Genomic DNA, 56430 nt, shown 5'->3' with positions numbered 1-56430 from the left:
GCGAGCATCGATTCGAACAGCAATCCGAGGCGGTCGCGGCGCCGCGCGAGCCAGGCCGCGACCGCGACGTAGAACGCCGACAGCGCGACCGCGCTCCACGCGAGCCCGAATGGCATGCCCTTCACGAGCGACGCCTGCAGCGCGGTCGCGACGATCGGCGTGCCGAACACGAGCGTGCCGTCGACGTAGTGCCGTAGCGCGAGTTCGCGTTTCACCGCATACAGCAGCGCGATGCCGACATACATCAGGAAGAACAGGATCAGGAACGGCTCGGTGCTCGCGAACAGTGCGGGACGATAGGCCGTCACGCCCCACGCGGAGCCGATCGTGAACGTGAACACGAAGCCGAGCAGGTTCAGCGGGCGCCAGGCCTTGAACCATGCGATCGCGAAGATACCCGCGTTCAGCAGCGCGTAGTAGCTGAACAGCGCGACGTGGTTGCCCTGGCCGGTCGACAGCAGCACCGGCGCGAGAAAGCCGCCTGCGCTGCCCATGAACGCGAGCGGCAGCGCGTTCTGCCGCACCGCGAGGAACGCGCTCAGCGCGCAGACCGCGACCATCAGCGGGAACGCGGCGCCGACGGGCAGCAGCGCGTAAAGCTTGGTCGCGGCGAAGATCGTCAGGTACAGGATGCCGACGCCGCCACCCTGCAGCACGAGGCCGTAAGCGGCGCGTCGCGCGCGCACGCGCCAGCCGATCGCAAGCAGCGCGGCCGCGGCGAGCGCCGTGCCCGCGAGGCGGAATTCGATCGGCAGCATGTTGTTGTCGGCCGCGTACTTGAGCAGGAACGCGACGCCGAAGAACAGCACGATGATCCCGACGCGCACCACCGTGTTGCCGCCCAGCAGCCAGTCGCGCGCGGCGCCGAATGCACGGTCGACGATGCCGGGTTCGCGCGGCGCGGGCGGGGCAGGGCGGGCCGGTGCGGCGGGGGGCGTTGCCGTGGTGTTGACGGGAGCAGGCGCCGGTACCGAGGTGGCGGCCGGTGTGCCTGCCCGTGCAATGGCAGGTTGTGCGGGTTGTACGGGCGGCGTCGGGACGGGCGGCGACGGCGGCGCGGCTGCCGCACCGGCCGACGCCGTTTGCGCGACGCCACCGGCGGTTGCCGCGCCGGCCTTCGCGCCTGCCAACTGGGCGCGCAACGCGTCGAGTTCGCGCGTGAGCGTGTCGACGGTCGCTTCGAGGCGCGCGACGCGATCGGCAAGCGGCAACGGCGTGGGCGTCGGGGTCGCGGACATCGCGAACGCATCGGGCGCGGCTGGCTTGTTCTTGAGCTTGTGCTGCTGCAGCGCGTGACCGATGCAGAACCCGACGGCGGCCCCGAGCAGCGAGCCGTTCGCGGCCGAGAAATCCCCGATCAGGGCGGCGATGCCGCCCACGACGAAACCGATTACGGCGAATGCCCAGTTCAACGCCTTGCTCCCTCTCACTATCGTTATCGTCCATCGATCGCGGATCGCACCGGATCGAGGCGGTTTCAGCACGGCCGGCAGGCGAACCGGCATGCGCGCGCCGTATGGGTGGACCCTCGTGCGAAAGGCCTGCGGCAACGTCGCGATCAGCGTGTTTGCGGGGAATGTATCACAGCGGCCCGTCGCGGATTTCCGGGCTTCGCGCGGTATCGCGGCGTGCGCCGTCCGGTGTCGTCGAACGGCTTTTTGCACGGTCATGCTTTTTACCGGCGAATGCGATACGTGTTTTCGTCTGAGCAGATCGCCGCCGGATCGGACGTGAATTTGTCGGAAAGCGACGTGCGGCCGATGCGCATTGGCGCAAATTCTCGTGCGATGCGCGCCGCGCTGCTGCGCACAAGTCCGACGGGCGACGCCCGCCGTTGCTGGGTGTGCGCGTACTGCGCCGCCGCAATCGGGTGCCGCCGCATGGCGCGGCCCGCCAGGCGGGGCTGGAGCCCGTGTCGTATTTGCGCAAGCGTTTGTCGTAATTCGTCGGCAGGTCGGGGTTTTTTCTGGCAACTATGTAGGCACGCTATGACAAGCGCGAGTCCCCGCTACACGAGGAGAAGGTTTCGATGGATGCCCCCAAGGTCGTGGTCGAAGGTCTGTGCAAGGTGTTTGGAAGCAATCCGCAGCAGGCGCTCGACATGCTCGCCGCCGGCGCGACGAAAGACGATGTGCTCAAGCGCACCGGTCAGGTCGTCGGCGTGCACAACGTCTCCTTCGATGTGCAGGAAGGCGAAATTTTTGTATTGATGGGCCTGTCCGGCTCCGGCAAGTCCACGCTGATCCGCCTCGTGAACCGGCTGGTCGATCCGAGCGCCGGCAAGGTGATGATCGACGGGCTCGACGTCGCGTCGGCACGCCGCTCGGCGCTGACCGCGCTGCGCCGCAAGGACATGAGCATGGTGTTCCAGTCGTTCGCGCTGATGCCGCATCGCACCGTGGTGTCGAATGCCGCATTCGGCCTGGAAGTCGCGGGCATGGGCAAGAAGGAACGCGAACGCCGCGCGATGGAAGTGCTCGAGCAGGTCGGCCTGGCGCCGTTCTCGCACAAGCTGCCGTCCGAGTTGTCGGGCGGCATGCAGCAGCGCGTCGGCCTCGCCCGTGCGCTGGCCGTGAACCCGTCGCTGATGATCATGGACGAGGCGTTCTCCGCGCTCGACCCGCTCAAGCGCCGCGAAATGCAGGATGTGCTGCTGCAACTGCAGAAGGAACAGCGCCGCACGATCATGTTCGTGTCGCACGATCTGGAAGAAGCGCTGCGCATCGGCAACCGCATCGCGATCATGGAGGGTGGCCGCCTCGTGCAGGTCGGCACGCCGCAGGACATCATCGCGAACCCGGCCGACGATTACGTGCGTGCGTTCTTCGACGGCATCGACACCAGCCGCTACCTCACGGCCGGCGACCTGATGCAGACGGGCGCCGTGCCGATCGTGTCGAAGTGCGATGCCGCGAACGTCGCGGCGACGCTGAACGGCAGCGCCGAATACGCGTTCGTGCTCGACGCCGCCCGCAAGATCCGCGGCTTCGTCACGCGCGACGCGATCGGTCAGGACACCCCGTCGGTGCGGCCGATCGAAAGCATCCGGCGCGACGCGTCGCTCGAACATGTCGTCGCGCGTGTGGTCGCCAGCCCGAATGCACTGCCCGTCGTCGACGACGACGGCTGCTACTGCGGCTCGGTCGATCGTGCACTCATCCTGAAGGCCATCACGCGTTCGCGAGGCTCCCATGTCTGAAATGATTCCGCTCGGTACCTGGGTCGACCAGTCCGTTCACTACCTGCTCGACCACGATGCGAAGACGTTCGACGCGATCGGTCAGGCGATCGAAGGTCTCGCGGCATTCGTCGAGCACAGCCTGCAGGCGATCCCGATGTGGCTGATGATGGCGATCTTCATCGGCGTCGGGCTGTGGCGGGTGGGCTGGCGCTTCGCGCTGTTCACCACCGCGTCGTTGCTGCTGATCTTCGCGACGGGTTTCTGGGATCAAACGGTCATCACGCTCGGCCTCACGCTGTCTTCGACGATCATCAGTCTCGTGCTTGGCATTCCGCTCGGCGTCTGGGCCGCGAAGAGCAAGTGGGTTGCCGCGATCGTGCGCCCGATCCTCGACCTGATGCAGACGATGCCGGCCTTCGTCTACCTGATTCCGGCCGCGATGCTGTTCGGTCTCGGCCGCGTGCCGGGGATCCTGTCGACGGTGATCTTCGCGATGCCGCCGGCGGTGCGCCTGACGAGCCTCGGTATCCGCCACGTGAACCGCGAGATCGTCGAAGCCGGCCAGGCGTTCGGCTGCACGCCGTGGCAGCTGCTGTACAAGGTGCAGTTCCCGAATGCGTTGCCGTCGATCATGCAGGGCGTGAACCAGACGATCATGATGGCGCTGTCGATGGTGATCATCGCGTCGATGGTCGGCGCGGGTGGTCTCGGCAACGACGTGCTCGCCAGTATCCAGCGCCTCGACATCGGCCTCGGTTTCGAAAGCGGTCTGTCGGTCGTGCTGCTCGCGATCATTCTCGACCGCATCACCGAAAGCTTCGGCCGCGCGCCGGGCACCGTGAAGGCACCGCTGTTCGCCGGTCTCAAGCAGCTCTTTCGTGTGAAGGCTGCGCCCGCACAGGCGTGACCTCCGGCGGCCGGAGTGCCTCCGGCCGCTCACCCTGAATATAGATAACGACTTCCGCGGCTTCGGCCGCGGGGGTGGCCCCCTGCAACCTCCTCGCCAGGAGACCGATGTGACGTCCGCCGTCGCTGTCGCGCCCGCCGCCTGCGTTTCACCGGTTTCGTCCCTCGCCCATTTCGGCTTCCTGACGCTGCCGAACTTCTCGATGATCGCGTTCTCGAGCGCGGTCGAAGTGCTTCGGATGGCGAATTACGTCGGGCGCGCCGACCACTACAAGTGGTCGATCTACTCGCTCGACGGCGCACCCGCACACGCCAGCAACGGTATCGCGGTGCGGCCCACGCAGGCGCTCGACTACACGAACCTGCCCGACGTGATGATCGTGTGCGGCGGCATCCGTATCCGCGACGTGGTAGACGAGGGCGCGCGCGACACGCTCGCGGCGCTCGCCGAACGCGGGCTGCCGCTCGGCGGCATCTGCACGGGCGCGTACGCGCTGATGTCGAGCGGGCTGCTCGACGGCTATCGCTGTACCGTGCACTGGGAGAACCTGTCGGCGCTGCATTCCGAGTTTCCGCAGGTCGGCTTCGCCGACGAGCTGTTCGTCGTCGACCGCGACCGGCTGACCTGTACCGGCGGCACCGCGCCGCTCGACCTGATGCTGAATCTCGTCGGCATGCGCTTCGGCCAGCAACTGGCCGCGCAGGTGTCCGAGCAGTTCATCCTGGAGCGCATCCGCAGCTCGACCGATACGCAGCCGATTCCGGTGGATGCACGTGTCGGCTTCTCGCGCGCCGAGCTGATCGAGGTCGTGCGGCTGATGGAAGCGAACATCGAGGAGCCGCTGTCGCTCGAGGAACTCGCGCGGCTCGTGCGGCTGTCGCAGCGGCACCTGCAGCGGATGTTCAAGGTGTATTTGAACGTATCGCCGACCCACTATTACCTGACGCTGCGCCTGAAACGCGCGCGCGACCTGCTGCGCACGACCGACGCGTCGATCGCGCGCGTGACGACGGTTTGCGGCTTTCATTCGCCATGTCATTTCAGCAAAGCCTACCGCGCGCAGTTCGGCCACGCGCCGAGCTACGAGCGCCGGTTGCCGGGGCGCTGATCGACGGATGCATCCGGTCCGCGACGTCGCCGGGATCGCGGCGCGCGGCTTCAATAAACGATCCCGCATTCAAGCAAACGACATCACTTTGAGGAGAAGCAAGATGAAGCGCCTATTGATCGCAGCGGTGTGCGGAATCGGGATAACCGCGCCGATGTCGGCCGTTTATGCGGCCGATCCGCCCGTATGCAAGAACGTGCGCTTCGCGGATGTCGGCTGGTCCGACATCGCGGCGACCACGGGTCTCGCGTCGACGATGCTGCAGGGCCTCGGCTACAACCCGACGAAGACGATCGCCTCGGTGCCGATCACGTTCGCCGGGATCAAGAGCAAGCAGATCGACGTGTTCCTCGGCTACTGGTCGCCGACGATGGACCCGATCATCCAGCCGTTCACGAAGGCCGGCACGATCAAGGTGCTCGCGACGCCGAACCTGACCGGCGCGAAATACACGCTGGCGGTGCCCGACTATGTGTACCAGGGCGGCCTGAAGTCGTTCGCGGACATCCAGAAGTACGCGGACAAGCTCAACGGCAAGATCTACGGGATCGAGCCGGGTAACGACGGCAACCAGTTGATCAAGAAGATGATCGACAGCAACCAGTTCGGGCTCGGCAAGTTCAAGCTGGTCGAGTCGAGCGAGGCCGGGATGCTGGTCGAGGTGAACCGGGCGGCGCGCGACAAGCAGTGGATCGTGTTTCTCGGCTGGGAACCGCATCCGATGAACGTGCAGATGAAGATCGATTACCTGACCGGCGGCGACGACGTATTCGGTCCGAACTACGGCGAAGCGAAGGTGCTGACGGCCACGCCGCCCGACTACTCGCAGCGCTGCCCGAACGTCGCGAAGTTCGTGTCGAACCTGCAGTTCACGACGACGATCGAGAACCACGTGATGGTGCCGATCATGAACAAGGAAGACCCGAACAAGGCGGCGGCCGAGTGGCTGAAGGCGAACCCGCAGGCGCTCGACAAGTGGCTCGCCGGCGTGACGACGCTCGACGGCAAGCCGGGTCTGCCGGCGGTGAAGGCCTACCTCGGCGTGCATTGAGCCTGACGCATCGGGCTGTGCGGTTTCGGCCGGAAGCCTGACGTGTTCTCGAGCCGGCGGAAGCGGGATGCCCATCCTGCTTCCGCCGGCTTTTTGCTTGTCGCGTCACGCGCGGCCCGTCGGTGAGCGGACGATGCGCTAGACTGCTCGATCCCGATCGAGGAGGCGGCAATGATCCGCAGTACGTTTGAAGTATCCGGATGGCGGCAGGAAGCTGACAGGCGGCCGAACGGCGCGTCAGCGCGTCGCGACGCAGGCTGCAGCCGGACGATGCCGCATCGCGGCCATTCACGCGCATGAAGCGCATCGAACAAGTCGTGCTCGCCGCCGATCTCGCGGGCACGGTGGTGTTCGCGATCGAGGGCGCGAATGCGGCGATCGGCGCCGGGCTCGACCTGTTCGGCGTGATGGTGTTGTCGCTCGTCGTCGCGCTTGGCGGCGGCGTGATCCGCGACCTGCTGATTGGCGCGCGGCCGCCCAGTGCCGTCAGCGACTGGCGTTATCCGGCGCTCGCGTTCGCGGCCGGGTTGTTCGCGTTCGTCTTTCATGCGCGGGTGGCCGAATTTTCGCCGTCGATGCTCACGACGCTCGATGCGGCCGGCCTCGCGTTGTTTGCGGTCGCGGGTGCGGTGAAGGCGCTCGAATTCCGCGTCCACCCGTTCATCGCGACGCTGATGGGCGCCGTGACCGGTTGCGGCGGCGGCGTCGTGCGCGACGTGCTGCTCGCGCGGATACCGGTCGTGCTGGTCACGGATATCTATGCGAGCGCGGCGCTGCTGGGCGCGGTCGTTGTCGTGTCGTGCAGGCGGCTCGGATGCCCGCCCGTCGGTGCGGCCGTGCTCGGCGGCATCGCGTGCTTTGCGCTGCGGATGGCGGCCGTGCGCTACGGCTGGCAGCTGCCCAAAATCGCCGCCGGCGCGTAAGAAGCCGTTCCAGAAAGATATTTCACGCTGTCGCATCCGCTTGCCGCCCGGCGGGGGATCGGACAGCATCGCGACGATTGAACCGGACCGGACGTCCGTTTCGCGCAGTGCAGCGGATCGCAATCGGGTATGCCTATGTCGCCTCTCGTCGAAGCAATCCTGGGCTGGACCACGCTGGTGCTTGCCGCACTCGGCCTGCTCTGCATGATGATCTGGCCGCTGACGCCGGACCGGTGGGTGTTCGAGGCCGGTTATGCGTGCGTGCCCGACGGTCGAAACCTGATCCTGTCGCCGCGGCGCATGCGCGTCGGTCACTTCGTGTGGTGGTCGTTCGGCTTTGGCCTGAGTGCGTTGGGACTGGCCTGCATGACCGGCGTACCGCTGCTTGCCGGAAGCGTGACCGGCGACGAATTGCAAGCATGGTACGAATGGCTCGGGCTCGGCGTCTTCGGTGTGTTCATCGTCGGAGTGGGTGCGCTGCTGATCTGGATCGGCCGCAAGCTGATGCGTTCGCGCTGGTTCGCCGGCCCGCTGCGCGAAACCCGCTTCTGCTGGCGTGACGACGAACGGTGGATCGATATCAGCACCACGCGCCTGCTGCGCAAGCCGGTGCTGAATACCTACGCGTGCCGCGATCTGGCGCATCTGCTGGTCGGCGGTCGGCGAAGCATCGACGGCGCAGTCGTGGGCGGCTCGCTGGTGAGGATCCAGAACGATCTGGCGCAGCTCGTGCTCGTGTTTCGCAACCACCGGCCGATCGACCTGATGGGGCGGATCAACGATGGCGAGCAAGCGCGCCGCACGGCCGGCATGATCGGCGCGTGGTGCGGCGTCGACATACAGCGGGTCGACGGCTTGCCGGACGTGACGCCGTTCAACTTCGACCGGATCTGATCGCCCCTGTCATCTACAACGAGCGCCATGCGCCCGCGTCACAACCCCTTCGTCGCCGCCGGCACATCGAATACGCGATCGAACGCCCACTGGAACACGAACGCGTAGCAGAAGAAAAATGCGAACAGCCCGATATCGACGACGAACGCGTCGAACCACGAGATGTCGAGCCACCACGACACGACCGGCACGAGGATGAAGATCAGCCCGCCTTCGAATCCGGTCGCATGCAGGATCCGCCGCCCGAGCGTACGCGCCGGCTGCCGGCGCGATGCTTCCCAGCGCTCGAACAGCGCGTTGAAGATCATGTTCCACAGCAGCGCGATCGCCGACATCGTCGCCGACAGCGCGCCCGAATAGACGAGATCCTGCTTGAAGATCGCCGCGATCGCGGGCGAGATGCAGGAAATGGCGATCGCTTCGTAGAGCACCGCCTGCGTGATCCTGCGCGGTAGGCCTTGCACGTTGTTCCTCCGGTTCGACGGCACCCGCCGCGGCCTCGTGCCGCGACGTCCCGCAAGGCTACCCGCGTTGCACGCCCGCTTCAATTCACCTAATCTCACCCCGATTGAATCGAATTCAACCCGGCCGGATCCGGCCCGCGAGGCCCCGTGTTCTCGAAAATTCCCCTGACCGCATTGCGTGTATTCGAGTCATCGGCGCGGCTCGGCACGTTCAAGGCCGCCGCGGACGAACTGTCGGTGACGCCGGCCGCCGTGTCGCACCAGATCAAGTCGCTCGAAAGCCGGCTCGGCGTGTTGCTGTTCGAGCGCGGCGCGAGCGGCGTGCGGCTGACGGCGGCAGGGGAGCAACTGTTTCGCACGAGCCACGATGCGTTGCTCGCGCTCGGTCGAGGGCTGGATGCGGTGCGGCCCGACACTTCCGGCGAGCGCACGCTCGTGCTGACCACCACGCCCGCCTTTGCGGCGATGTGGCTGATTCCGCGTCTAGGCGCGTTTCGTCGTGTCGATCCGCACCTGCACATCAAGGTCGAAACGGGCAACACGCTTGCCGATCTCGAACGCGATGCGCGGATCGATCTCGCGATTCGCGCGACGTCGCGCACGTTTCCCGCGCTGCACGAGATTGCGCTGATCGACGAGTATTTCGGCGCGTACGCGGCTGCCGGGTTCGATGCGCATCGCCCTGACGAGCCGCTCGACTTGATCGAGACCGTATGGGATACGCCGTTGCCGGTGTCGGTCGACTGGGCATCGTGGTGTCGCGCGGCGGGCCGCGAAGCGTGGCTCGAACGCGCGGTATTCCGTCACTACGACGACGAGCATTACGCGTTGCAGGCCGTGCTGCACGGGCAGGGTGTCGCGCTGCTCAGTTCGGTGCTGGCCGCCGAGCACGTCGAGCGCGGGGCGCTGATGCCGATCGAGCCGTCGGTGCGGCTCGACGGCGCGCGTTTCGTCGCGCTGTGCCGCCCCGGGCGGGAGCGCGAGCCGCAGGTCAGGCGGTTTCTCGACTGGCTCGAAGCGGAAATTGCACGCACGCGTGCGGCGGTGGCGCGGATGGCCAGACTGTGAAAGCAGGGTTCAATGCGAGGGTGGAGCAAAACGCCACGTTACATCCTGCCTGTTGATCTTTGGAAACGGCATGTTATGAGCAAACGCCTGCTTGCCAACCCGCTGATACATACCGCTGGCAAGCCACTGTGTAGCATCGAAAAGTGAATCATCTTCCAATATTCACATCATGATTCTTTCGTTCATGAAATTCCCTTCATTCGCCATCCAGCCCGTAATAAGAGCAGCCAGTACCATCGCCGCAATTAAAGCCGAGGTTTTTTTCATGAACGCACTCTTCGCCTGAAAGCACGAAGTCCCACGGGCAACCCTTATGACGTACTACCCGATTTGACTGGATTTGTGGCACCCAACGAGTCCAGGGGAAAAATGATGTCCACGTCTTTTTCATATTGACGTCGCACCCGCATATTCCTTGCCAACTCAAGTTCCTGGGTAGCGTCAGGTCCGGCGTGTTGGTGGAACAAAGCGCCACGTGACATCCTGCCCTTTGATCTTTGGAAACGGCATGTTGTGAGCAAACGTCTGCTTGCCTACTGGCAACTCCAGGCATTCCCACGTACCGGGCCACGGACAGAGTTCGCCGGAGCGCTGTTTCCAGCCAGGCTCGTCCAGCCTGGACTGGAGATCGGCTTTGGATTGCAACGGCTGGAACCGACGTTCTTCCTCGTCTTCGGGGATATGACTGCTGCGTGAGCGGGAAGTGAGAAGGATCTCACCTGTCGCTCCGTTACGATGAATAAAGACATAGAAGCGCTTTCCTTCCAGCAGGGTGTAGAAGGTGTAGTAGTCGACGGGTACCTTGGGCTTGTCGTCCCCAAAGTCCATGAATCCACTGCTGAGATAGACGATCTGTGGCCTGGGATCGAAATCGGAATCCAAGCCAAGTTCGTCGACCGAGGGCGGAACCTTAGGAGGAAAGTCTGCCGGAAATATTTCACCTTTGAGGGCGCGGACTATCCTCATTTGAAGGATTTCAACTTGCTCGTCGGTAAATGGAGGTGGGGATATTCGAAGCATCGTGGTGTCGTTATACTGCACCCCTCTCGGGTAGTAGACCTTGTCTTCATCTTTTAGAGAGATTCGCTGATACATGCCATTGGCAAACCACTGAGTGGCATCGAATGGAGGGTCATCTTCCAATACTCGCATCATGATTTTTTCGTTCATGGATTTCCCGCTGATCGTCGTCCGGCTTGCAAAAAGAGTTGCCAGTGTCATCATTACGATTAGCGCCGCGATTCTTTTGTTCATGCGCGCGCTTTTGGTCTGAAAGTATGAAGTCCCATGGGCAATCCCTCTGGCGTACTGCCTGACCTGACGGGATTCACGGCGCCCAACGGGTCCAGAGGCAGACCGATGGCCACGTCTTTTTCATGTTGACGCCGCGCCTCCATATGCTTTGCCAACTGGAATTCCCGGTCGGTGTAAGGTCTAGCGGGTGGTGTGGGTGGAGGCTCTCCTGGAATTTCGTTCATGGGCCCCTTTCCCAATGCCAATGTTCGTTTCCGATAAGCGGCCATCTGACGATCGTAGGCATCGACAGCTCGTTCATATTCGTCAATCTTCGGCAGCGTCTTCTGTGCCGCAACGAGTTCCCCCCGGGTCCCATAAGTTTCGTCATAGTTGGACCTTCGAGGAAAAGCCTGTACTTCCACATCACCCGCATCAGCCATGACCTGTGCGAGGCTCTCTTCATACCTGGGGTCCTCCCCGGGATCGAGTTTTGCTCCTATGTCGTGCCCAAGCCCCGTACGGCACGCGTACGAGAATATGGTTGCATCATCATCGAACGCCAATGGCGCCAGCATGCGCGCCTGATTCAGCCCGTAGCGGGTTTGCCATGACTCGCCGACGTCGTATCCGAATTCGATGCTGTGCACGAGGCCATGCGAGAAGATATCTAGCTGCTTGATCAGCCGTTTCTTGCTTCGACGTGCTGCAATGAATGTGACGAGATCGGCAACATCAGTCAGTTCTTGATAGCTGGCGCAATAGCCAACCTCTACAATTTTCTTAAGTTCGTCCAGAAGCTTGCGCGGATAGTCCTTCGAGAAAATCAGAAAAACACGCTGAATCGCATAGTCCGGCGTCCCATCCGGGTATTGGCGCAACTGCCGTATCCCTTGATTGATGAACATCATCCTGTTGCCCTTCCTGGCGCGTACATAGAAAGCCGGGTTAGAGCAACCAACCACAGTTACATAATCAAGGTCGGCAATCGCCGCCACTTCGGTCGTCGGGTTATTCGGGCTGGTCCGACTTTGCGTTTGTTGTTCCATGACGGACCTCAGTAGCTGATGTTCTGTTTGCGCAAGTGCATCGCCGCGTCTCTTCCCCATCGCAACGTTGCGGCGTCAGGCTGGCCGGTATAGATGCGCGCCGTAAGCCCTTGCGAATCGGTACGCCCGACGAAGCGCTGACCTTCTGCCGTTTCCACGCAATACAGGACATTGGCCAACACCTCTCCGGTGCGCGCGTGCTTGACGAGAAACTGCTCGCTGAACTTGGTTTCGGGGTTGTTGACAGCCCGTGACAACAGGTCGAGCAGCTTGCCTTTGCCGCCGGCCTGCTGCTGTATCGGCCCCTTGAAGCGAATGGCAACGGCGTCGAGCGTGATACCCGAACTGTCGATGACGATGCTGCCTCCCGGGCCTTGCAGAACCACACGCTCTGCGGCCTGCAACTGGTAGTGAAGGGTTCTCCGTTCGATGCACTGCCCGGCTTCTAGGCGGTGGCTGCCGTGAACGAGGTGCTCCGCATGGCCGCCGACATCGGAGCGGTGGTTGACGACAACGGTGTCGTGACGATTGTTGCCTACGGTCTCCGTGTGATTCATGCCGGTATGAATCACACGATGCCGCTCGATGGTGAGTTCTTCGTCCTGCCCCACTCGTTCACGACGGTCCCGACCTATCGCAAGTCGCTGGTCGTTCCCGATAGCTACGGTTTCGTCGTGTTCGACCTGCTCGCTGCGGTCATGCCCGACGAACGTGGTTTCGTCGTGGTTGACGTGAATGTTCTGATCGCGCTGCGCGTGGACGTAGATTTCCTCCTGACCGGCTTCATCCTCGAACCGCAGTTCGTTGAAGCCGTCGCCTTTGTGCGTCTGGCTTTTGATCGTCATCCGCGTCTTGTGCCTGGGTAGCTCGTACGGAGGCAGCTGCAGGCGGTTGTAGGCCCGTGACAGGACGAGCGGCTGGTCGGCATCCCCGTCGAGGTAGCCGACGATCACCTCCTGCCCGATCCGCGGGATCGCCATTTGCCCCCAGAGCGCGCCGGCCCAATTCTGCGCAACCTGAATCCAGCAGGAGCTGTGCTCATTGTTTTTGCCCTCGCGATCCCACGGAAACTGCACTTTCACCCGGCCGTACTCGTCGGTGTAGATCTCTTCCCCTTCCGGGCCCACTACTGTCGCAGGCTGCAAGCCGTCGATGCGCGGGCGCGGCAGCGGCTCGGCACGCCACTCGACATCGTCCGGCACCAGCATGGCTTCATAACGATAATGCGTGCCCTGTTGCGCATCGGCACTCTCTTCCGCCTGACTGGTGTACTGCTTGCCGTGATGGGTGATGCTGACCGTACGCCAGCCGCGATTCATGTCTTCGCGCGGGTGGCCGGTGAGGTCGAAGGCGATGCCGGGTTGTAGACGCGCATCGTCACCGCTCACACGGGCGATTCGCGCATCGCGACGGTGGCCACGCAGGCGGTCCTGCGTGAAAGCCTTGCCGCTGGCTTCGTGCTTGTAGCGGCCCGGGTAGTCGTAGCGCGCGTAGCCGCGGCCCTGGTGATCGAGGTCGGTGCCCTCGCGCGGATACTCGTGCGGATAGCGTGGACTCTTGAACGTGTAGTCGCGCTGCACCTGGCGCGTAGAGCGCACGTTCTCGGTATAGGCGAACGTGCGCAGGCTGGGTTGCGGCGGGTCGCCGCCGGGCGTCGGGTTGTACAGCACGGGCTCGCCCTGCTGGCGGCCAAAGATAAACAGGCGATCGCAGTGGATCAGCCGGTGGCCGTCGGCGCGGTGCTGGAAGGCGTAGAAGAAGCCTTCCTCGCGCAGGATACGCTCGACGAAGTCGTAGTCGGTGTCGCCAGCCTGCACGCAGTACTCGCGCGACAGATGTTCGGCGGTGACGCGCTGCTCGTAGTCCAGCGTCTGGCGGTGTGCCTTGAGCACGGCCTGCGCAATCTCCGGCACGTTGAGCATCTGGAAGATGCGCCAGTCGGAAGACAACTTCAGGCGCGCCAGGCGTGGCTCGACCACGGCAGAATAGCGGGTGCGGCGAAATCCCGTCTCTCCCTGAACGAACGACGAAACGGTGCCATGAACGTAGCGCACCGGTTGATCACCTTGCCAGATGGTCAGCAAGCCGCTGTGATCGAGGACCTTGCCGAAGTCCACCGATGGATTGGCGCTCGCCAGATCCAGCTCCAGCCGGAAAGTTTCGGATAACTGTTCTTCCAGTCGGAATGCGACGACTTCGAAGTCCGTTGTGTCTGGAATCGAGAAGGTGAAGCTCAATTGGCATGCTTGTGACATCGTAACGATTCTCCGGGCGACAAACACGGTCCGAGGCGTGTCCTGTTACGCCCCCGTGTCATGAACGACGACATAGGATGTGACACCCCACTGTGAATGCCGATAGCGTGCGGTTGGCACGTCACGGATTTTTCAGATCGGTAGAATCGCTAGCGCCTCGCCTCGTGTCTATGAGACATATTCGAAATTTTCCGCTACATTTTCCGAGGCACGGTCCTGCAACACGTGCGTTGTAGCCGTGCATTTTCGTCAGGCGATGAGCCTGAAGGCGAAGGGAGCACGATCGCCAACGCGTACTGGCGGGACGGATTGATCATCCGTCGATGGTCGCCGACTTGGCCGGTTCGGTACTGATTGACTGGCATGTCGAGTGCGGCGCGTTGACGCCGATCGAGCCGTCGGTGCGGCTCGACGGCGCACGCTTCGTCGCGCTGTGCCGGGGCCGGGGAGGGAACGTGAGCCGCAGGTCAGGCGGTTTCTCGATTGGCTCGAAGCGGAAGTCGCGCAGACGCGTGCCGTGGTGGCGCGGATGATGCCAGGCGACCGCCGAACGGATGAACACATGGAGGTGAGATCCGCCGAGTGAGCGGGAACCCGAACATATCGGGTTCCGGTTGTCCGTCGCCCGCTGTCACCCGAACCTGACGCCATACACCGGCGGCAAATGCGCCGATACCTGTTGCCAGTGTTCGCCGCCATCGGCGGACGTCCATAACCCGCCGGTCGTCGACGCCATCGCGAGGCGCATGCCGGAATCGTCCACCGCGAGCCCGTGCCGGTACACGAGGTCGTATGCCGGCGCGGCCGGCAATCCGTTCGACAGGCTGTCGAAACTGCGCCCGCCGTCGCGCGTACGCGTGACGACGAACCGGCCGTTCACCGGAATCCGGCACGCGTCCTTCACGGCCGGCACGAACCACGCGGTGTCCGGTTCGTGCGGATGCACGGCCACCGCGAAGCCGAAGCTCGACGGTTGCGCCTCGATCCGCCGCCAGTGTTCGGCGCCGTCGGTCGAGCGGAAGATCGCGCAGTGATGCTGCGTCCACAGGACATCCGGGTTGGCCGCGCACTGCACGACGCGGTGCGGATCCTGCATGTTGGGCTCGCCACGCCGCTCGGGCGGCATGTAGTCGGCTTCCATGCCATCTGCGGTCACGCGCCACGTCGCGCCGCCGTCGGCGGTCTGCCAGACGCCGCCACACGAGATGCCGACCGTCACATGCCGGCTGTCGCGCGGATCGACCATCACCGAATGGATGCCCGGCGCATCGTATCCGCCGCCGCCCCATTCGGCGCGTTCGGGGCGGTCCCACAGCGCGCGATTGAGCACCCACGAATCGCCGTGGTCGTCGGAGCGGAACAGTCCGCCGGGAATCGTGCCGGCCCACAGCACGCCGGGCTCGTCGGCGCCGCCGGTTTCGAGCGACCAGATCTGCTGAAGCGTCCACGGCGGTTGCGGCGCACCGGGCGGCTCGTCGTCGGGGTCGCCGGTGGCGGCATGCGCGCCAGTGCCGGCAGGGCGTGTGTCGGCGGGCTGCGGTGGATAAACCGGGACTGCGCATTCCTCCCAGTCGGTGGCGCCGGCTCGCAGGCGATGCAGCTTCACGCCGAAATGCCCGAGGTTGAGCGCCGCATACAGCGTGCCGTCGCGCGGGTCGGCGAGCGACATGCTGACGGGCTCGCCGATGAAATGCGGTTCGCCGAGGGTCCAGCGGCCGTTACCGTCGGGCGCCAGGACGAACAGGCCCTTGCGGGTGGCGACAAGCAGTCGATCGTTCATGTCGGATGTCTCCTGATGGTCCGGCCGGTGCAATGGCGCAGCCGGGTATCGGCCCGTGCATCCGTCCCTTTATCCGCCTGTCAGCGCCTGGACGACATACACCCGGCTGGCATTGCCGAGCGCGTCGGACAGATGCTGCCGGTCGCGTATCGGCTGGCCGTCGATGAATACCGACAGATGTTTCCGCAGCGCGCCCTGGTCGTCGACGATGTAGCCGCGCAGCCGCGGCTGTTCGCGGAAAACGGTGTCGAATGCTTCGCCGACCGTCTGCGCGTCGATGTCGCGCTCGGGCGTTTCGACATGCCGCTGGATCGACGCGGCGAAGAAGAGGTGCGCCATGGCGGTGGCTGGCAGGAGCCTCGCGGTGGGGACGGTCTGTAGTGTAGGCGATCCGCCGGTAGCCGAAAGTCGGGAGGGCGCTGCGCCCCGTGCGTTCCGCCCGGTGCGCTAGACCGGAATCGACCGCCCGCGGATCCGGATACCCAACCGCACGACGCCGATTACCGCGTTCGACAGCCAGGTGAGCAAGCGCGGCATCCCGCGCCGGCGGATATCGAGCAGCAGCACGATCCGCACTTCGTCGCTGTCGTTCCACACCTCGTGCATGAACGTGTCGTCCCACAGCAGGAAGCGGCCTTCGTCGAGCCGGTAGTCGCGGCCGTCGACCTTGAGCACGGCGGCCGGCGTACCGTCCGCGCGCTTCGGCATCGACAGCACGAGATAGCCGCGCAGGATGCCGCGAAACGGCCCGCGATGCGGCGGGATGTGCTTGCCGGGCGCAAGGAACGACAGCGATGCCGACAGCACGTCCGGCGATGCCGCGACGAGCGACGCGATGGTCGGGCAGCGCGACAGGTTGCGCGGGAACGGCTGGCCGTACGCCTGCATGATGAACATCCGCCAGTCGCGCGCATCGTTGGCCGAGATGTCGTACTGCTCGCGCATGATTTCGTGAAAGCGCGGGATGCGCGGCATGTCGCGCGCCACGTCGAGCGCTTCCGCCCGGATCGCGGGCCACGCGCGCACGAAACGCTCGGCGTCCGGGAACGCGGCCGTGTCGAGCACGGCGCCGCCATCGATATGGCGGTCGTACAGCGTGCGCAGCAGGCCGGCTGCATAGTCGTAAGCGACGGACATGGTCGATCGGAACGCGATCCGTATGAGGTGACGTCAGTCTGCCCGAACCGCAAAGGGCGCTGCGTTACGTCAGGTTACGCCGGCTGACGAATGAATGACAGTTTGATGAATGCGCGGCACGAGCGGACCGGAAGGCCGGGAATAAACGCAGCCCCTCCGTCGTCATACGGGTGTAGCACGTCGTCTCGTTGACTTCTGAAGGAGTGGAACATGAACAAGCATTGGCTGGTGGCCGCCACGGTGGCGGCAATGTCTCTCGCGGGTGTCGCGACGCAAGCGTCGGCACAGGCACTCACGCGCGCACAGGTCCGGCAGGAACTGATCGACGCGGAAAACAACGGGTTGCGCTTTGTGACCGATACGTCGTACCCCGATGTGAGCCCGCTGTTTCAGCAACAGGCCGACCAGATGCCGCAGCGTCAGGCCAGCACGGCGGTCGGCAGCGATCCGGCCATGTCGTCAGAAGCCGGCAAGCCGGCGGCGCTGTCGCGGCATCAGGGCTCGGCCGCATGCGTCGGCCCCGCGAGCTTCTGCGCGATCTATTTCGGAAGCTGATACACCCGCCTGCATCGGCAGGTCACGCATTCACCACGGTTGATCGATACGCAACATTGAAGGAGTTCATGATGAAAACATATATCGTACTACTGACGATGATCGGAGCGATCGTCGGTCAGTCCGCATTCGCGCAATCGGCCGCGCCGCTGACGCGCGCGCAGGTTCGCGACGAACTGATGCGTCTGGAAGCGGCCGGGTACGACCCGGCGAAGGGCGACGATGGCGAGTATCCGGCGGACATCCAGGCCGCGGAAGCGAAGCTCGCCGAGCAGGATCGTGCGCGGATGGCGGCGGCCGCCGCGCATGCGCCGGCGCCCGGCATGCCGGCGCAAACCAGCAACTAGGTGCCGACATGATCGTGTGTGAAGTCTGGCCGTCGTGTTCGCGGGACGGCAAACCACTTGCCCTTCGCGCCACGCGACGTGGCCGAAGGGCGCCGGCTGCGATGCCGCTCATTGCACGCCGCTTCGCGCGGCGTCGCGATCAGCTCGTCGGCCGGTCGCGATGAGCCGGCAGGTCGATCACCACGGCATCATGCGCTGCACGACCTGGTCGCGCAGCACGAAGCGGTGCATCAGCGCGGCCGCCACGTGCAGGCCGATGCCGGCGAACAGCACCCACGCGAGGATGCCGTGCACGTCGCCCATCGCGTGGCCGAAGCCGGAGCCGGCCGTCGACAGCGCCGGCAACGGGATGACGCCGGCCAGCGTCACGGCCCATGCGCGCGACGACGCGTTGATCCAGCCGAGCAGCGGCACCGCGATCAGCAGCACGTACAGCGCGCCATGCGTGACGCCCGACAGCGCGCGCATCGCGGGCGACAGGTTGCTCGCAGGCGGCCGATGCGTCGCGCGCCACAGCACGCGGCACGCCATTGCCGCGAGCAGCGCCGTGCCGACGATCAGGTGCGCGGCGATCAGGCCGACGGGTTGCGTGTCGCGATGCACGTCGGGCATCGTCCAGCCGATCGCGTATTGTGCGACGACCAGCGCCGCGATCAGCCAGTGAAGAAGACGGGCGACGGCGTCGTAACGGGCGGGTGCGGACATGAAGGCTCCTGATGGGCGGCAGGGATGGCAGGTTTCGGGCGGATTCTACGATCGAATCCTTAACGAAACGTTAAGCAGGCGCCGTCGATCGGCCCGCACCCGCCGACGGCAGTGCGATCGCCACGCCGAGGCCCCGGCCGCCGATACCGGACTCGAACTGCACGGTGCCGCCGAAATACTGCGCGATGCGTGTGACGATCGACAACCCGAGCCCGCTGCCGGGCGACTGCGCACCGGTGCCGCGATAGAAGCGGTCGCCGAGCCGTTCGTGCTCGTCGTGTGCGACGCCGGGCCCGTCGTCGCGCACGACGATGCGTTGCAGTGCGCCGTCGTCGTGTACGCCGAGTTCGATGCGCCCGCCGTGGCGGCCGTACTTGACGGCGTTGTCGACGAGATTGTCGAGCAGGATGCCGATCAGGATCGGATCGGCGTCGATCGCGCGTGTGGAGAGATCGCCGGTCACGATGGCGATGGCTTTGTCCGCGGCCTTCGCCAGATGGCGATCGATGGCCGCATCGACGAGTTCGCGCACGACGACCGCACGCGTCGGGATGCGTTCGTACTCGTCGAGCCGCGCGAGCAACAGCAACTGTTCGGCGAGCCGCGCACTGCGGTCGACGCCTTGCACGACGCGCTGCATCGCCAGTTGCTTGTGCGCCGGATCGTCGGTCGCGATCGCCACCTGGGCCTGCACCTTGATTGCGGCGAGCGGGGTCTTGAGTTCGTGCGCGGCGTCGGACGTGAACGCGCGCTCGCGCACGATCGATTGCCGCAGCCTTGCCAGCAGGCGGTCGATCGCGTCGACCAGCGTGCGCACTTCGTCCGGTACGGTCGCGACGCCGAGCGGTTCGAGCGATCGCGCATCGCGCGCGCCGATCAGCGCGGACAGCGTCTTCAACGGCGCGAGGCTGCGGCCGATCGTGACCCAGAGCAGCAGCGCGAGCACCGGCAACGCGACAATCAGCGGCAGGACGATGCCGCGTGCGATGCCGGTCGCCAGATCGCTGCGCGTATTGATGGTCTCCATCACCCGCACGCGGCGCCCCGACGTGTTGTCGCGCAGCGCGTAGGTGCGCCACTGCATGTCGCCGATGGCGATCGTCTGCGGCGCGCCGTGCGGGTCGCGCGCATCGGGCCGCCCTGCCGCGGCAGCGGGAAGGCTCGACGCAACGACGTTGCCTTGCGCGTCGCGCACGTCGAACAGCACGTCGCGTGGCAAGCGGTCGCCGTCGTTGTCGGACCCGTGTCCTGGCGCGCCGAATGAGAGTTCGACGCGCGCGTCGGGCGGCACGCGGGCAAGGCGGTCGAGGTCGGCCGGTGCGAGATTGACCAGCAGCGACGCGTACTCGGCGAGGCGGGCATCTTCCCATTCGCCGATCTCGCGCGTCGCGTAGTGGATGCTGCCGAACACGGCGACGAGCCATACGACGGTCACGCAGCCGATTGCCATCAGCGACACGCGGCGTCGTATCGAGCGGGCGATCATGGGAGGTCGACGACGTAGCCGATGCCGCGGACGGTGCGGATCAGTTCCGCGCCCAGTTTCTTGCGCAGGTTCGAAACATGGACCTCGATCGCATTGCTTTCGATGCCTTCCTGCCAGCCGTACAGGCTGTCCTCGAGGCGCGCGCGCGACTGCGGCATGCCCGGGTGGCTGACGAGCTGAACGAGGATCGCCCACTCGCGCGACGTGAGCGCGATACGCGACGCATCGCGCGTCACCGTATGGGCGGTCAGGTCGATCGTGATGTCGCGCCACACGATTTCATCGCCGGCGCGGCCCTGCGAGCGTCGCACGAGCGCGCGGCAGCGGGCGAGCACTTCGGACAGCTCGAACGGTTTCGCGAGATAGTCGTCCGCGCCGTCGTCGAGGCCGCGGACGCGGTCGGCCACGGTGCCGCGCGCGGTCAGCACCAGCACGGGGACCGTATCGCCCGCGTCGCGCAGCGCGCGCAGCAGTTCCGTTCCCGATTTCCCGGGCAGGCCGAGGTCGAGCACGACGAGCGCGAAGCGCGTCGTCGCGAGCGCCGCGGCGGCCGTGTGACCGTCGCGCAGCCAGTCGACGTGATAACCGGCCTGGCTGAGGCTGATCTCGAGGCCGCTGCCGATCAGGTCGTCGTCTTCAACAAGGAGGAGTCGCATGGTCGATTGATGTGCAGGCATTCGCGATTGTACGAGCCTGGCCGCGTGCGCCGTGCAATGGAATGTAATCGGACCCCGTTCAAATGCTGCGCGATTCTGAAGAACGCTTAAGGTTGGGCGCCGGCAATCCCGCTACCATCGGCCACGACATTTCTCGGGCGGTTCTCCGCTTCCCCCGATCCCGAACCGGGTCGGGCATGTCCGGCACGTGCCGGATGCACCCGCCCGCCAACCCGCGACCCTTTCGATCGACGTACGGTCGATGCGCATCGCCCGTACGGGAGGTTCAATCCTGATGGCACCCTCGACGACCGGGCGATGGCGCGCCTATCTGCTGATCGCCGCACTGGCCGGCATGTTCATCCAGTGTTTCGTGCTGGTTTCGTTGCTTGCATGGCGCGTACCCGAATCATTTTTCACCACGATGACGTTTCGCTTCTGGATCGTCGTGGCCGTTGCCACCGCGATCCTGTCGGCCCGTAAGCTTGCCGGCGCGGCATTCAAGGCCGCAGTCGCATGCGGCTACGTGCGGGTGACCGGAATCGATCGCCGCACGGTAGTTGTGTCATCTGATTGCGCGTACCGTCGGTTGGTCGTTCTTCATATCCGGCTCAACGGGAACCGATACGGCGGCGTGCACGGGTGAGTCCGCGTGCACGCGGCCGTTCCCGGGCGTCGCGGTTGTACGGGTCACCACTGGGGAGAAGCATGGTTTTGCTGCATGTGCTGCGCGCGCTGGCCGGCGCAATGTCGATTGCCTGCGGGTTGGGCGTGTTGCTGGGCATTGCGTACACGCTCACGGCCAGCGTGCTCGTCGGCCGGTTCTTTTCCCGGGCGGCGGCGGAACCGCGCACGTATCCGGGCGTCACCGTCGCGAAGCCGCTGCATGGCGACGAATGGGATCTCGTACAGCATCTCGAAAGCTACTTCGTGCAGAATTATCCGGGGCCGGTCCAGCACCTGTTCGGCGTGCACGATGCGGGCGACGCGGCACTCGCGGCCGTCGAGACGCTGCGTGCACGTTACCCGGACGCGAACATCAAGGTCGTCGCCGATGCGCGGCTGTACGGGCCGAACCGCAAGATCGCCAATCTCGTGAACATGCTCGAACACGCGGAGTATTCGGTGCTCTGTTTTGCCGACAGTGACGTGGTGGTCGAGCGCGATTATTTGCGCGCCGTCGTCGGCGCGCTACAGCAGCCGGATGTCGGCATCGTGACGAGCGTGTATCGCGGCGTCGCATCGCCGGGGTTCTGGCCCGGAGTTGCCGTCGCGATGACGAACTACCATTTCCTGCCGGGCGTGATCACCGGGCTCTTCATCGGGCGCGCGCGGCCGTGCTTTGGACAGACGATTGCGATCACGCGCGAGACGCTCGAACGCATCGGCGGGCTGGCGCGTTTCGCGCATCACCTGGCGGAAGATCACGCACTCGGCGAAGCGGTGCGCCACGCGGGCGCGCAGGTCGTCATTCCACCGTTCGTCGTCGGGCACGCGTGTGTCGAAGAGACGTTCGCCCGGTTGTACGCTCACGAGTTGCGCTGGAGCTGCACGATTCGCGCGGCGGACCGGCTCGGTCATCTCGGCTCGGTACTGATGCATCCGGTGCCGCTCGCGCTGCTGGCGGTGCTGTTTTCCGGCGGCGCTGCCGCCGCGTGCGCGCTGACGGTCGCGGCGCTGGCGGCGCGCGCACTGCTGATGCTGAGAACGAGCCGCGCAACCGGCGCCGGCCTGCGCGGCGCACTCTGGCTGCCGTTCGTCGATCTCCTGCAATTCGTGATCTTCGTCTCGAGCTTCTTTGCGTCGCATGTGGTGTGGCGCGGCACGCGGTTTCGCGTCGACCGGGAAGGCCTGCTGTCGCCGGCGGGGGAATCGTGACGACGGCGCCGAACACCGGCACCCCCCATGCAGGCCCGGGCGCCTCGCGCGGCGACGCACGGCTTCGCCATGCGGGGCGCGTGGCCGCGCTCGGCGGGCTGGCGCTCGCAGTGTGGCTGATCTGGCGCGAGCATCCGCTGGACATCCTGTATCGTCTGCAGATCGCCGGCGCCGGGCTGCTGGTCGCTGCGCTCGCGCACATCGTGCCGATGCTCGCGAATGCGTGGGACTGGCGGATGCTGATCCGCGGCCCGCGCCGGCCGTCGTTCATGACGATGCTGAAGCTCGTGTGGATCCGCGAATCGATCAACGGGTTGCTGCCGGTCGCACGCATCGGCGGCGAGATCGTGTCGTTCGGCTTGCTGCGGCAGGCCGGCGTGCGCCCGGCGACCGCCGTGGCGAGCCTCGTCGCCGACATGCAGCTGACGCTGATCAGTCAATTAATCTTCGCACTGGTCGCGATCGGCTACGTGCTCGAACGCGTGTCGTCCGATGCCGCACGCGTGGCCGCGAACCTCGCGATCGGCATGGCCGCGCTGGTGCCGGTGTTGCTGCTGTTCGCGCTGGTGCAGCATGCGCGGCCGTTCGAGCGCGCGATGCGCGTGCTCAACCGCGTCACGAGCGGCAAGGTGGTGGCGTTGGTCGGCGAATCGGCGCGTACCGATCAGTCGATCCGGTTGATCTGGAGAAAGACGGGCATCGTCGTGCGCTACCTGGGGATCTGGCAGACGCTGCAGTTCGCGGGCTATGCGCTGGAAATCTGGCTGGCGCTGTATTTCCTCGGCGCCGATCCGACCTTTGCGCAGGCGCTCGCGATCGAGGCGCTGATCCAGCTCGTGAGCAGCATCGCGTTCCTGATGCCGGGCGGCCTCGGCGTGCAGGAGGGCGGGTTCGTGCTGATCGGCGGGCTGCTCGGGTTCGACCCGCCGACCTGCCTGGCGCTGGCCGGCGCCCGCCGCGTGCGCGACCTGCTGTTCTATCTGCCGGGCCTGCTCGCGTGGCAGTGGGCGGCCGGTTCGTCGAACCGGCCGGGCGGCACGAAGCCGGCATCGTTACCCATCGGGGAATCCGCCCGGCCGCGCTGACGCAGCCGGGCGCGACGCGGCGCGCGAATCAGCGCTGTGCGTCGGCGATATGGCTGCGGATCACGTCGGCAAACGACGTATCGCCCTTCAGCCCGAGTGCTTCCGCACGCGACGTGTCCCAGCGACCCGGCCAGCTGCCGACGATTTTCTCGACCCGCTCGTCGGGCGCATGACGAATCAGCTTCACGACGTCGTCGCCCGCGACTTCGCGCAGCGCTTCAATCATCTCGTCGACCGATACCGACAGGCCCGGCAGGTTGATCACGCGCTTGTTGCCGAGCTTCGCGCTGTCGATCTCGCAACCGGCGACGAGCGCTTCAATCGCGCCGCGCGGCGACAGCAGCCACAGCCGCGTCGAACCGGGCACCGGGCATACGCTTTCCTCGCCGTTCAGCGGTTCGCGGATGATGCCGCTCGCGAACGACGACGCGGCCGCGTTCGGGCGGCCCGGCCGCACGCTGATCGTCGGCAGCCGCAGCACCCGGCCGTCGACGAAGCCGCGCCGCGCGTAGTCGCACAGCAGCAGCTCGGCGATCGCCTTTTCGGCGCCGTACGACGATTGCGGATTCAGCGCGGTGTCGTCCTGCACGACGTCGGGCAGCGCGCCGCCGTACACCGCGACGGAGCTCGTGAATACGACGCGCGGCTGGTGGCCGCGTGCGCGGCACACGTCGAGCAGCGTGCGCGACGCGTCGAGATTGATCCGCATGCCGAGATCGAAATCGGCTTCGGCCTGCCCGCTGACGATCGCCGCGAGGTGGAAGATCGCGTCCGTCTGCGTGTCGATCGCGCTTTCGAGCACCGTGCGATCGGCGATGTCGCCGACGATCGACGTCACGCGCGCATCGTCGAAATCGTTGCCCTTGACGACGTCGAGCAACACCAGCTCGTCGATCTTGCCGGTCCGGCCGTCGGGGCCCGTCAGTTCGCCGTGTTCGAGCAGCTTGCGCGCGAGACGCTGACCGAGAAAGCCGGCGCCGCCGGTGATCAGTACTTTCATGTTCGTTACCCTCTGAGGAATGCTTGAATTACAGGTACGGCCTGAGCCAGCCGAGGCCCTCGGACGTGCCGGCCTTCGGGCGGTATTCGCAGCCGATCCAGCCGTCGTAGCCGAGTGCGTCGATCAGCGCGAACAGGTACGGGTAGTTGAGTTCGCCGACATCCGGCTCGTGGCGCTCGGGCACGCCCGCGATCTGGATATGGCCGATGCCCGCGAAATCGCGCTTGAGCTTCATCGCGAGATCGCCTTCGACGATCTGGCAGTGGTAGCAGTCGAACTGCACCTTCAGGTTCGGCACACCGACTTCCGCGCAGATCGCCTGCGCGTCGTCCTGGCGGCTCAGGAAATAGCCGGGCATGTCGCGCTGGTTGATCGGTTCGATCAGGATCGTGATGCCGTGCGCGGCAGCGGCCTGTGCCGCATGGCGCAGGTTCACGAGGTAGGTGTCGCGATGGCGCGCGCGGTCGGCGCCCGGCGCGACCATGCCGGCCATCACGTGCAGCTTCCGGTTGCCGAGCACGCGCGCATAGTCGAGCGCCTGGTCGATACCGCGGCGGAACTCGTCCTCGCGGCCCGGCAGCGACGCGATGCCGCGTTCGCCCGCGGCCCAATCGCCCGGCGGCGCGTTGAACAGCGCCTGTTCGAGGTTGTGCGCGTCGAGGCGCGCGCGGATGTCCTCGGCGGCGAAATCGTACGGGAACAGGTACTCGACGGCCTTGAAGCCGTCGTACGAGGCAGCGGCGAACCGTTCGAGGAACGCATGCTCGGTGTACATCATCGAGAGGTTGGCGGCGAAGCGTGGCATGGCAGCGGGTCCTGTGAATGAGTGGGGCGGGGCGCCATGCACCCCGCGTCGAACGAAGGCGGCCGGATCAGCGGTTCACGAGTTTCGCGGGCGTGAGCCACACGGCGATCGCACCGATCACGAGCATCGCGGCCAGCACGTACATGCCGGACGACGTGCTGTGCGTGACGTCCTTCAGGTAGCCGATCACGTACGGGCTCGCGAAACCGGCGAGGTTGCCGACCGAGTTGATGATCGCGATGCCGGCCGCCGCCGCGGAGCCCGCGAGGAACGCGGTCGGCAGCGACCAGAACAGCGGGGCGCAGGTCAGCACGCCGCCTGCCGCGAGCGACAGGAACACGATCGACACCGCCGTATTGTGCGAGTACGACGCGGCGACCGCAAACCCGACCGCGCCCATCAGCGCCGGCACGATCAGGTGCCAGCGGCGCTCGCGGCGTTTGTCCGCGCTGTGGCCGAACAGGTTCATCACGACGATCGCGACGAGGAACGGGATCGCCGACAGCAGGCCGATCTGGAGCGTATCGGTGATGCCGGTCGATTTCACGAGCGTCGGCATCCAGAACGTGAGGCCGTACTGGCCCGTGACGAACGCGAAGTAGATCAGCGACATCCACCACATGCGCGGGTCCGAGAACACGGCCTTCAGCGAATGGCCGTGCTTCTGCTGTTCTTGCGGCTGCGCGGCGATCTCGTCCTCGAGGAGCTGCTTCTCGCGCTCGTCGAGCCACTTCGCGCCGCGGATGCTGTTGTCGAGATACAGGATCGTCGCGATGCCGACCAGTACGGCCGGCACGGCCTCGATCATGAACATCCATTGCCAGCCGTGGAAGCCCGAGCCGCCGTGAAAGCGCTCCATGATCCAGCCCGACAGCGGGTTGCCGAAGATGCCCGACACGGGAATCGCGGACATGAACACCGCGATGATCTTCGCGCGGCGATGCGACGGGAACCAGTACGTGAGGTACAGGATCACGCCGGGATAGAAGCCGGCTTCCGCGAGGCCGAGCAGGAAGCGCAGCACGTAGAACTGCGTCGGCGTCTTCACGAACGCGAACAGCGCGGACAACAGGCCCCACGTGATCATGATCCGCGCGATCCAGATGCGCGCGCCGAGGCGGTGCATCAGCATGTTGCTCGGCAATTCGAACAGGAAATAGCCGAGGAAGAAGATGCCCGCGCCGAGTCCGAACACGGTTTCGCTGAACGCGAGATCCTGCGACATCTGCAGCTTGGCGAAGCCGACGTTCACGCGGTCGAGATACGCGACCACGTAGCAGAGCATCAGGAACGGCACGATGCGCCAGAACACTTTCTTGTAGGTGCGGTCGAGTTCGGCCGCATGGGCGGGCGCGGCGGGCGAGCGGCTTGCGGCCGCGTCGAGAGCAGTCATCGTCGTCTCCATGAATATCGTGTGCCGGCGGCGCGTACGCCGCCGGATCGTGTGTGTGCTGACGGAAGGGCCCGCGCACACGGCGGGCATGGTAATCGGTGCGTGACGCGCGCCGGGTTACCAGCGCGCGCCGAAGGTCTGGCGCAGTTCGTCGAGCGCAGCGTCGGACAGCGGCTCGGGCTTCGGCTGCGTCATGAGCCACAGCCGTGCCGTTTCCTCGAGCTCTTCGAGCGCATACGACGCTTGCGATACCGACGGCCCCCACATCACGGGGCCGAGGCGCTCGAGCAGCACGCCGCGCACCTGACCGGCCAGTGCCGCGACTTCGGCGGCGACGGCCGGGTCGCCAGGGCGCCGGTAGCGGATCAGCGGAATGTGGCCGACCTTCATCACGTAGTACGGCGTGATCGGCGGCAGCACGTCGGTGTCGCGCCACACGCCCGCGAGCGTCAGCGCGACGAGGTGCGTCGAATGCGTGTGGACGATGCCGTTCGCTTCTGCGTTGCGCGCGTAGATGCCGCGATGCAGCGCGAGCGTCTTCGACGGCTTGCCGCCCGATACGGGCTGGCCGTCCGTGCCGACCTTCGCGATGTCGTTCGGGTCGAGCCGGCCGAGGCACGCGTCGGTCGGCGTGATGAGCCAGCCGTCAGGCAGGCGCGCACTGATGTTGCCGGCGCTGCCGACCGCATGGCCGCGCGCATACAGGCTCGCGCCGACCACGCAGATCTCTTCGCGCAGTTTCGCTTCGTTGCTCATCGCTCGGCTCCGTCCAGCGCGCGCAGCGCCTTGTCGAAAAAGTCCGTCGTGCCGAAGTTGCCGGATTTCAGCGCGAGGCCGAGCGGTTGCGCGTCGATGGTGGCCGTGGCCGGCACGCCCGGATCGATCTGCGCGCCGATTTGCAGCGACTTCACGTCGAGCGCCTGGACGACCGCGCCGGACGTTTCGCCGCCGGCAACGACGAACTTGCGCACGCCGAGTTCGCGCAGGCCGCGGGCGATCGCCGCGAGCGTGCTTTCGACGAGATGGCCGGCCGCCTCGACGCCGAGCGCGTGCTGCACGGCCTTCACTTCGTCGGGCGTCGCGGTCGCGTAGATCAGCACGGGTTGCGGCAGGTGCGAGCGCGCAAAGGCGAGCGCCTGGTCGACGACGGGTTCGCCGCGCGACGCCGCGAGCGGATCGATGCGGAAGCTCGGCCGGGTCGCGCGCCACGCGGCGACCTGCGCGTTGGTGGCTTTCGATGCGCTGCCGGCGAGCACGGCCGACAGCCCGTCGATGCGCGGCAGCGATGCCGCGTTGTCGCGCTCGGGCAGTTGCTCCGCGCGGCGGAAATTCGCGGGCAGGCCGAGCGCGATGCCCGAGCCGCCGGTGACGAGCGGCAGGCCCGCGCACGCTTCGCCGAGTACGTAGAGGTCGCGGTCCGACAGCGCGTCGGCGATCGCGAAGCGCGCGCCTTCCGCACGCAGCTGTTCGATCCGCGTACGGACGGCAGCCGCGCCGAGCGCGATCGTGTCGTAGCGGATCAGGCCGACCGCCGACTTCGTCTGCCGCTGCAGCACGCGCACGAGGTTCGCGTCCTTCATCGGCGTGAGCGGATGGTTTTCCATGCCCGATTCGTTCAGCAACACGTCGCCGACGAACAGGTGGCCGCGATAGATCGTGCGGCCGTTCTCCGGGAACGCCGGGCACGCAATCGTGAAGCCGCCGCCGGCCGCATCGAGCAGTGCGTCGGCCACGGGCCCGATGTTGCCCGCGCCGGTCGAGTCGAACGTTGAGCAGTACTTGAAGAAAAACTGGCGACAACCTTGCGCGCGCAGCCATTCGTACGCGGCGAGCGATTGCGCGACGGCGTCGGCCGCGGGGATCGTGCGCGACTTCAGCGCGACGACGATCGCGTCGGCATCGAGCGCGGCGCCGTCGGCGGGCACGCCGATCGTCTGCACGGTGCGCATGCCGCTCTTGACGAGCATGTTCGCGAGATCGGTCGCGCCGGTGAAATCGTCGGCGATGCAGCCGAGCAGGGGACGGGAAGCGGTAGCGGTCATGGCAGCAACGTCGTTCGAATCAGCGGGCGGGCGGCAGCGTGATGCCGGGGAAAGTCTTGATCACGGCGGAGTCGTCTTCGCCGCCGTGGCCGGCGCTCGATGCGCTCATGAACATCTGGTGCGCGGTGGCCGACAGCGGCAGCGGGAATTTGCTGCGGCGCGCGGTATCGAGCACGAGGCCGAGATCCTTCACGAAGATGTCGACGGCCGACAGCGGCGTGTAGTCGCCGTTCAGGATGTGCGGCACGCGGTTCTCGAACATCCACGAATTGCCTGCGCTGTGCGTGATCACGTCATACAGCGCATCGGCGTCCACGCCTTCGCGCAGGCCGAGCGCCATTGCTTCGGCCGCCGCCGCGATATGCACGCCGGCCAGCAGCTGGTTGATGATCTTCACTTTCGAGCCGATGCCGTGCGCGTCGCCCAAGCGATAGACCTTGCCGGCGATCGCGGCGAGCACGTCTTCGCAGCCCGCGTACGCGGCGGCCGGGCCCGACGTCATCATCGTCATCTCGCCGGAGGCCGCGCGCGCGGCGCCGCCCGACACGGGCGCATCGAGCATCTGCAGGCCGGCGGCCTCGATGCGTGCGCCGAGCGCGACCGCGAATTCCGGCGCGACGGTCGCGCTTGCGATCACGACGCCGCCCGGCTTCATCGCCGCGACCGCGCCGTGTTCGCCGAACAGCACCGTTTCCGTTTGCGCGGCATTGACGACGAGCGTGACGACGACGTCGCACTGCGCGCCGAGTTCGGCCGGCGTCGCGCAGGCCACGCCGCCTTCGGCGGCGAACGCCTGCAGCACGGTGTCGCGCACGTCGCATGCGTGGACGCGCAGGCCGGCGCGCAGCAGCGAGCGTGCGACGCCGAGGCCCATCGCGCCGAGGCCGATGACTCCAACATTTCGTGACATGGTCAACCTTGATCGATTCGGGAGAGGTTCGTGACGGCGGCGGCGCCCGGCCGGGCAGCGGCCGCCGGCTTCAGCAGATGCCGGCTTCCGCGAGACGGCGGGCGGCGTTGTACATGTGCGTGCGCGCCGCGTTGCGCGCGGCCACCGGGTCGCGCGAGCGGATCGCGTCGGCGATCGCCGCGTGTTCTTCACGCACCTGGCGCGAGAAGTCCTCGCGCGTCGCCTCGTTGCGCCGCGTGACCTTCACGCCGGCTTCGAGGTACTGGTTCAGGAACTGCAGCGTCTTCAGGAAATACGGGTTGCCGGTGACGGCCGCGATCGTGCGATGGAACGCGACGTCTTCCGCGACGCCGTCGCGCCCTTCGGCCACCGCATCGTCGATCTTGCGCAGCGCGTCGTCGATGTCCGCCATGTCGTCGGCGGTGTGGTGCAGCGCGGCTTCGGCTGCGACTTCAGCCTCGATCGCGCGGCGCACCGCGAGCAGGTGCGGCAGCGAGCTCGCTTCGACGGCTTCCGCGTAATCGATCCGCAGCGGCCGGATCGCGCCGTGCTGGTTCACGAACACGCCGCTGCCCTGGCGCGGTTCGACCACGCCTTCGTTCTTCAGCCGCGAGATCGCCTCGCGGATCACGGTGCGGCTCACGCCGAATTCCTGCGCGAGCACCGCTTCCGTCGGCAGTTTGCCGCTGGCCGAGAAACTGCCGGCTTCGATCTGCTTGAGCAGTTGCTGCGCGACATGGTCGCTCATCGCACGGGCGGGAATTTTCTCGAACATGATGCTCAGGTTTGTAAGGTGATGTGGTCATCATACAAATTTGAAATAGTATCAGCATCCGGGATAACCCTCGATTTCCGACGCGCAACGTCGGCCAAATTGATTGGAACCGGTTCCAAATGAATCGAAACCGGTGCGAACGTGTGTCGTTCGGCGGTCGGTCAGGGAAGGGGTGGGTGCCCCGTGGCCGTCAGTCGGCGATGTCCTCGACGGGATCGGCCGCCGCCGGTTCGGCGGCTTCGGCCACTTCGCCGCCGCGTTCGCGGTAGGTCGCCGGCGGCACGCCGAACTGCTTGCGGAATTCGCGCCCGAGGTGCGATGCGTCGGCGAATCCGCAGCTCGACGCGATATCGGCGACCGTGCGGTCCGAGCTCGTCAGCAGCCACGCGGCCGTGCGCAGTCGCACCTGCTTCGCGAACGCCTGCGGGCTCTTGCCGGTCTCGGCCTTGAACAGCCGCTCGAGCTGCCGCGTCGACAGATCGAGCTTGCACGCGAGTTCCTCGAGCGGCAGCGCGCGCCCGACATGCTGTTCCATCAGGAGAATCGCGCGCTTGACCTTCGGGTGCGTGGCCGGTTCGAGGCCCGGCGGATGCGGTTGCGGCGCGTTGCCTTTCTGCATCTCGCCGACGAGCAGGATGCGCAACGCTTTCTGCACCGTGGCGTGATCGAAATGGCGCAGCAGGATCGCGGCGGCGACGTCGATCGACGCACGGCCGCCAGAACAGGTGATCCGGCGCCGGTCGATCACAAACAGCCGGTCGGCGATCAGCAGGTCGGGATCGGCTGACGGAAAGCGCTCGATGAAATCCCAGTAGTGGAACCAGCTCACGCAGGTGCGGTAGTCGTCGAGCACGTTCGCGCGCATCAGCGTAAACACGCCGGTGCAGATCCCGACGATCGTCGCGCCGCGCGCCGCCGCGCGGCGGATGAAGTCGAGCGTTTGAGGGCCGGCTTGCGGCCCCGAATGCAGCAGCCCGCCGACCACCACCACGTAATCGAACGGCTCGGCCGCGTCGAACGTCTCCCACGGCGTGATCTGGATCCCGCAACTCGCGCGCACCGGCGCGAGCGTCTCGCCGATCACGCTCCACGCGCAGCGCACGGGCTTGCTGTAGTCGCCGTCGTCGGCCGACAGCCGCAGCATGTCGACGAAGCCGGAGAAGGCCGTCAGCGTGAAGTTCGGCAGCAGCACGATGCCGAAGCGGATGCGCTGCGGCGCAGGTTCAGCGAGGGGGGAAGCGGGTACGTCGGGTGTCATCGCGGCCAATCTCGTCACGCCGGGCGGGCGGTCTCACTCGTTTCACTCTGTTTGCAGGTTACGGCTGCCGGGGCGGCACGGATGCAGCCAGCGTCGCCGATCGGCTGCGGCCGGACTTGTGGTTTTTCGTCGCGAACCATCGCCAAAACGCACTTCCGGCCCGGCCGGTGCGGGGTTTGGCGGCGCTATCCCACGCCGATGCCGTTTTTGTTCTATCGGCCGATTTTACGCTTTGATGTACTGATGCCCAACGACATTTCACGCATGCCACCCAGAGGAAGCCAGATGAACGTCAGCGCGTTCGACCTGTTCAAGATCGGTATCGGCCCGTCCAGTTCGCATACGGTCGGCCCGATGATCGCCGCGTGCCGCTTCGCGTCGCACGTCGAGGACGCGAACCTGCTCGGCTTCGTGCGCCGCGTGCGGGTCGAGCTGTACGGTTCGCTCGGCGCGACCGGCAAGGGCCACGGCACCGACAAGGCCGTGCTGCTCGGCCTCGAGGGCCACCTGCCCGACACGATCGATCCGGACCTGATCGAGCCGCGCCTCGCCGCGATCCGCGCCGAGAAGTCGCTGTCGCTGCTCGGCAAGCAGACGGTGCGCTTCGAGGAAAAGGAACACATCGGCTTCTATCGCAAGCTGATGAGCGGCACGAGCATCGTGCACCCGAACGGGATGCGCTTCCAGGCGTTCGACGAGCACGGCCAGCTGCTCGTCGAGAAAGAGTATTACTCGGTCGGCGGCGGCTTCGTCGTGAACCGCGACGGCGATCGCGTGAACGGCGTGCGCGCGGCGGTCGAGGTGCCTTACCCGTTCCGCACCGGCGACGACCTGATGCGGCAGTGCCGCGAACACGGGCTGTCGATCGCCGAGCTGATGATGCGCAACGAATGCGCGCTGCGCTCCGCCGACGAAGTGCGCGCCGGGCTGCTCGCGATCTGGCGCACGATGGCCGCCTGCGTCGAGCGCGGCTGCAAGGTCGAGGGCGACCTGCCGGGCCCGATGCGCGTGAAGCGCCGCGCGGCCGAGATGAACGGCCACCTGCGCGCCCGTTCGGAAGAGTCGCTGCGCGACCCGCTGTCGATGCTCGACTGGGTCAACCTGTATGCGATGGCCGTGAACGAAGAGAACGCGGCCGGCGGGCGTGTGGTCACCGCGCCGACCAACGGCGCGGCCGGCGTGATCCCCGCGGTGCTGCACTACTACGTGAAATTCGTGCCGGGCTCGAACGAAGCCGGCATCGTCGAATTCCTGCTGACGGCCGCGGCGATCGGGATCATCTACAAGGAAACCGCGTCGATCTCCGGCGCGGAAGTCGGCTGTCAGGGCGAGGTCGGCGTTGCGTGCTCGATGGCCGCCGCCGCGCTCGCCGCCGTGATGGGCGGCACGCCCGACCAGGTCGAGAACGCGGCCGAGATCGGCATGGAGCACAACCTCGGGATGACCTGCGACCCGGTCGGCGGGCTCGTGCAGATCCCGTGCATCGAGCGCAACGCGATGGGCGCGATCAAGGCGCTGAATGCGTCGCGCATGGCGCTCAAGGGCAACGGCCAGCACTACGTATCGCTCGATTCCGTGATCAAGACGATGCGCGAAACCGGCGCCGACATGAAGACGAAATACAAGGAAACGTCGCGCGGCGGTCTCGCCGTGAACGTCATCGAATGCTAACGAAGGATCACTAACATGAGCCGCTACTCGATATTCAGCCTGTTCCGCAACGGCCTCTCGTATCACGAGAACTGGGAAAAGCAGTGGAAGAGCCCGGAACCGAAGAAGGAATACGACGTCGTGATCGTCGGCGGCGGCGGCCACGGCCTCGCAACCGCGTACTACCTCGCGAAGGAACACGGCATCACGAACGTCGCGATCCTCGAGAAGGGCTGGATCGGCGGCGGCAACACCGCGCGCAACACGACGATCGTGCGCTCGAACTATCTGTGGGACGAATCGGCCGCGCTGTACGAGAAGGCGATGAAGCTGTGGGAAGGCCTGTCGCAGGACCTGAACTACAACGTGATGTTCAGCCAGCGCGGCGTGATGAACCTGGCCCATACGCTGCAGGACGTGCGTGACACCGAGCGCCGCGTGAACGCGAACCGGCTGAACGGCGTCGACGCGGAATTCCTGACGCCCGCGCAGATCAAGGAAATCGAGCCGACGATCAACCTGAACAGCCGCTATCCGGTGCTTGGCGCATCGATCCAGCGCCGTGCAGGCGTCGCGCGTCACGACGCGGTGGCGTGGGGCTTCGCGCGCGGTGCGGACCGCGCCGGCGTCGACATCATCCAGAACTGCCAGGTGACGGGCATTCGCCGTGAAGGCGGCGCGGTGGTCGGCGTCGATACGGTGAAGGGCTTCATCAAGGCGAAGAAGGTCGCGGTGGTCGCGGCCGGCAACACGACGACGCTCGCCGACATGGCCGGCGTGCGCCTGCCGATCGAAAGCCACCCGCTGCAGGCGCTGGTGTCCGAGCCGATCAAGCCGGTCGTCAACTCGGTGATCATGTCGAACGCGGTGCACGCGTACATCAGCCAGTCCGACAAGGGCGACCTCGTGATCGGCGCGGGCATCGACCAGTACACGGGCTTCGGCCAGCGCGGCAGCTTCCACATCATCGAAAGCACGCTGCAGGCGATCGTCGAGATGTTCCCGGTGTTCTCGCGCGTGCGGATGAACCGCCAGTGGGGCGGCATCGTCGACGTGTCGCCGGACGCGTGCCCGATCATCACCAAGACCGACGTGAAGGGCCTCTATTTCAACTGCGGCTGGGGCACCGGCGGCTTCAAGGCGACGCCGGGCTCGGGCTGGGTGTTCGCGCACACGATCGCCCGCGACGAACCGCATCCGCTGAACGCGCCGTTCGCGCTCGACCGCTTCTACACGGGCCACCTGATCGACGAGCACGGCGCTGCCGCCGTCGCGCACTGAACGAGGAGAAACACATGTTGCTGATCGAATGTCCGTGGTGCGGGCCGCGCGCCGAATCCGAGTTCTCGTGCGGCGGTGAAGCCGACATCGTGCGCCCGGTCGCGAACGAGAACATGACCGACCGCGAATGGGGCGAGTACGTGTTCATGCGCGAGAACAAGCGCGGGCTGCACAAGGAGCAATGGCTGCACACGCAGGGCTGCCGCCGCTGGTTCAAGGTCACGCGCGACACGGTGACCTACGATATCAAGGGCTACGAAAAATTCGGTGGCGCCGCTGCCGGCAACGCACACGAAGAGGGTACGAGCAAATGAGCCAGAAAGACCGTCTCGGCACCGGTGGCCGGATCAATCGCGCGATTCCGTTGACGTTCACGTTCAACGGCCGCACGTACCAGGGCTTCCAGGGCGACACGCTCGCGTCCGCACTGCTCGCGAACGGCGTGCACTTCGTCGCGCGCAGCTTCAAGTACCACCGCCCGCGCGGGATCGTGACGGCGGATGTGGCCGAACCGAATGCCGTCGTGCAGCTCGAGTCCGGCCCGTATACCGTGCCGAACGCGCGCGCGACCGAGATCGAGCTGTACCAGGGGCTCGTCGCGACGAGCGTGAACGCCGAGCCGACGCTCGAGAACGACAAGTACGCGATCAACCAGAAGTTCTCGCGCTTCATGCCGGCCGGGTTCTACTACAAGACGTTCATGTGGCCGCGCAACATGTGGCCGAAGTACGAAGAGAAGATCCGCGAAGCGGCCGGCCTCGGCAAGGCGCCTGAAGTGCTCGACGCCGATCGCTACGACAAGTACTACGCGCATTGCGACGTGCTCGTGGTCGGCGGTGGCCCGTCGGGCCTCGCCGCCGCGCATGCGGCCGCGACGGCCGGCGCGCGCGTGATCCTCGTCGACGACCAGCGCGAACTCGGCGGCAGCCTGCTGTCGTGCCGCGCGGAGATCGACGCGAAGCCCGCGCTGCAGTGGGTCGAGAAGATCGAGGCCGAACTGCGCAAGCTGCCCGACGTGACGATCCTGTCGCGCAGCACCGCGTTCGGCTACCAGGACCACAACCTCGTGACGGTCACGCAGCGCCTGACCGATCACCTGCCGGTGTCGATGCGCAAGGGCACGCGCGAACTGCTGTGGAAGGTCCGCGCGAAGCGCGTGATCCTCGCGACCGGTGCGCACGAGCGTCCGATCGTGTTCGGCAACAACGACCTGCCGGGCGTGATGCTCGCCGGCGCGGTATCGACCTACGTGCATCGCTTCGGCGTGCTGCCGGGCCGCAACGCGGTCGTGTTCACGAACAACGATCGTGCGTACCAGACCGCGCTCGACCTGAAGGCATGCGGCGCGAAGGTGACGGTCGTCGATTCGCGCGCCTCGTCGAACGGCGCGCTGCCGGCTGCGGCCAAGCGGCAGGGCGTGACGGTGATGAGCGGCGCGGTCGTCACGGCCGCATCGGGCAAGTGGCGCGTATCGTCGGTCGACGTCGCGTCCCTCTCGAACGGCCAGGTGGGCGGCAAGCTGCAGACGCTGCCGTGCGACCTCGTCGCGATGTCGGGCGGGTTCAGCCCGGTGCTGCACCTGTTCGCGCAGTCGGGCGGCAAGGCTTGCTGGAACGACGAAAAGGCGTGCTTCCTGCCGGGCAAGCCCGTGCAGGCGGAAGCGAGCATCGGTGCGGCGGCCGGCGAATTCGGCCTGGCGCGCGCGCTGCGGCTCGCCGTCGATGCAGGCGCGGAAGCAGCGAAGGCCGCGGGCTTCGCGGCCGCGCAGCGTCCGGCCGCACCGCAAGTCGCCGAAGCGGTCGAAGGCGCACTGCAGCCGCTGTGGCTCGTCGGCAGCCGCGAGGCAGCCGCACGCGGGCCGAAGCAGTTCGTCGATTTCCAGAACGACGTGGCGGCTGCCGACATCCTGCTCGCCGCGCGCGAAGGCTTCGAGTCGGTCGAGCACGTGAAGCGCTACACGGCGATGGGCTTCGGCACCGACCAGGGCAAGCTCGGCAACATCAACGGGATGGCGATTCTCGCGGGCGCGCTCGGCAAGACGATTCCGGAAACGGGCACGACGACGTTCCGCCCGAACTACACCCCCGTGTCGTTCGGGACCTTCGCCGGCCGCGAGACGGGCGATTTCCTCGACCCGATCCGCAAGACGGCCGTGCACGAATGGCACGTCGAGCACGGCGCGGCGTTCGAGGACGTCGGCAACTGGAAGCGGCCGTGGTATTTCCCGAAGAACGGCGAAGACCTGCATGCGGCCGTGAAGCGCGAATGCCTCGCGGTGCGCAACAGCGTCGGCATCCTCGACGCGTCGACGCTCGGCAAGATCGACATCCAGGGCCCCGACGCGGTGAAGCTGCTGAACTGGATGTACACGAACCCGTGGAACAAGCTCGAAATCGGCAAGTGCCGCTACGGGCTGATGCTCGACGAGAACGGGATGGTGTTCGACGACGGCGTGACCGTGCGCCTCGCCGACCAGCATTTCATGATGACCACCACCACCGGCGGCGCCGCGCGCGTGCTCACGTGGCTCGAGCGCTGGCTGCAGACCGAATGGCCCGACATGAAGGTGCGGCTCGCGTCCGTCACCGATCACTGGGCGACGTTCGCGGTGGTCGGCCCGAAGAGCCGCAAGGTCGTGCAGAAGGTGTGCCAGGACATCGACTTCGGCAACGAGGCGTTCCCGTTCATGAGCTACCGGAACGGCACCGTCGCGGGCGCGAAGGCGCGCGTGATGCGGATCAGCTTCTCGGGCGAGCTGGCCTATGAAGTGAACGTGCCGGCGAACGCGGGCCGCGCGGTGTGGGAAGCGCTGATGGCGGCAGGTGCCGAGTTCGACATCACGCCGTACGGCACCGAGACGATGCACGTGCTGCGCGCGGAGAAGGGCTACATCATCGTCGGCCAGGATACCGACGGCTCGATCACGCCGTACGACCTCGGGATGGGCGGGGTCGTCGCGAAGTCGAAGGACTTCCTCGGCAAGCGCTCGCTGACGCGCTCCGATACCGCGAAGGAGGGCCGCAAGCAGTTCGTCGGCCTCCTGACCGAAGACGAACAGTTCGTGCTGCCGGAAGGCGCGCAGATCATCGCGAAGGACACGCAGGTGTCGGCGGTCGATCCGACGCCGATGATCGGCCACGTGACGTCGAGCTACTACAGCCCGATCCTGAAGCGCTCGATCGCGCTCGCGGTGGTGAAGGGCGGCCTGAACAAGATGGGCGAGAGCGTCGTGATTCCGCTGGCCAACGGCAAGCGCATCACCGCGAAGATCTCGAGCCCGGTTTTCTACGATACCGAAGGGGTGCGCCAGCATGTGGAATGAAACGAGAAACCAGAAGCAGGTGGCGGGCGCGGGCGGCGTGACGCTTGAATCGCCGTTCGTCGGTGCGGCCGACGTGCTGAAGCCGCACCAGGCGCGCGCGTCGAAGAAGTTCATGCTGCGCGAGCGGCCGTTCCTCGATCTCGTCAACGTGCGCGGCGAGTTGAGCGATCCGGCGTTCGTCAGCGCGTTCGAGCGCGTGGTGGGCTGCCGGCCGCCCGCGCAGCCGAACACGGTCGCACGTGGCGCCGATTACGACGTGCTGTGGCTCGGCCCCGACGAATGGCTCGTGCGGTCGAACGGGCCCGTTCAGGCGGGCGTGCTCGAGGCGAAGCTGGCGGAGGCCGTGCAGGGTGCGTATGCGGCGGCCGTCGATGTCGGCAGCGGCTATACGGTCGTCGAGATCAGCGGCGAACGCGTGCGCGACGTGATCGCGCGCGGCTGCCCGCTCGATCTGCATCCGCGCGTGTTCAAGCCGGGCCAGTGCGCGCAGTCGCACTACTTCAAGTCGCCGATCACGCTGATCCCGACCGGCGACGACACGTTCGAGATCGTCCTGCGTCGCAGCTTCGCCGACTATTTCGTGCGCATCATGCTCGACGCCGCGGCGCCGCTCGCATCATGAAGCCGTTCGACGAACCGTTCGTGGCGATCGACGCGCCGCGCCTGCGCGGGCGCGGCTGGAGCGTGTTCGTCGACGAACTGAAAGTACCCGCGCGGATCGGCATTCATGCGCACGAGCATGAATCGCCGCAGCCGATCGTGATCGATGCGCGGCTGGGGTATCGCTGCGAGCCGAGCGAGCAGGGCGAGTGGATCGACTACGACGGCTATTGCGCGCGTGTCGCGTCGTTCCTGTCGCACAAGCCGCATACGCGGCTGCTCGAAACGCTCGTCGCCGATATCGCGGTGCTGTCGTTCCGTGAGTGGCCGGCGCTGGAGTCGCTGACGCTGTCGGTGTACAAGCCGAAGATCCGGCCCGGGACGAAGCGCGTCGGCGTATCGCTCGACTGGACACGCGGCGATTACCTGCGGTGGACGGGGGCGGCTGGGCAGCTTTGAGGTCTAGGCAGCGCGGTCGTCCCGGTTCGTCGAGAACAGTAATTCCTGAAATATGAGAATAGTTTGAGGGCTGGGAGTTCGGGTTGCTTTGTTCCTGAAATACAAGAACAATCGGCGGCCTGAAGCTTTTGCGAGTATAGTTCTGGTGTTTTCGTAACAATGGTGCCAAACCTGGCTGGCGCCACTTTGTTCCTGGAATTCCGGAATTATGGCTCGTACCTTACCTCGCCCGATTGCGAACCCCGATCCGCTGGCACTGGATCTGGCCGCGCTGGGGGCGCTCGTGCGCAACCGGCGAGCGCAGAACCAGATGCGGATCGACGACGCGGCCGATATGCTCGGTGTCTCAAAGGACGTGCTGTCCCGGCTGGAAAACGGCCGGGCGGTGAGCCTCGATAAATTGTTCAAGGTGCTCGACGGCCTGGGTCTCAATCTGCTTGTCGTGCCGAAACGCGACGTCCCCGTCGCCCGCAAGGCGTTGCACGAACACATGGCATCGCAGGCTGTTGCGCCAGGGTCGCAGGAGTCGGCCTGATGGTCCATCGCCTGAGCATTTCGACCAACGGCTCGCCGGTCGGCCGGTTGACCTACGACGCCCGTCAGGACGACTACGGTTTTGCGTACGATCCGTCGTGGCAGGCGCGCGCCGACGCGTTTTCACTGTCTCCGTGCATTCCGCTCGACGGCGGCCCGCTTCCCGCGGGCGCGGTCCAGCGCTTCATCGGCAATTTGCTGCCCGAGGGCCGCGCGCTCGAAGTGGCCGCGGCGATGTATCAGATATCGAAGGACAACGTCTTTGGCTTGATCCGCATGCTTGGGAAAGAGCCAGTCGGTGCGTTGAGCTTCGTTCCCGACGATGGTGCCGATGTGCAGGCGCCGGAGGCCGTCGAACCGGTGCGGCGTGTGATATCCGCGGAGGAGTTGACCGACCGGATTCGCAAGCGAGACGCAATTCCATTTCCCGTCTGGGACGACCGGGTTCGCCTGTCGATTGCTGGTCATCAGGACAAACTGCAGGTACTGGTCGAGGGCGAGCAATTCGCGCTCGTCGAGGGGGCGCTCAGCAGCACGCATATCCTGAAGCCCGAGTCCCGCAATCCGCACGCCCCGTTCATGGTTGCCAACGAACATTTCTGCATGACGCTGGCTGCCCGAATGGGGCTGCCGGTGGCGCATGTCGAGATGCGGCGCATTCCCGAACCCATTCTGCTTGTCGAGCGATTCGACCGGATCGTGACGATCGAACCGGGGGATCCGCAGCGTGTCCGTGCAGTGCGGCGCCTCCACATCATCGATGGATGCCAGGCACTGGATTTGCCGGCAACGCTCAAGTACGAACGCAACCTCGGGAACAATGCGGACGTCCGCAATATTCGAGAGGGCGTGAGCTTCGAGAAGCTGTTTTCGTTGGCACCGTGTCTCGAGACTCCGGCCGCCGCGCGCTCGGCGATGTTGCGCTGGGCGCTGCTGCAATTGCTGATCGGCAACAGCGACGCACACGGCAAGAACATTTCGTTTTTTGTCGGTAGCGGCGGTCTCGCTCCCGCGCCGCTTTACGATCTCGTTTGCGTCAATGTGTACGGCGACGCATATGTCCAGGACATGGCGATGGCTTACGGTGACGTATTCCGTCCCGAGGAACTGACCGCTTTCGCGTTGGCGGATTTTGCGCATCGCGTGCACATCCGGCCGGCGTTCGTCGCACGCGAATTGACGAAGATGGCGACGCTGGCCAGGAAGCTGGCTCCCGAGTTGGCCGAGTCGGACGTGTACACGGACGAGGAGCGCGAGTGGGTGCGAAATATTTCGGACTGCATATGCGATCAGGCCGAAAAGACGCTGCGTATCGCACCCGTGATTGCCAAGGTCAACGTCGATCTTCTGTGAGGCGCCGCGGCATTGCGCCGTGCGGGCGCGTCAAGCCGCAGCCGTCCCGTTCAACGCCGGATAGTCGACATACCCGCGCGCATCGCCGCCGAAGAACGTGTCGCGCTGCGCGTCGTTCATCGGTGCGCCCGTTTTCAGCCGCGTCACGAAATCCGGATTCGCGAGCACCATCTGGCCGTACGCTTCGAGATCGGCGAGGCCCGTCGCGACATCCGTGCCGATCGCATCGCGCGTGCGGCCCGGCCGGTTCACGATCAGCGTGCCGTTCCAGCGTGTGCGCAGGTCCGCGAGCAGCGGTTCGTCGCCCTGGTGCATCACGTGCAGGTACGCGAGGCCGAGCCGGTCGAGTGCCGTCGCAAGGTGGCGATACAGGTCAGCGCTTTCCGGACCTTCGTCGATGCCCCACAGCGTCGTGCCCGGCGACAGGCGGATCGCGGTGCGGTCCGCGCCGATCTCGTCGGCGATCGCCCCGGCCACCTCGATCGCGAAGCGCGCGCGGTTCTCGATCGGGCCGCCGTACGCGTCGGTGCGGGTGTTGGCGTTCGGTGCGAAGAACTGCTGGACCAGATACCCGTTCGCACCGTGGATCTCGACGCCGTCGGCGCCGGCCTCGATCGCGCGGCGCGCGGCAACGCGGAAGTCGTTCACGGTGCCGCGCACTTCGTCCGTCGTCAGCGCGCGCGGCGCCGGAATCTCCTGCATCCCTTTCATCGTGAACATCGGCACGCCCGGCGCGATCGCGGAAGGCGCGACGCCCTGGCGATGGTGCGGCGTATTGTCGGGGTGCGACATGCGTCCCACGTGCATCAACTGGATGAACAGGCGGCTGCCGCGCGCGTGTACGCGCTCGCTGACCGCCTTCCAGCCGGCGACGTGCGCATCGGTGTAGATGCCGGGCGTCGTCAGGTAGCCCTGGCCGTCGTCAGACGGCTGGGTGCCTTCGCTGACGATCAGGCCGAGGTCCGCGCGCTGCGCGTAGTACTCGGCGGCCAATGCGCCGGGCGTGCCGTCGGATGCGGCGCGGCTGCGCGTCATCGGCGCCATGACCAGGCGGTTCTGCAGGTCGTAGCGGCCGACGCGGACCGGGGCGAACAGTCGCGGCGCTGCCTGGCCGGCTTGAGCGGGAACGAAAAGCGGTTTCATCGCGTATTTCCTCATCGAAGTTCGGACGACGGCACCGGGGTGGTGCCGCATCGGGCGAGGGTCGCGCACGTTGTGCCGGCCGTGACGCCATACCTGCATCATCCATTGCTCCTTTTTCGAGATAAAGTAGGTCTCGTGGAGAACATTGATCCATCGATGGAGCACTGGGCATGGAACTGCTGAACGACATGGCGCTGTTCGTGGAAGTCGTGAAGGCGCGCGGCTTTCGCAGCGCCGCGCAGGCGCTGGGGATGCCGAATTCGACGCTGTCGCGGCGCATTGGCGCGCTGGAAAAGGCGATCGGCCTGCGGCTGCTGCACCGCACGACGCGCCGAATCGAGCTGACGGAAGCCGGGCAGCTGTATTTCGAGCGCTGCAAGCGCATCGTCGACGAGGCGCGGCTCGCGCACGAGCAGCTCGGCGGGCTGCTGGCCGAACCCGCCGGCGTGTTGCGTGCGTCGTTTCCGGTCGATTTCGCGGTGATCTACCTGACGCCGTTGATCGTCGAATTCGCGAACCGCTACCCGAAGCTCACCTTCGATTTCGAGCTGACGTCACGGCGCGTCGACCTCGTGAGCGAGCCGTTCGACGTCGCGATCCGGATCGGCGAATCGGCGGATTCGCAACTCGTCGCGCGGCGGCTCGCGACGTTCCGCAACTACCTGTATGCGTCGCCGCGCTATCTCGAACGTGCGGGCGAGCCGCTCGAACCGGGCGACCTGGCGCGGCACCAGTGCTTGAGCGTGCAGCGCGTCGCCACCTGGACCCTGCGTCGCGGCGAGCAGGCAGTCGAGGTGCCGGTGGGCGGGCGGTTCGTCGTGAACAGCGTGGGCATGAACCGGCAACTGGCCGTGCATGACGCGGGGATCATCCAGCTGCCGGAGGAAGTGGTGGCCGACGACGTCGCCGCCGGCCGGTTGCGGCGCGTGCTGCCTGAATGGGAGGGGGCGCTCGTGCCCGTCTTCGCGATGACCGAAACGCGTTTGCTGCCCGCGAAAACGCAGGTTTTCATCGAGTTTCTGCGCGCGCATTTCGCACCGGCGTGACGGGGGCACGCGCCGCGCCCGTTCTCAGGTCACTTTTGCGCCGATGGCGGCGCGTCCGCTTGCGCGGCCCATTTGTTCAGGATGCGCACGCGCGCCTGGCTGAAATCGACCCAGCAGTTCATCCACGCGTCGTTCGGGATCATCGGCCCGGGATTGGCGGCTTTTACGTAGTCGCAGGTGTCGCTGGCGAAGCGGGTCCAGCTGGCCTGCGACTTCGCGAGCGCGCTGGCTGCGTCGGGGCTGCGCGCTTCGAGCTTGCGCGCGAGCGACTGGTACGCGCTGTCGACTGCCTGATGGTTGTGGTCGAGGATGCAGGCCCGCACGTTGTCCATCGTCGGGCCTTGCTGTTCGCAATCGGCGGCGGCGAAAGCGTGGCCGGTTGTCAGCGCGGCGATGGCAAGGAAGCGGGCGGCGAGTCGGATCGCGTGGCGCATGCGCGGCACCGTCGAGAAGGGGGCGCTTACTGACTGTTGCGCGCCGACGCAGGGGGCGACGTATCGCTGACCGGTATCAGGCGGGCCTTCGTGTCGCTCGGCGCTTTGGCGGCTTTCGCGTCGTCGTCGGGTTCGAGCACGAACCGGAACGAATCGACCCGCTGCATCACCTTTGCCGCATACGCGTTGGAACCGCCGTAGCTCTTCAAGCCGGCCTGCACGTTGCCGCCGGCCGCCCTCACGTAGCCCGACAGGATCGCGGAACCGGCTTCGACGTTCGCATTCGGCTCGGTCAGATCCTTCACGTTGCGCAGCATGCCGCGATGCGCGGCTGGCACGACCTGCATCAGCCCCGTGGCGCCATGCTGGCCACGCGCCTTTTCCTGGAAGCGCGATTCGATCGAAATAATGGCGTAAACGAGTGCTGGCGGCAGCGAATATTTCGTCGCAGTGACGCTCACGATATCGGCGAGCTTCGCGGCGCGTTCCTTCGCGACGCCGAACTTCTTCGTCAGGTAGGACGTGATGCGGCGGTTTGCTTCGTTCGGCTGATCGTTGGCGTTCGCGAGCGGCGCGGAGGCAACGGGCGGCATCGATGCGGCCACTTCGGGCGCGGACGCAGGCAGTGCAGGCGCTTGCTGCGCCGATGCCTGTTGCGCGATGCCGAGCGAAAGCACGATCAGCCAGAGAAACCGTCGTCGCATGGTCGAGTGCGGGGAAATGGGAGGCGCATAGTATATCGGCCAATCGCGGCGGGTGGTCGAGCGCCGGCTCGAATGAAAGCGATGTGTAGGTTTGTGGCGTTCGCGGTGATCGACAAGCCGATCGTTGCACGGACACGCATCGGAGTCCGGAAGAAACGGGCGTTTTCGTCCTTTCCCGGGACGCCTCCGCCGTATCGCGGGCATGTCGTTGGCTCGCTTGCCCCATTCCGCCTGCAGTCCAGGCGTTGTTCGAGAATTGGCCGAACGGAGCGCTAGTTGATGATCTCGCCCGTGCCGGTCTCGATGCGGATCCTGAGCTGCTGGATGAACTCCGGATCGTAGGGTTCCCAGCTATCGAGTTCGCCGATGATTTTCAAGGGCAGTGTGCTTCGATACGATCGCGTTGGATTGCCCGGGAATTTTTTATCCGTGACGTTCGGGTCGTTTTCGAATGCTCCGGCGGGCTCGACGATGTAGACCCGCGGCTTGCCGTCGCCTCTGGCCATTTCCGCGGCAAGGCCGGCGCCCTTGGGCAGGGCCGTGAAGTAAACGTGATTCATCACGACGTTGTCCCGATAATTCGATCTGAAGCCGGCTGTCAGCAAGTCGCCGATTCGCAAATCCGCTCTCGTGCCGTGAAAAAACGGGCCGGTGTCGATGACAGCCATGGCTTCTCCTTCGAAAAATTTCGCAACGGCTTCTAGGCGCGCTGCGCGCTCGCCACCCGTGCAATCGCGCCGATCGCATCGCTGACGAGCACCGCGAGCAGTCCGACGATCACGCCGCCTTGCAGCACGAACGCGGTGTTCGATGTTTGCAGGCCCGCGATGATCACGTCGCCGAGCCCGCGCGCGGCGACCGTCGAGCCGATCGTCGCGGTGCCGAGATTGATCACGACCGCGAGCCGGATCCCGTTGACGATCACCGGAAACGCGAGCGGCAGCTCGACCGACACCAGTTGCTGCCAGCTGCTCATCCCCATGCCGCGTGCGGCATCGACGACGTCGCGCGGCACGTCCTCGAGCCCCGCGATCGTGCTCTCGAAAACCGGCAGGAGCCCATACAGTACGAGCGCGATCAGCACGGGCTTCAATCCGAAGCCGACGGCCGGCACCGCGAGCGCGAGTACGGCGACGGGCGGGAAGGTCTGGCCGATGTCGACGACGCTGCGCGCGAGCGGCAGGAAATCCGCGCCGGACGGCCGTGTGACCGCGATGCCGGCCGCGACCGCGACGATCGTGCCGATCAGGCTCGACAGCGCGACCGTGCCGAGATGCGCGAGCGTGAGATCGAGCAGGCTCGCGCGATCGTAGATAACGGGTGCGCCATTGTCTGCGAACGGCGCGAACCAACCCTGCAGCCATGCGGGGCGCAACAGCAACACGAGCAGCAGCGCGAGCGCCGCCGCGCGCGCGACGTACGCGGGAAGCGCCGAACGCGTGGGCCGCACGCTGCCGTGCGCCGTCATGCGGGCTTCCTCGCGTGCGCGCGGATCGCGTCGAGCGTGATGCGGCGCGCGCGGCGTGCGTTGCTGCGGCCGCCATCGTCGACGGGCAACGCATCGACACCGCGCCACAGCAACTCGGATACCGCGTCGCGCAGCGTGCGCGTCGCGGCGATCGGTTCGCCGTCGGCATGACCGGGTTCGGCCACCGTCTCGATCGGCGTCAGCGCGAGCAGGCGCAGCGGCCGGTCCACGCCCGCGACGAGCTGCTCGACGACGCCGGCCGCCGGCTTGCCGAGAATCTCGGCCGGCGTCGCGACCTGCAGCAGCCGTCCGCCGTCCATTACCGCGATCGTGTCGCCGAGCTTCAGCGCTTCCTCGATGTCGTGCGTGACGATCACGACCGTGATGCCGAGGCGGCGCTGCAACGCGAACAGGTCGTCCTGCGCCTTGTTGCGGATGATCGGATCGAGCGCGCCGAACGGCTCGTCCATCAGCAGCATCGCGGGCTCGGCCGCGAGCGCGCGCGCCACGCCGACGCGCTGCTGCTGGCCGCCCGACAGTTCGTGCGGCAACTTGCCTGCGAACTCGGCCGGCGCGAGATGGAACAGCTCGAGCAGTTCGTTCACGCGTGCATCGATGCGATCGGACGACCAGCCGAGCAGGCGCGGTACGGTCGCGATGTTGCGCGCGACGCTCCAGTGCGGGAACAGGCCATGCCCCTGGATCGCGTAGCCAATGCCGCGCCGCAACTGCTCGGGTGCGACGGTCGCGGTATCGACGCCGTCGATGCGGATCGTGCCGCTGGTGGGCGCGATCAGCCGGTTGATCATGCGCAAGAGCGTCGACTTGCCGCTGCCCGATGCGCCGACGAGCGCAGTGATCGTGCCGCGCTGCATCGTCAGCGACACGTCGTCGACGGCAGTCACATCGCCGAAGCGTTTGCCGACCCGTTCGATCTCGATCATCCTGCACGCCCCTTCGCGAGCGACGTCGCGGCTTCGAACACGACGGCGGCCGCCAGTGCGAGCGCGATTGTCGGGATCGCGCCGAGCAGCACGAGATCGGCGGCCGATTGCCCGATCCCCTGGAAGATGAAGGTGCCGAATCCGCCGCCGCCAATCAGCGCGGCCACCGCGGTCAGGCCGATGTTCTGCACGAGCACGATGCGCACGCCGCTCAGGATCACCGGCAGCGCGAGCACGAGATCGACGCGCAGCAGCCGCTGCACGCGCGTCATGCCCATCGCGCGCGCCGCCTCGGTCACGTGCGGCGGCACTTGTTCGAGCCCGACCACGACGCTCGATGCGATCGGCAGCAGCGAGTACAGGAACAGCGCAAGCAAGGCCGGCGCGACGCCGATCCCGCGGATGCCGAGCGCGGCCGCGAGCGGCACGTGCGCGGCGAGCAGGCCGAGCGGCGCCATCATCAGCCCGTACATCGCGATGCTGGGGATGGTCTGCACGACATTGAGCACGGGCATCGCGACGGTCCGCACGGCCGCGATCCGCGCGCATGCGATGCCGAGCGGCAGGCCCGCGACGAGCGCGGCGGCGACCGAGCCGCCCGCGAGCGACACGTGACGAAGCGCCTCGCGCCAGAAATCGTCGCTGCGCACCGCGTATTCGCGCATCACGGAGAGGCCGTCCCACCAGCCGCTTGCGAGCGGCACCGAAATCGCTGCAATGGCGACGACGAGTGCGACGAGGCGCCGCCACGGGCCGAACGCGAGGCGGGCGAGCGCGTCGGCGATGAGCACGGCCCATGCGAACAGCAGCAGCCAGACGCCCGCATCGGGCGAGACGCGGGCCAGCATGTCGTCGGCCGCGACGACGTGCGTCGCGGCCGCACCGGCCGCGTACGCGAGCGTGGCGAGCCCGGCACTGCCGGCCGCGAGCCGCCATGCCGGACGGCTCGCCGTCATCGCCCACAGCGCGCCGGCGGTCCATAGTGCGGCGAGCGCGGCACCCTGCATCGCAGGCAGCGCGGCGAACACCGACAGCCCGGTGCCGGCCGCGATCCGGTTCGGCCGCAGCACCGCGAACGGCAGGCCGAACACCGCGACGATCGTGAGTACCCCGATCAGGATGCCGACCTTGTCGAGTGTCACGCGCCGCGCGGACGCCGCCGCGCGATCCGTCATTTCACGAAGCCCTTCGCTTTCAGGTAGCTTTTCGCGACGCCGGCGGCCGGCTCGCCGTTGATCTGGATGCGGGCGTTCAGCGATTGCAGCGTTTTCAGGTCGAGGCTCGCGAACACCGGCTTCAGGTAGTCGGCGATCTGGGGGTGCGCTTTCAGCACGGCTTCGCGGATCACCGGCGCGGGTGCGTAGACGGGCTGCACGTGCTTGTCGTCGTCGAGCACCGCGAGGCCGCTCGACGCGATCCCGCCGTCGGTGCCGTAGACCATCGCGGCGTTCACGCCGTCGGTCTGGTTCGCGGCGGCCTTGATCGTCGCGGCCGTGTCGCCGCCGGACAGCACGACGAGCTGCTCGGGCTTCAGCTTGAAGCCGTACGCCTTCTCGAACGACGGCAGCGCCGACGCGCTGTTCACGAATTCGGCCGATGCCGCGAGCTTCACCTTGCCGCCGCCGGCCACCCATTTGCCGAAATCGGAGAAGGTCTTCAGGTGCTGCGATTGCGCGACGGGTGCGAGCAGCGCGACGCCCCACGTGTTGTTCGCGGGTGCCGGTGCAAGCCACACGAGATGGTTCGCCGCGTAGTCGAGTTTCTTCGCGGTGTCGTAGCCTTGTCCGGCGTTCTTCCACACCGGGTCGTCGGCCTTGTTGAAGAAGAAGGCGGCGTTGCCCGTGTATTCGGGGTAGATGTCGATCTCGCCGCTCGTGAGCGCCTTGCGCACGATCGGCGTCGCGCCGAGCGCGATCTTTTCGGTGACCGGAATGCCGTGGGCCTTCAGCACCTGCGCGATGAGGTTGCCGAGCAGGTTGCCTTCGGTGTCGATCTTCGACGACACCACGACGGGCGTGTCGGCGTGCGCGCCGGGCGCGACGATGGCGGCGGCGAACGCGAGGCCCAGAATCCGGGCGGGCAGGGCGAGCTTCATCGGGGCCAATCTCCAGGACGGGGGCGTACGCCGAAAGTTACTTGACTGAGCCGGCTTTGGCAAACCGCGTGCGGCGGCGCGTCCACAGCCGGTGTGGGGATAACCCGCAGCGGTCATGCAGGCTTGTTACACTGAAATTCATTCCCGTCTGTGGACACTTGCTGACATGAAGCCCGAGTTGCTCGTCCTCATCGCATTGCGCGGCGACGCGCATCGCGAGATCGCCGCGTCGTTCGACGTGCGCCATGCTCCGACACCCGACGAACGCGAACGCGCGATCGCCGAACACGGCGGCGCGATTCGCGCGGTGCTGACCAACGGCAGCACGGGGCTGACTGCCGCCGAGATCGACCGGCTGCCGCAACTCACGTTCGTCAGCGCGCTCGGCGCGGGCTACGAGCACATCGACGTCGCGCATGCGAAGGCGCGCGGCGTCACGGTGGTCACGGGTGCGGGCACCAACGACGATTGCGTCGCCGATCACGCGTTCGCGCTGCTGCTCGCGGCGGTGCGCAACGTCGTGCAGCTCGATGCGAAAACCCGCGCGGGCGTATGGCGAGACGGGCTGCAGATGCCGCCGAACGTGTCGGGCAAGAAGCTGGGCATCGTCGGGCTCGGCAAGATCGGCGAGAAGTGCGCGCGTCGCGCGGCCGGCTTCGACATCGAGATCGGTTATCACAACCGTTCGCCGAAGGCCGTTCCTCACCGCTACTTCGACCGCGTCGACGCGCTCGCGCAGTGGGCCGATTTCCTGATCGTCGCCACGCCGGGCGGCGCCGGCACGCGGCACCTGATCGATCGCGCGGTGCTCGACGCGCTCGGCCCCGGCGGCTTTCTCGTCAACGTATCGCGTGGCAGCGTTGTCGATACCGCTGCTTTGGCGGACGCGCTGCGCGAACGGCGCATCGCGGGCGCGGGGCTCGATGTGTACGAAGGGGAACCGGAACCGCCGCGCGCGCTGACGGATCTCGACAGCGTCGTGCTGACGCCGCACATGGGCGGCTGGTCGCCCGAGGCGCTCGATCGTTCGGTGCAGCAGTTTCTCGACAACGCGGCGCGGCATTTCGCGGGGCAGCCGGTGCTGACGCCGGTGTGATCGCCGGAAAGCGCGCGGGCGCGAATCAGTCCGCCTGCCTGCAGAATGTCCAGTAGAAATCCGGCAGGTTCGCCGGCTTGTCGGCATCGAGGTCGATCCAGGCGAACTGGTTGTGCTCGTCGCTCAGGACGATTGCATGACGATCGACCTGGCACTGGAAGCACACGATGAGCACGCGCTTGCCCGGCACGACCTCGCACGAACGGCTGGCCACGTAGCGGATCGCCGAGGCGACGATCCCGCATTCTTCTTGCACTTCGCGGATGACGGCTTCTTCGAGCGATTCGCCTGCTTCGGGCCAGCCGCCCGGCAACTCCCATTCGTCGCGCGGATTGCGCAGGAACAGGACCGAGCGTCCGTCGCGGACGATGGCTTTGGCGCTGAGGGGGATCATGCGGGTTCACCGGAGAGGTTCGACTTCCGCAGCCTAACGCAGGTGTCCCGTTCTTGCAGCGATCCCCCGCCCGCGCCGATGAGCGCACGGACGGGGGAGGCAGTGCCGTTACGCCGGCAGCCGGCGTGCGGCTACGCGCCCGTCGTCGACGAAGCCAGCGGCACCGTCACCGACGTGCCGGCCGGATCGAGCGTCAGGCCCGTGCCCGGCGTCGGCCGCAGCGTCGCTTCGTAGTCGCTGGAGAGGACAACGAGCCCCAGCCGGTGGCCGGCTTCCAGCTTGTAGTCGCGCGGCATGAACGTCAGCTTCAGGTCGTACGGCATGCCGGGCAGCACGGGTTGCGACACCCAATCGGACAAGCGGTTGCGCGGGTCGGTCCAGGCACGCGTGACGATCGTGGCCGTGCCGTCCGGTGCGCGATCGACCAGCAGCGCGGTCACGTTGGCCACCCCGGTGAAGGTCAGCCTGACGCGTGCGGTCGCGGAGCCGGAGAGGCGCGTGGCGGCCGTCAGCGGCGCGGTTTCGAAGCGGCTGCGGTTTTCGCCCGTCGGTGCGTTCGCCAGCGTGAGCGCGGGAATGCGCGCATCGTCGGTGAAGCGCGTGAGCGGGCCACCGGTCGGCAGTCGCAGCAGCGTGCCGGTGCCGGCGCCGTCGCCGCCCGCGAAGTACGTGACCGGCGTCGCGCGGCGTGCGGCCCAGTCCGCTTCCTTCAGCAGCGTGCCGTCGGCCTGCTCGATCACCGCGCGCGGATCGCGTTCGACGCCGTTGTTGTAGCCGATCAGGTAGCGCGTGAACCACCGGTTGACCTCCGCGGTCCACGCTTCGCCCATCGCCGGCACGCGCGTCGGGTCGGTGTGCTTCAGACGGTGCAGCCACAGCTGCGTCGGCACGCCCTGGCGACGCATCGCGAGATACCACGACGTCGACTGGTCGACGCGCACGTTGTCGTCGGTCAGCCCCTGCGCGACGAGTGCCGGTGCCACCGCGAATCCCGTCGGGATGTCGCGCGCGGCCCAGAACGGCGAATAGTCGCCGGTCTTGCGGTCTTCCTGCTGCAATGCTTCGTCGATCAGGTGCGTGCAGCGCTCCGGATGCGCGTTCGTCAGCAGCGCCTTGATGTACACGTCGACATCTTCGCCCTGATAGCCTTCCGGCGCGCGCACGAGGCCGCCCGAGCGGTAGTAGCCGTACATGTTCGTCAGCCCGGCGATCGGCACGATCGCGTCGAGCCCGCGCGTGCGCAGGCTCGCGACCATCTTCGGCAGCGTGCCGTCGTACGATACGCCGTACATGCCGACGTGGCCCGTCGACCAGTTCGCGACGACCGTCTTGCCGTTGGCGTCCTTCGCGGTCGCGTCGCGGCCGAGCCAGCGGATCACCGATGCCATCGCGACCGATTCGTCGCGCGTCAGGATCGTCGGGCAGCCGTCCGAGCCGGCGGTGCCGAGCGAATCCGCGTAGACGATCGTGAAGCCGCGCGGCACGAAGTAGCTTTCGATCCACGAGCGGCCGGCGGCGGCCGCTTCGACCTGCTGCAGCATGCGCGACTGCGGCGCGGCGGCCAGGATGCGCGTGGACGCCGAGGCCGGTGCGCCGGCGGCCGCGGCCGGATGCGGCGTGCCGTCGAGCTCGACGTCGACGTTGTGGTCGGGGCTGTCGGCGAGCCCTGCGTAGTACGGGCTCGCAAGCACGATGACCGGCGTACGCGCGCCGTTCGCGGTTTCGGACGGCCGCACGATGCGCACGTGGATGCGGTCGCGCGTGCCGTCGCCGTCGGAATCGACCGGCGTGTCGACCCACGCGTTTTCCTCGATCGTGCCGCCCGACAGCGACGGCTGCACCTGGCCGTTGCTGATCACCGGCTTGTAGCGTCCGTTGCTGGCCGGATTCGCGTACGGGACGCCGGACGGCGACACGTGCGACGCGAGCGACTGCGCATCGGCCGCCGCGGCGGCGGCTCCCTGCTGTTGACCCTGCGCGAGTGCGGATACCCCCGCCACGCTGCCGCCGTCGTCGCCGCCGCACGCGGCGAGCGTCGTGGCCGCCACGAGCGCGGGAAGCCACGCGCGCCGGAATCCGGTTCGATGAATGTTCATTGAATCGACCTCGTCTCTTGTGATTGTCTGGAACCGGCGCGGCTCGCGATACGCCCCCTGCGGCCTGACCGGGTACTGCGTCGGATGAAACGGAACTGCACCATCAAAACCGGCGGGCGAGACGCACGGGGTCTCGCCCGGTGCCGGCACGCGTCACGCGATGCGCAACGCGGCCGGGGCCGGGGCGATCGCTTTGCCCCGGGCGGAATTCGTCAGGGCGGCGTCGGCACGAAGTAAATGCAGGAGTGCGAATCAAATGCGGGCATGCCCGAGCTTCCTTCAGGTTTCGGATGAAACGGAACGGCACGATGCGATGAGGCGGGAATGTTGCGAACGGCGGTGCTGCAACGGCAGGAAAGCGCGACGCGAGTCGGCACGGCTGGCCGGATTGCTTTCCGGAAGCTTGCGCAAAAGTTATCTCAGTGAAATGTCCGTGTCAAACTTTTTTAGTGTGGGTCAAACAAAGTTTTGGCATACCAGCGGCATGCCGTCTCAACTTCCCCGGAATCCGTCCGTAAACAGGAAAAAACATTCTGAAAGGAGAGAGAGGGCATGACGATTTCGGTCACGGCGGCGGGCGGCCTGTCGCTCGCGCAGCGGGCGCAGGCGGCGCTCGACGGACGCCAGGAGATGGACGCGACAGCGTCCGGCAAACCGCAGGACCCGCCGATCGGCATCCGGGCGCTGGATCCGGAAGCGATGCAGGCGGCGCTGACGAGACAGTTGTCGATGGTGGGCGACCTGACGATGAAGCTGCGCGGCGTGACCGACGCACTCGCGACGAGCATGCAGGACATCGTTGCGAAGCGCCCGGATCTGGCCGATGCGCAATTCGACTTCATGACCGACAACGGCCGGATCAAGGTCGTGTCGAAGACGCTGACGGACAGCGATCGCACCTGGGTCGAGTCGACGCTGAACGCGAACGCCAGTCTGGTGCTCGCGACGCGCGATTTTCACCAGCAGGCCGTCGATATCGCCGCGCAAGGCGCGGCCGTGCGCGGCGATACGTTCACGGACGGCGATCGCGCGGCGGCCAGCCAGGGCGCCGACGCGCGCTTCCAGTTCATGAGCCTGCTCAACCGGTCGGTCGCGGACAACCCGCCGCCGGTGCCGCCCGGCGGGCACTTCACCGCGCAGGACGGCACGGCGCTGACGATCGACGCATCGGCCGGCAGCGCGCGCGGCACGCTCGCGCTGCTGAACACCGCGCGCCAGTTGTCGTCGGGCGCGGCGATCTTCGTCGACCGGTCCGGCGAGAAGTCCTATGGCATGCGCATGGAGCTGTTCGGTGTCGGCTTCGACGTGCTCGCCGGCTACACGCCGGATGGCAGCAACAGCGTCGGCTTCCACGAGATCGCGTAACGCCGCGCCGGTTGCGCCTATTCGTCGCGCAGCGCTTCGGCTGGCCGTACCCTGGCGGCGCGCCAGCTCGGATACAGCGTCGCGACGCACGACATCAGGAACGCGGCCGACGCGATCTCGAGCACGTCGACCGCCGAGAGCTTCGACGGCAGCGAACTGAGGAAGTACACGGACGGCGTCAGGAAGCGGATGCCGAGCAACTGCTCGATCGCCGGCAGCACCCACGGGATGCTGACCGCGATCGCGCAGCCGAGCGCGACGCCCGCCAGCGTGCCGGCGAGGCCGATCGTCATCCCCTGGATCGCGAAGATCTTCATGATCGACCGGGGCGGCGCGCCGAGCGTGCGCAGGATCGCGATGTCGCCCTGCTTCTGCGTGACGGTCATCACGAGCGACGACACGAGGTTGAACACGGCGACCGCGACGATCAGCATCAGGATCAGCGACAGCATCCGTTTCTGCAGCCGCTCGGCCTCGAACCACGTGCGGTTCTGCCGCGTCCAGTCGCGGATATAGAGGTCGCCCGACAGCGTGCGCGACAGCGCCAGCGCGATCTCCGGCGCGCGCTGCAGGTCGTCGAGACGCAGCCGGATGCCGGTCGGTGCACGCACGTTGGACAGCTTCTGCGCGTCGCGGATGTGGATGTACGCGAGCGCGCTGTCGTACTGGTAATGGCCCGATTCGAACGTGCCGACCACGTTGAACTGGCGGAACTGCGGCAGCGCTTCGCCGATGCGCGCGGTGTTGCCGGGCGCGAAGAACGTGATGCGGTCGCCGATCTTCACGTGCAGTGCGTCGGCGAGCGCCGAGCCGAGCACGATGCCCATCTCGCCCGGCACGAGCGCGTCGAGGCGGCCGGTCTTCAGCTTGCGCGCGATCTCGGACACGCGCGGCTCGAGCACGGGGTCGATGCCGCGCAGCGCAACGCCCGTCACGCTGCCCGCGTTCGTCAGCAGCGCCTGCGCGTCGACATAGGGCGCGACCGCGCGCACGGCCGGGTTCTGCAGCGACTCGTGCGCGGTCAGCCGCCAGTCGGGCATCGAGCCGGACGGCGAGAAGATTTCCACATGCGCGAGCACCGACAGCATCCGGTCGCGCACTTCGGTCCGAAAACCGTTCATGACCGACAGCACGACGATCAGCGCGGCGACGCCGAGCGCGATGCCGGCCATCGCGGCGCCGGCAATGAACGACACGAAGCCGTCGCCGGCCGAGCGCCGGCCGCCGCGCGCGTAGCGCAGCCCGATCTGCCATTCGAACGGGAGTTTCAAGCGGTTTCCTTTCATTTCGATTCGATCCTGCCGAGCCGCGCATTCTAGCGAACGCGGCGCGGCCGCGTGCAGAGGTCGCGCGCGCCGGACCCAGGCCCGTCCGACCGGCCGGTCATCTGGCGGCGTTGCGCGCCGGCACGCCGATATTTCCATCGTTTCGGGTCTGATCGATAATGGCGGCCAGCATCCGGTCGAACATACCAAGCAATACGGCGCAACCGGGCCGCGCCGTCACAGACCCATAACAATTCGGGGAAGGTTGCCGCGTCGGGCAGCATGTCCTTGACAAGGAAATAACAAATGGATTTGCTGCGCTTCCTGCTGCTTCTGCCGATTCGCGTCGCAGGCTTCGTCTGGTGGCTGCTCGGCTGCGCGCTGCGGCCGCTGGTCGGCGACGTGTCGTGGACGGCGCCCGCGTGGATGGGCACCACCGCCGCGGCCGTGCGCCGCCGTCCGTGGCATGCGGGCGGCCTCGTGCTGCTCGCGGCCGCGCTCGGCTATGGCGGGTACTGGTTCAAGCACCGCCCGAAGCCGCCCGAGCCCGAAACCGTCAGCTTCACCGTGAAGGCGCCGGCGATCACCACCTATGAGGTGGACGATACCGACAAGCCGAAGATCACCGTGCATCCGCTGGAAGTCGTGTTCGCGCAATCGGCCGCGCCGATCGAACGGGTCGGCAAGCCGGCCGGCGACGGCATCGAGATGACGCCCGCGCTGAAGGGCGCGTGGGAGTGGGTCGACGACAAGACGCTGCGTTTCACGCCGGCGGCCGACTGGCCGGTCGGCGCGCACGTCGAGGTGCGTTTCGCGGTGCATCGCGTGTTCGCGCCGCAGGTGATCATGCGCGACGATCGATTCGCGTTCGACCTGCCGGCGTTCGCCGCAACATTCGGCAACAACGAGTTCTACCAGAACCCCGACAATCCGGCGGAGAAGCAGGCGCTGTTGCAGTTGCACTTCAACTATCCGGTCGATCCGGCCGAATTCGAGAAGCGCATCGGCCTCGTGCTGGTCGGCCGCGACGGCAAGACCGCGTCGCCGCTGCGCTACACGGTCAACTACGACAAGATGAAGACGAGCGCGTGGGTCTACTCGCAGCCGCTCGAGATCCCGCGCGATCCGCTGTCGGTGCGGCTCGACGTCGACAAGGGCGTGAAGAGCGCGCGCGGCGGCAACGGCACGCCGGACGTGCTGCATGCATCGGTCGGCGTGCCGGGGCTCTACAGTTTG

General features: G+C 66.6%; 53 protein-coding genes and 2 pseudogenes (2 of these 55 running past the window's edge). 25 read left to right on the top strand and 30 right to left on the bottom strand.

Features of this window, described 5'->3' with window-relative positions; genetic code table 11:
- Positions 1-1412, bottom strand: partial view of a DUF2339 domain-containing protein gene (locus OHZ10_RS32235; RefSeq protein WP_342705362.1) — the 5' portion only. It extends 1918 nt beyond the left edge of the window; 1412 of the gene's 3330 nt are visible here — the first part of the coding sequence; the start codon lies at positions 1410-1412; the stop codon falls past the left edge of the window.
- A gap of 335 nt (positions 1413-1747) precedes the next feature.
- Here OHZ10_RS32235 and OHZ10_RS32230 point away from each other — a divergent pair.
- From OHZ10_RS32230 to OHZ10_RS32205, 6 genes and pseudogenes are all read left to right on the top strand, one after another.
- Positions 1748-3199: pseudogene (locus OHZ10_RS32230) on the top strand (quaternary amine ABC transporter ATP-binding protein); the annotation flags it as partial.
- Positions 3192-4088, top strand: coding sequence for a choline ABC transporter permease subunit (choW, locus tag OHZ10_RS32225; protein WP_059239052.1), 897 nt, complete (start codon positions 3192-3194; stop codon positions 4086-4088). The pseudogene OHZ10_RS32230 and the gene choW, both read left to right, overlap by 8 nt.
- 109 nt (positions 4089-4197) lie before the next feature.
- Entirely contained in the window at positions 4198-5196 is a 999-nt protein-coding gene (locus OHZ10_RS32220; protein WP_046549694.1) for a GlxA family transcriptional regulator, read from the top strand.
- 103 nt (positions 5197-5299) lie between these two features.
- On the top strand, positions 5300-6247 hold the full coding sequence (locus tag OHZ10_RS32215) for a choline ABC transporter substrate-binding protein (protein ID WP_059239056.1): 948 nt from the start codon (positions 5300-5302) through the stop codon (positions 6245-6247).
- A gap of 296 nt (positions 6248-6543) precedes the next feature.
- A complete protein-coding gene (locus OHZ10_RS32210; RefSeq protein ID WP_174993870.1) occupies positions 6544-7170 on the top strand; it encodes a trimeric intracellular cation channel family protein in 627 nt (208 codons plus the stop codon).
- Positions 7171-7299: 129 nt separating this feature from the next.
- Positions 7300-8064: a hypothetical protein gene (locus OHZ10_RS32205; protein WP_226196204.1), complete on the top strand. Its 765-nt coding sequence runs from the start codon at positions 7300-7302 to the stop codon at positions 8062-8064.
- Positions 8065-8102: 38 nt separating this feature from the next.
- Here the strand turns inward: OHZ10_RS32205 and OHZ10_RS32200 are convergent, their stop codons facing one another.
- On the bottom strand, positions 8103-8528 hold the full coding sequence (locus tag OHZ10_RS32200; protein ID WP_059240907.1) for a PACE efflux transporter: 426 nt from the start codon (positions 8526-8528) through the stop codon (positions 8103-8105).
- 147 nt (positions 8529-8675) lie between these two features.
- Between OHZ10_RS32200 and OHZ10_RS32195 the strand changes: the two genes are divergently transcribed.
- Entirely contained in the window at positions 8676-9596 is a 921-nt protein-coding gene (locus tag OHZ10_RS32195; RefSeq protein ID WP_059239062.1) for a LysR substrate-binding domain-containing protein, read from the top strand.
- A 441-nt stretch (positions 9597-10037) separates the two neighbouring features.
- Here OHZ10_RS32195 and OHZ10_RS32190 read toward each other — a convergent pair whose 3' ends face one another.
- The 3 genes from OHZ10_RS32190 to OHZ10_RS32180 are packed head-to-tail and all read right to left on the bottom strand — an operon-like array spanning position 10038 to position 14115.
- Positions 10038-10850 carry a hypothetical protein gene (locus OHZ10_RS32190; protein WP_155627256.1) on the bottom strand — a complete coding sequence of 271 codons (813 nt, stop codon included), beginning with the start codon at positions 10848-10850 and terminating at the stop codon, positions 10038-10040.
- On the bottom strand, positions 10847-11878 hold the full coding sequence (locus tag OHZ10_RS32185) for a hypothetical protein (protein WP_155627257.1): 1032 nt from the start codon (positions 11876-11878) through the stop codon (positions 10847-10849). Before OHZ10_RS32185 ends, OHZ10_RS32190 begins: the two co-directional genes overlap by 4 nt.
- An 8-nt stretch (positions 11879-11886) precedes the next feature.
- The gene (locus OHZ10_RS32180) at positions 11887-14115 is read right to left on the bottom strand and encodes a type VI secretion system Vgr family protein (RefSeq protein ID WP_226196206.1); all 2229 of its coding nucleotides are present in this window, start codon (positions 14113-14115) and stop codon (positions 11887-11889) included.
- Between the two features lie 353 nt (positions 14116-14468).
- Here OHZ10_RS32180 and OHZ10_RS32175 point away from each other — a divergent pair.
- Positions 14469-14719, top strand: a pseudogene (locus OHZ10_RS32175) (hypothetical protein); the annotation flags it as partial.
- Between the two features lie 45 nt (positions 14720-14764).
- On the opposite strand, the gene OHZ10_RS32170 reads toward OHZ10_RS32175, so the two are convergent.
- The 3 genes from OHZ10_RS32170 to OHZ10_RS32160 form a co-directional block, all read right to left on the bottom strand.
- Positions 14765-15913, bottom strand: coding sequence for an exo-alpha-sialidase (locus OHZ10_RS32170; RefSeq protein WP_342705361.1), 1149 nt, complete (start codon positions 15911-15913; stop codon positions 14765-14767).
- A 69-nt stretch (positions 15914-15982) separates the two neighbouring features.
- Positions 15983-16252 (bottom strand): MoaD/ThiS family protein, encoded by a 270-nt coding sequence (locus OHZ10_RS32165; RefSeq protein WP_059239070.1) that lies wholly within the window; start codon positions 16250-16252, stop codon positions 15983-15985.
- A gap of 108 nt (positions 16253-16360) precedes the next feature.
- Entirely contained in the window at positions 16361-17050 is a 690-nt protein-coding gene (locus tag OHZ10_RS32160) for an aspartyl/asparaginyl beta-hydroxylase domain-containing protein (protein ID WP_059239072.1), read from the bottom strand.
- Positions 17051-17260: 210 nt separating this feature from the next.
- On the opposite strand from OHZ10_RS32160, the gene OHZ10_RS32155 reads away from it, so the two are divergent.
- Both OHZ10_RS32155 and OHZ10_RS32150 read left to right on the top strand, forming a co-directional pair.
- Positions 17261-17605 (top strand): DUF4148 domain-containing protein, encoded by a 345-nt coding sequence (locus tag OHZ10_RS32155; RefSeq protein WP_059239074.1) that lies wholly within the window; start codon positions 17261-17263, stop codon positions 17603-17605.
- Positions 17606-17676: 71 nt separating this feature from the next.
- Entirely contained in the window at positions 17677-17952 is a 276-nt protein-coding gene (locus OHZ10_RS32150; RefSeq protein WP_059240908.1) for a DUF4148 domain-containing protein, read from the top strand.
- A gap of 177 nt (positions 17953-18129) precedes the next feature.
- Here the strand turns inward: OHZ10_RS32150 and OHZ10_RS32145 are convergent, their stop codons facing one another.
- The 3 genes from OHZ10_RS32145 to OHZ10_RS32135 form a co-directional block, all read right to left on the bottom strand.
- On the bottom strand, positions 18130-18657 hold the full coding sequence (locus OHZ10_RS32145) for a cytochrome b (RefSeq protein WP_059239076.1): 528 nt from the start codon (positions 18655-18657) through the stop codon (positions 18130-18132).
- 70 nt (positions 18658-18727) lie between these two features.
- A complete protein-coding gene (locus OHZ10_RS32140) occupies positions 18728-20143 on the bottom strand; it encodes an ATP-binding protein (RefSeq protein ID WP_342705360.1) in 1416 nt (471 codons plus the stop codon).
- A complete protein-coding gene (locus OHZ10_RS32135; RefSeq protein WP_340625704.1) occupies positions 20140-20799 on the bottom strand; it encodes a response regulator in 660 nt (219 codons plus the stop codon). The genes OHZ10_RS32140 and OHZ10_RS32135 overlap by 4 nt, the downstream gene beginning before the upstream one ends.
- Before the next feature lie 295 nt (positions 20800-21094).
- Between OHZ10_RS32135 and OHZ10_RS32130 the strand changes: the two genes are divergently transcribed.
- The 3 genes from OHZ10_RS32130 to OHZ10_RS32120 all read left to right on the top strand — a co-directional run bounded on the left by OHZ10_RS32130 (position 21095) and on the right by OHZ10_RS32120 (position 23762).
- Positions 21095-21445 carry a hypothetical protein gene (locus OHZ10_RS32130; protein ID WP_059239082.1) on the top strand — a complete coding sequence of 117 codons (351 nt, stop codon included), beginning with the start codon at positions 21095-21097 and terminating at the stop codon, positions 21443-21445.
- 62 nt (positions 21446-21507) lie between these two features.
- Positions 21508-22677 (top strand): bacteriohopanetetrol glucosamine biosynthesis glycosyltransferase HpnI, encoded by a 1170-nt coding sequence (gene hpnI / locus OHZ10_RS32125; protein ID WP_059239084.1) that lies wholly within the window; start codon positions 21508-21510, stop codon positions 22675-22677.
- Positions 22674-23762, top strand: a complete 1089-nt coding sequence (locus OHZ10_RS32120; RefSeq protein ID WP_342705359.1) for a lysylphosphatidylglycerol synthase domain-containing protein — start codon at positions 22674-22676, stop codon at positions 23760-23762. The genes hpnI and OHZ10_RS32120 overlap by 4 nt, the downstream gene beginning before the upstream one ends.
- 28 nt (positions 23763-23790) lie before the next feature.
- Here OHZ10_RS32120 and denD read toward each other — a convergent pair whose 3' ends face one another.
- The 8 genes from denD to OHZ10_RS32080 all read right to left on the bottom strand — a co-directional run bounded on the left by denD (position 23791) and on the right by OHZ10_RS32080 (position 31945).
- Complete coding sequence (gene denD / locus OHZ10_RS32115; RefSeq protein ID WP_342705358.1) at positions 23791-24762, bottom strand: D-erythronate dehydrogenase; 972 nt, start codon at positions 24760-24762, stop codon at positions 23791-23793.
- Between the two features lie 28 nt (positions 24763-24790).
- Positions 24791-25567, bottom strand: a complete 777-nt coding sequence (gene otnI / locus OHZ10_RS32110) for a 2-oxo-tetronate isomerase (RefSeq protein WP_342705357.1) — start codon at positions 25565-25567, stop codon at positions 24791-24793.
- A gap of 67 nt (positions 25568-25634) precedes the next feature.
- Positions 25635-26960, bottom strand: coding sequence for an MFS transporter (locus tag OHZ10_RS32105; RefSeq protein WP_059240909.1), 1326 nt, complete (start codon positions 26958-26960; stop codon positions 25635-25637).
- A 117-nt stretch (positions 26961-27077) separates the two neighbouring features.
- Positions 27078-27716 carry an aldolase gene (locus OHZ10_RS32100; protein ID WP_059239092.1) on the bottom strand — a complete coding sequence of 213 codons (639 nt, stop codon included), beginning with the start codon at positions 27714-27716 and terminating at the stop codon, positions 27078-27080.
- Positions 27713-29002, bottom strand: a complete 1290-nt coding sequence (otnK, locus tag OHZ10_RS32095; protein ID WP_342705356.1) for a 3-oxo-tetronate kinase — start codon at positions 29000-29002, stop codon at positions 27713-27715. The genes OHZ10_RS32100 and otnK overlap by 4 nt, the downstream gene beginning before the upstream one ends.
- Before the next feature lie 19 nt (positions 29003-29021).
- Positions 29022-29912: an L-threonate dehydrogenase gene (gene ltnD / locus OHZ10_RS32090; protein WP_059239096.1), complete on the bottom strand. Its 891-nt coding sequence runs from the start codon at positions 29910-29912 to the stop codon at positions 29022-29024.
- Between the two features lie 70 nt (positions 29913-29982).
- A complete protein-coding gene (locus OHZ10_RS32085; RefSeq protein WP_342705355.1) occupies positions 29983-30687 on the bottom strand; it encodes a FadR/GntR family transcriptional regulator in 705 nt (234 codons plus the stop codon).
- Positions 30688-30877: 190 nt separating this feature from the next.
- The gene (locus tag OHZ10_RS32080) at positions 30878-31945 is read right to left on the bottom strand and encodes a GlxA family transcriptional regulator (protein WP_059240910.1); all 1068 of its coding nucleotides are present in this window, start codon (positions 31943-31945) and stop codon (positions 30878-30880) included.
- Positions 31946-32230: 285 nt separating this feature from the next.
- Here OHZ10_RS32080 and OHZ10_RS32075 point away from each other — a divergent pair, with 285 nt between their 5' ends.
- The 8 genes from OHZ10_RS32075 to OHZ10_RS32040 all read left to right on the top strand — a co-directional run bounded on the left by OHZ10_RS32075 (position 32231) and on the right by OHZ10_RS32040 (position 41144).
- A complete protein-coding gene (locus tag OHZ10_RS32075) occupies positions 32231-33616 on the top strand; it encodes an L-serine ammonia-lyase (protein WP_059239100.1) in 1386 nt (461 codons plus the stop codon).
- A 15-nt stretch (positions 33617-33631) separates the two neighbouring features.
- Positions 33632-34876: a sarcosine oxidase subunit beta family protein gene (locus OHZ10_RS32070; RefSeq protein ID WP_006480591.1), complete on the top strand. Its 1245-nt coding sequence runs from the start codon at positions 33632-33634 to the stop codon at positions 34874-34876.
- 14 nt (positions 34877-34890) lie between these two features.
- The gene (locus tag OHZ10_RS32065) at positions 34891-35190 is read left to right on the top strand and encodes a sarcosine oxidase subunit delta (protein ID WP_059239102.1); all 300 of its coding nucleotides are present in this window, start codon (positions 34891-34893) and stop codon (positions 35188-35190) included.
- Entirely contained in the window at positions 35187-38198 is a 3012-nt protein-coding gene (locus tag OHZ10_RS32060) for a sarcosine oxidase subunit alpha family protein (RefSeq protein WP_342705354.1), read from the top strand. Before OHZ10_RS32065 ends, OHZ10_RS32060 begins: the two co-directional genes overlap by 4 nt.
- The gene (locus OHZ10_RS32055; protein ID WP_342705353.1) at positions 38188-38820 is read left to right on the top strand and encodes a sarcosine oxidase subunit gamma; all 633 of its coding nucleotides are present in this window, start codon (positions 38188-38190) and stop codon (positions 38818-38820) included. The genes OHZ10_RS32060 and OHZ10_RS32055 overlap by 11 nt, the downstream gene beginning before the upstream one ends.
- Positions 38817-39257, top strand: coding sequence for a dihydroneopterin aldolase (locus OHZ10_RS32050; RefSeq protein WP_059239107.1), 441 nt, complete (start codon positions 38817-38819; stop codon positions 39255-39257). The genes OHZ10_RS32055 and OHZ10_RS32050 overlap by 4 nt, the downstream gene beginning before the upstream one ends.
- Before the next feature lie 208 nt (positions 39258-39465).
- Positions 39466-39792 carry a helix-turn-helix domain-containing protein gene (locus tag OHZ10_RS32045; RefSeq protein WP_059239109.1) on the top strand — a complete coding sequence of 109 codons (327 nt, stop codon included), beginning with the start codon at positions 39466-39468 and terminating at the stop codon, positions 39790-39792.
- A complete protein-coding gene (locus OHZ10_RS32040) occupies positions 39792-41144 on the top strand; it encodes a HipA domain-containing protein (RefSeq protein WP_340625712.1) in 1353 nt (450 codons plus the stop codon). The genes OHZ10_RS32045 and OHZ10_RS32040 overlap by 1 nt, the downstream gene beginning before the upstream one ends.
- A 30-nt stretch (positions 41145-41174) precedes the next feature.
- On the opposite strand, the gene OHZ10_RS32035 is transcribed toward OHZ10_RS32040, so the two are convergent.
- A complete protein-coding gene (locus OHZ10_RS32035) occupies positions 41175-42287 on the bottom strand; it encodes an alkene reductase (RefSeq protein WP_174993858.1) in 1113 nt (370 codons plus the stop codon).
- A gap of 170 nt (positions 42288-42457) precedes the next feature.
- On the opposite strand from OHZ10_RS32035, the gene OHZ10_RS32030 reads away from it, so the two are divergent.
- Entirely contained in the window at positions 42458-43333 is an 876-nt protein-coding gene (locus OHZ10_RS32030; protein ID WP_059239116.1) for a LysR family transcriptional regulator, read from the top strand.
- 29 nt (positions 43334-43362) lie between these two features.
- On the opposite strand, the gene OHZ10_RS32025 is transcribed toward OHZ10_RS32030, so the two are convergent.
- The 7 genes from OHZ10_RS32025 to osmF form a co-directional block, all read right to left on the bottom strand.
- Positions 43363-43767, bottom strand: a complete 405-nt coding sequence (locus OHZ10_RS32025; RefSeq protein WP_059239118.1) for a lysozyme inhibitor LprI family protein — start codon at positions 43765-43767, stop codon at positions 43363-43365.
- A 26-nt stretch (positions 43768-43793) separates the two neighbouring features.
- Positions 43794-44471, bottom strand: a complete 678-nt coding sequence (locus OHZ10_RS32020) for a lytic transglycosylase domain-containing protein (protein ID WP_256087188.1) — start codon at positions 44469-44471, stop codon at positions 43794-43796.
- Positions 44472-44743: 272 nt separating this feature from the next.
- Entirely contained in the window at positions 44744-45139 is a 396-nt protein-coding gene (gene arr, locus OHZ10_RS32015; RefSeq protein WP_059239122.1) for an NAD(+)--rifampin ADP-ribosyltransferase, read from the bottom strand.
- Between the two features lie 32 nt (positions 45140-45171).
- Complete coding sequence (locus OHZ10_RS32010; RefSeq protein ID WP_256087189.1) at positions 45172-45939, bottom strand: ABC transporter permease; 768 nt, start codon at positions 45937-45939, stop codon at positions 45172-45174.
- A complete protein-coding gene (locus tag OHZ10_RS32005) occupies positions 45936-46883 on the bottom strand; it encodes an ABC transporter ATP-binding protein (RefSeq protein ID WP_342705351.1) in 948 nt (315 codons plus the stop codon). The genes OHZ10_RS32010 and OHZ10_RS32005 overlap by 4 nt, the downstream gene beginning before the upstream one ends.
- A complete protein-coding gene (locus tag OHZ10_RS32000; RefSeq protein ID WP_174993855.1) occupies positions 46880-48058 on the bottom strand; it encodes an ABC transporter permease in 1179 nt (392 codons plus the stop codon). The genes OHZ10_RS32005 and OHZ10_RS32000 overlap by 4 nt, the downstream gene beginning before the upstream one ends.
- The gene (osmF, locus tag OHZ10_RS31995) at positions 48055-48978 is read right to left on the bottom strand and encodes a glycine betaine ABC transporter substrate-binding protein OsmF (protein ID WP_174993854.1); all 924 of its coding nucleotides are present in this window, start codon (positions 48976-48978) and stop codon (positions 48055-48057) included. Before osmF ends, OHZ10_RS32000 begins: the two co-directional genes overlap by 4 nt.
- A 166-nt stretch (positions 48979-49144) precedes the next feature.
- Here osmF and OHZ10_RS31990 point away from each other — a divergent pair, with 166 nt between their 5' ends.
- A complete protein-coding gene (locus tag OHZ10_RS31990) occupies positions 49145-50074 on the top strand; it encodes a 2-hydroxyacid dehydrogenase (protein WP_059239130.1) in 930 nt (309 codons plus the stop codon).
- A gap of 25 nt (positions 50075-50099) precedes the next feature.
- On the opposite strand, the gene OHZ10_RS31985 is transcribed toward OHZ10_RS31990, so the two are convergent.
- Together OHZ10_RS31985 and OHZ10_RS31980 are read right to left on the bottom strand one after the other, a co-directional pair.
- Positions 50100-50468, bottom strand: coding sequence for an NUDIX domain-containing protein (locus tag OHZ10_RS31985; RefSeq protein WP_059239132.1), 369 nt, complete (start codon positions 50466-50468; stop codon positions 50100-50102).
- A gap of 131 nt (positions 50469-50599) precedes the next feature.
- Positions 50600-52564 (bottom strand): Xaa-Pro dipeptidyl-peptidase, encoded by a 1965-nt coding sequence (locus tag OHZ10_RS31980; RefSeq protein WP_342705350.1) that lies wholly within the window; start codon positions 52562-52564, stop codon positions 50600-50602.
- 552 nt (positions 52565-53116) lie between these two features.
- On the opposite strand from OHZ10_RS31980, the gene OHZ10_RS31975 reads away from it, so the two are divergent.
- The gene (locus OHZ10_RS31975) at positions 53117-53929 is read left to right on the top strand and encodes a hypothetical protein (protein WP_342705349.1); all 813 of its coding nucleotides are present in this window, start codon (positions 53117-53119) and stop codon (positions 53927-53929) included.
- Between the two features lie 17 nt (positions 53930-53946).
- Here the strand turns inward: OHZ10_RS31975 and OHZ10_RS31970 are convergent, their stop codons facing one another.
- Positions 53947-55215 carry a lipoprotein-releasing ABC transporter permease subunit gene (locus tag OHZ10_RS31970; protein ID WP_342705348.1) on the bottom strand — a complete coding sequence of 423 codons (1269 nt, stop codon included), beginning with the start codon at positions 55213-55215 and terminating at the stop codon, positions 53947-53949.
- 285 nt (positions 55216-55500) lie between these two features.
- On the opposite strand from OHZ10_RS31970, the gene OHZ10_RS31965 reads away from it, so the two are divergent.
- Positions 55501-56430, top strand: the start of a protein-coding gene (locus OHZ10_RS31965) for an MG2 domain-containing protein (RefSeq protein WP_342705347.1). Its footprint extends 5070 nt past the window's final position; 930 of the gene's 6000 nt are visible here — the first part of the coding sequence; its start codon is at positions 55501-55503; its stop codon lies beyond the right edge, outside the window.

The sequence above is a fragment of the Burkholderia arboris genome (assembly GCF_038723655.1).
GTDB lineage: Bacteria > Pseudomonadota > Gammaproteobacteria > Burkholderiales > Burkholderiaceae > Burkholderia > Burkholderia arboris.
Note: the sequence above shows the minus strand (reverse complement) of the source record. Positions and strands in the feature narration are given on the sequence as shown.

Coding starts and splice junctions, on each gene's coding strand:
- choW (WP_059239052.1), top strand. CDS start 3,192: ATGTCTGAAATGATTCCGCTCGGTACCTGGGTCGACCAGTCCGTTCAC.
- OHZ10_RS32215 (WP_059239056.1), top strand. CDS start 5,300: ATGAAGCGCCTATTGATCGCAGCGGTGTGCGGAATCGGGATAACCGCG.
- OHZ10_RS32210 (WP_174993870.1), top strand. CDS start 6,544: ATGAAGCGCATCGAACAAGTCGTGCTCGCCGCCGATCTCGCGGGCACG.
- OHZ10_RS32205 (WP_226196204.1), top strand. CDS start 7,300: ATGCCTATGTCGCCTCTCGTCGAAGCAATCCTGGGCTGGACCACGCTG.
- OHZ10_RS32190 (WP_155627256.1), bottom strand. CDS start 10,850: ATGAACAAAAGAATCGCGGCGCTAATCGTAATGATGACACTGGCAACT.
- OHZ10_RS32185 (WP_155627257.1), bottom strand. CDS start 11,878: ATGGAACAACAAACGCAAAGTCGGACCAGCCCGAATAACCCGACGACC.
- OHZ10_RS32170 (WP_342705361.1), bottom strand. CDS start 15,913: ATGAACGATCGACTGCTTGTCGCCACCCGCAAGGGCCTGTTCGTCCTG.
- OHZ10_RS32165 (WP_059239070.1), bottom strand. CDS start 16,252: ATGGCGCACCTCTTCTTCGCCGCGTCGATCCAGCGGCATGTCGAAACG.
- OHZ10_RS32160 (WP_059239072.1), bottom strand. CDS start 17,050: ATGTCCGTCGCTTACGACTATGCAGCCGGCCTGCTGCGCACGCTGTAC.
- OHZ10_RS32155 (WP_059239074.1), top strand. CDS start 17,261: ATGAACAAGCATTGGCTGGTGGCCGCCACGGTGGCGGCAATGTCTCTC.
- OHZ10_RS32150 (WP_059240908.1), top strand. CDS start 17,677: ATGAAAACATATATCGTACTACTGACGATGATCGGAGCGATCGTCGGT.
- OHZ10_RS32145 (WP_059239076.1), bottom strand. CDS start 18,657: ATGTCCGCACCCGCCCGTTACGACGCCGTCGCCCGTCTTCTTCACTGG.
- OHZ10_RS32140 (WP_342705360.1), bottom strand. CDS start 20,143: ATGATCGCCCGCTCGATACGACGCCGCGTGTCGCTGATGGCAATCGGC.
- OHZ10_RS32135 (WP_340625704.1), bottom strand. CDS start 20,799: ATGCGACTCCTCCTTGTTGAAGACGACGACCTGATCGGCAGCGGCCTC.
- OHZ10_RS32130 (WP_059239082.1), top strand. CDS start 21,095: ATGGCACCCTCGACGACCGGGCGATGGCGCGCCTATCTGCTGATCGCC.
- hpnI (WP_059239084.1), top strand. CDS start 21,508: ATGGTTTTGCTGCATGTGCTGCGCGCGCTGGCCGGCGCAATGTCGATT.
- denD (WP_342705358.1), bottom strand. CDS start 24,762: ATGAAAGTACTGATCACCGGCGGCGCCGGCTTTCTCGGTCAGCGTCTC.
- otnI (WP_342705357.1), bottom strand. CDS start 25,567: ATGCCACGCTTCGCCGCCAACCTCTCGATGATGTACACCGAGCATGCG.
- OHZ10_RS32105 (WP_059240909.1), bottom strand. CDS start 26,960: ATGACTGCTCTCGACGCGGCCGCAAGCCGCTCGCCCGCCGCGCCCGCC.
- OHZ10_RS32100 (WP_059239092.1), bottom strand. CDS start 27,716: ATGAGCAACGAAGCGAAACTGCGCGAAGAGATCTGCGTGGTCGGCGCG.
- otnK (WP_342705356.1), bottom strand. CDS start 29,002: ATGACCGCTACCGCTTCCCGTCCCCTGCTCGGCTGCATCGCCGACGAT.
- ltnD (WP_059239096.1), bottom strand. CDS start 29,912: ATGTCACGAAATGTTGGAGTCATCGGCCTCGGCGCGATGGGCCTCGGC.
- OHZ10_RS32085 (WP_342705355.1), bottom strand. CDS start 30,687: ATGTTCGAGAAAATTCCCGCCCGTGCGATGAGCGACCATGTCGCGCAG.
- OHZ10_RS32080 (WP_059240910.1), bottom strand. CDS start 31,945: ATGACACCCGACGTACCCGCTTCCCCCCTCGCTGAACCTGCGCCGCAG.
- OHZ10_RS32075 (WP_059239100.1), top strand. CDS start 32,231: ATGAACGTCAGCGCGTTCGACCTGTTCAAGATCGGTATCGGCCCGTCC.
- OHZ10_RS32070 (WP_006480591.1), top strand. CDS start 33,632: ATGAGCCGCTACTCGATATTCAGCCTGTTCCGCAACGGCCTCTCGTAT.
- OHZ10_RS32065 (WP_059239102.1), top strand. CDS start 34,891: ATGTTGCTGATCGAATGTCCGTGGTGCGGGCCGCGCGCCGAATCCGAG.
- OHZ10_RS32060 (WP_342705354.1), top strand. CDS start 35,187: ATGAGCCAGAAAGACCGTCTCGGCACCGGTGGCCGGATCAATCGCGCG.
- OHZ10_RS32055 (WP_342705353.1), top strand. CDS start 38,188: ATGTGGAATGAAACGAGAAACCAGAAGCAGGTGGCGGGCGCGGGCGGC.
- OHZ10_RS32050 (WP_059239107.1), top strand. CDS start 38,817: ATGAAGCCGTTCGACGAACCGTTCGTGGCGATCGACGCGCCGCGCCTG.
- OHZ10_RS32045 (WP_059239109.1), top strand. CDS start 39,466: ATGGCTCGTACCTTACCTCGCCCGATTGCGAACCCCGATCCGCTGGCA.
- OHZ10_RS32040 (WP_340625712.1), top strand. CDS start 39,792: ATGGTCCATCGCCTGAGCATTTCGACCAACGGCTCGCCGGTCGGCCGG.
- OHZ10_RS32035 (WP_174993858.1), bottom strand. CDS start 42,287: ATGAAACCGCTTTTCGTTCCCGCTCAAGCCGGCCAGGCAGCGCCGCGA.
- OHZ10_RS32030 (WP_059239116.1), top strand. CDS start 42,458: ATGGAACTGCTGAACGACATGGCGCTGTTCGTGGAAGTCGTGAAGGCG.
- OHZ10_RS32025 (WP_059239118.1), bottom strand. CDS start 43,767: ATGCGCCACGCGATCCGACTCGCCGCCCGCTTCCTTGCCATCGCCGCG.
- OHZ10_RS32020 (WP_256087188.1), bottom strand. CDS start 44,471: ATGCGACGACGGTTTCTCTGGCTGATCGTGCTTTCGCTCGGCATCGCG.
- arr (WP_059239122.1), bottom strand. CDS start 45,139: ATGGCTGTCATCGACACCGGCCCGTTTTTTCACGGCACGAGAGCGGAT.
- OHZ10_RS32010 (WP_256087189.1), bottom strand. CDS start 45,939: ATGACGGCGCACGGCAGCGTGCGGCCCACGCGTTCGGCGCTTCCCGCG.
- OHZ10_RS32005 (WP_342705351.1), bottom strand. CDS start 46,883: ATGATCGAGATCGAACGGGTCGGCAAACGCTTCGGCGATGTGACTGCC.
- OHZ10_RS32000 (WP_174993855.1), bottom strand. CDS start 48,058: ATGACGGATCGCGCGGCGGCGTCCGCGCGGCGCGTGACACTCGACAAG.
- osmF (WP_174993854.1), bottom strand. CDS start 48,978: ATGAAGCTCGCCCTGCCCGCCCGGATTCTGGGCCTCGCGTTCGCCGCC.
- OHZ10_RS31990 (WP_059239130.1), top strand. CDS start 49,145: ATGAAGCCCGAGTTGCTCGTCCTCATCGCATTGCGCGGCGACGCGCAT.
- OHZ10_RS31985 (WP_059239132.1), bottom strand. CDS start 50,468: ATGATCCCCCTCAGCGCCAAAGCCATCGTCCGCGACGGACGCTCGGTC.
- OHZ10_RS31980 (WP_342705350.1), bottom strand. CDS start 52,564: ATGAACATTCATCGAACCGGATTCCGGCGCGCGTGGCTTCCCGCGCTC.
- OHZ10_RS31975 (WP_342705349.1), top strand. CDS start 53,117: ATGACGATTTCGGTCACGGCGGCGGGCGGCCTGTCGCTCGCGCAGCGG.
- OHZ10_RS31970 (WP_342705348.1), bottom strand. CDS start 55,215: ATGAAAGGAAACCGCTTGAAACTCCCGTTCGAATGGCAGATCGGGCTG.